We start from the raw sequence: 57,671 nt of genomic DNA, 5'->3' as shown, positions 1-57,671 counted from the left end.
ATTTTAGAATTAATATTTGAGCACAATAAAAAAACTAAAAACAAATCTGAGCTTATTGATGAAATTCGTGCCATTATCCGCTCCAGCCTTGGAAATCGAGCGAAAGAAAGTTTGATTGTGGATTTTATTAATCAAACTGATTTAGATAACATTGCCGATAAAGCTGGCATTATTGAGTCATTCTTCCAATTTGCCCAAAAAGAGCAACAACAAGAAGCCAATGAATTGATAAATACCGAAGGACTTAATATTGAAGATGCCAAACGTTATATTAACGTGTCATTACAACGTGGATATGCAAGTGAACAAGGTACAGATTTAAATGAGGCGCTCCCTAAAATGAGCCCACTTAATCCACAATACCTCACTAAAAAACAGAGTGTTTTTCAAAAAATATCCGCATTTGTTGAAAAATTTAAAGGTATTGGGGGAAAAGTTTAAATTTAAGGGGTTGTTCTAGATAACGACTAAAAACTCTATTTAGGCTAAGATAGCCAAATGAGAAAAAGTCGCCTAAGTCAGCATAAACAAAATAAACTTATTGATCTATTTGTGGTAGATATGACAGCTCGAACCGCAACTGTGTTAGCAAATATAAATAAAGCCACTTTAGCTTATGTAAAGGACAAAAGCGCATCAAAAATAGTTTCAACATTATCTTCACTTTCTGTGGTATCGGTATTTTAGTAAAAAAGATACGATGGTTGGTGCAGCATACGGATACCAATGGTAATCTAATAACAATAATAAATTTCTAAAGTAAGTGAAGCGCCCGGCAAATGTAGGGCGCTTTTTTATCTGTATATGTTAAAGAACTGATGGTTCATGATAAAATTCAGGAATAAGGCTTAAATAAAACTTGGAGTAATATAAATGAGCAAAATTTTAGCCGTGAAAGCCGCCAAAGCAAGCGTGCTCACATTATCTGGTGGTAAACAAATTACAACGGCTATTCGTAAACATGCGGTATCGCACATTCGGGTTGAACGTTTGGGCCCTATAGGGGATGAAGTCGCGAACATTAAACATCATGGTGGGGTTGATAAAGCTATTTTTTTCAATGGGCAAAAAAGTTTAGAAAAACTGACCGCACTTTTGGCTTTGTCGTATGATTATTTACAAGATTCACGTTTTGGTGAAAATTTTGTGGTGTCTGATCTGGATGAAAATAATGTTTGTATTGGTGATCAATTTCGTATTGGCGAAGCGTTAATTGAAGTTTGCCAACCTCGCAAGCCGTGTAATACATTATCTCAAAATACGAATGTACCAGAAACACGAAAAGTGGTGGTGGAAACGGGGTTGGTGGGATGGTATGCGCGTGTATTAGAGGCGGGTGAAATTCATCAAGATGATGAACTGGTCTTGGTTAAGCGTCCTTATCCAGCATTAACTGTGATGGCAGTGCATGAACTGCTTTCAAAACCAGCCAATACTTTAAATAAAACCTTTTTAGAACAAACCTTACAGTGCAATGTGTTAGCGGAGGGTTATAAAACCACTTTGCGTAAGCAAGCAGATAAACTGGCTCAAGATTCTTCACAAAGTGCCTTTTTTAATACACCTGAATTTTAATGAGGGGAGAAAGTCAGGCAAAGTTTAAATCTATGCTATAATTTTTCCATCATTCAATTTTCAATAAAGGATAAATCATGAAAAAATGGTTGTTAGTGGTCGCGGCTGCATTGGTTGTTTCGGCTTGTGCGAATAAAGATGTGTATTTTAATGGGGCGGAAGGTTCGCATTCTGGAATCAAATTTGATAAAAACACACATCATTGGGGAATGAACCCATAAAGTGCAGTAGGTTTTAGCCCTATTTTCATTTATAAAAAATAAGCGCTGGTTTCCCCGCGCTTATTTTTATTTGCATTTATTATTTATATTGAACCGCAATATCGCTTTCGCTGACGCTATCACCATAAACTGGCAATAATGTTTTTTCATAGGCTTGTTTTAATACGCTTTCTTTAGAAAGTTTCACAATTTCAGTATTTAACCAATTGAGTAAATCTGGCGCATCTTTGCGTACTGCAGGGGCAATAACATCTTGATCGCCAAAACTTTTTACGCCTACTGTGTAGCCTGGGTTTTGTTTAGCCCAAGCAAATAAGAAGGTGTTGTCATTAGAAAGTGCATCACCACGTCCGTCACGTAATGCTTCAAAGGTTTCGGTATTTTGTTCAAATTTAAGTAATTTGATGTTGGGATAATTTTTGGTAAAGAAAATATCCGCGGTAGTCCCTTTATCCACAATCAGGGTTTTATCTTTTAATTGTTCAAGGTTTGTAATGACTTCACCATTTTTAGACACCACGCCAAGTGCAACTTTCATATAAGGGTTAGCAAAATCGACCACTTCCTTACGTGCTGCGGTGACAGTAAAATTCGCTAGAATAATATCTACTTTCTTGGAAAGTAAATATTCAGCGCGGTTTGCCGCATCTACAAGCACAAATTCCACTTTATTTTCATCGCCTAATAGATCCTTCGTAATCGCTTTACCGATTTCTACATCAAACCCTTGGCTTTTTCCTTGGGCATCCACATAGCCAAATGGCGGTTTATCACTGAATACGCCAATGCGTACTTTGCCTGCTTGTTTGATTTGTTCAATTGCAGAAGCTTGTTTCGTTTCTTTGACCTGTTCTTTATCGTTACAGGCCGATAATCCAAAAGCAAGTGCTGCCGTGGCAAAAAGTGCGGTTAATTTTTTAAATGTTTTCTTCATAGTTTGTCCCTCTTGGTTCATAGTTTAAGATGTTTAAGAATGTTTTCGCCCGATCCGTGGTTGGATTCGTGAAGAAATCTTCAGGCTTGGCTTGTTCGATAATTTGACCTTTATCCATAAATACAATGCGATGTGCGACTTGACGTGCAAAATTCATTTCATGTGTCACAATCAACATTGTCATGCCATCTTTGGCTAGACCTAAAATAACATCGAGTACTTCGCGTACCATTTCTGGATCCAATGCAGCGGTCACTTCATCAAATAGAATAATTTCAGGATTCATACATAGGGTACGCACAATGGCTATGCGTTGCTTTTGACCACCTGAAAGCTCGCGTGGATAGGCATTTTTACGCTCATATAATCCCACTCGTTTGAGTAATTCATCTGCTTGTTTTTCTGCTTCAGCACGATCGCGTTTTTGTACTTTTAATGGTCCAAGTAGAATGTTGTCGATCACTGATAAATGAGCAAATAATTCATAACTTTGAAACACCATACCAATACGTTGGCGCGCTCTTACCCAACTGATGTCTTTGCCAAGTATGCCTGCATTTTGCAGTAATAATTGACCGCTCTTTATTGGTTCTAAGCCATTTAGTGTGCGTAAAAAAGTGCTTTTCCCACAGCCAGATGGCCCTAAAATTACGACAACTTCCCCTTTTTCAACAGAAAGACTTATTCCTTTTAACGCTTCTACATCGCCATAATTTTTAACAAGATTTTTGATTTCTAATAATGCCATTTTGGTTCCTTAATTTTCCCAACGCGCTTCTAAATAACGAGAAAATAATGAAAGTGGATAACAAATTACAAAATATAAACAGAAAATTACACCGTATATCCAAAGGGCAGCGGACTGATTAGTGAAAAGAGAATGTTCAATAATTTGTTGACCAACTTTGATAACTTCAACCACACCAATTAACATGGCAAGTGAACTGGTTTTTATCATACGTGTGAATAAGTTAATCATACTTGGTGTCACTCGTTTTAGGCTTTGAGGAAGTAAAATATAAATGAAAGTTTGCAAGGGCGTTAAGCCTAGGGCGTAAGCCGATTCAATTTGGTGCTTTTCAATGGAGGTGAGCGCACCACGCACGAGATCCCCCATTTCTGCAGTTCCCCAAAAAATAAAGACAAGAATACAGACGGTGACACTATCTAAATGGATATCAAACCATTTTGCTAATCCAAAATAGGCAAGAAACAACAACACTAATAATGGGATAAGGCGTACAAATTCAAGATAAAAGCCTGTAATTGCTTTGATAATATTATTTTTACTTGTCATCAGTACGCCTAAAATAATCCCTAAGAAGCAAGCAAAAAATACTGAAATAAATGCAATTTCAGCGGTAATCCAAAGCCCATGGAGTAAGCAGTTTAATTGGTTACCTTGGAATAATAATTCAAGCCCCATATTTTGCTCTCCGAGTACGTTTTTCTAAATAGCGAATCAAAATTGACATCGGTAATAAAATAATTAGATAAAATACAATCAATAAAAATAAGGACTCATTTGTTTTGTAATCCATACCAATGATTTCTTTTGCAATAAACATTAATTCTGCGACAGCAACTGCGCTAATAACGGAGGTTTCTTTCATTAAAAATAAACAGTTTGCTCCAATAGCTGGTATAGAAATAGCAAAGGCTTGAGGTAAAATCACATAGCGGAAAGCCTGAAAAGGTGTTAAACCGATGCTGAGTGCAGATTCTATTTGCCCTTTTGAGACTGCTTCTAATCCCCCGCGAATGGCCTCAGCCATATAGCTCCCACCTAAAAAAGCTAATCCAATCACACCACAAGTGAATCCATCTAATTTAATGCCAACTTTAGATAAGCCGAAATAAAGGAAAAACACTTGAATTAAAAGTGGGGTATTACGAGAAAGTTCAATGTAGCTTTTAACTAGCCAGCTTAATGATTTCACTTGGTAAGTACTTATCACTGCACAAATAGTGCCGATAATCAGCGAAAGTAAGATTCCCCAAAAGGAGAGAGCAAGTGTCATTAATGTTGCATCTACAAATCGCGGAAAAACGTTAATGATATAATCCCAGTTCATTTTCTTTTTATGAAAGCATTGTTTGTAAAAAGATAATAAAAGAGATTTTTTATGTTGAGAAAGAATTGAAATGAATGATTTATAGCGAAATGGAATAAGATGAGATAAAGAAAATGCGGTGAAAAGTCACCGCACTTATTTATTATTCTACTTTCACAATCCAGCCTTCAGGGGCTTCGACATCACCGAATTGAATGCCTGTGAGTTCTTCATAAAGGCGACGTGTTACTGGGCCAACTTCAGTTTCAGAATAGAACACATGGAATTTACCTTTATGTTGGATTCCGCCAACAGGTGAAATGACCGCTGCAGTACCACAAGCACCCGCTTCAGCAAATTGATCTAGCTGATCGATATAAACATCGCCTTCAATTGCTTCCATACCTAAACGCTCTTTTGCGATATGTAAAAGAGAGTATTTGGTGATACTTGGTAAAATAGATTCTGATTTTGGCGTGATGAATTTATTATCTTTTGTGATTCCAAAGAAGTTTGCCGCACCGACTTCTTCAATTTTAGTGTGAGTTTTTGGATCTAAATAAATGGCATCAGCGAATTTACGTTCTGGCGTACCTTGTTCTGCTGCTAATACGTGTGGAAGAAGGCTTGCAGCGTAGTTACCCCCCACTTTTACGCCACCGGTTCCCATTGGTGCAGCGCGATCGTATTCGGTGGTAATAAAGTTAGATGGAGTTAAACCACCTTTGAAATAGGCACCAACTGGGCAGCAGAATACAGAGAAAATAAATTCTGGCGCAGCTTTTACACCAATATTTTCCCCCACACCAATTAAAAATGGACGTAAATATAGGGTTGCGCCAGAGCCGTAAGGTCCAACCCATTCTTCGTTTGCTTTCACTACTTCTTTACATGCACGGATAAATAATTCAGTGGGCACCTGTGGCATGAGTAAACGATCTGATGTATGTTGCATGCGTTTTGCATTTTCTTGTGGACGGAATAAGTTGATTGAGCCGTCTTTGCAACGATAAGCTTTTAAGCCTTCAAAGCATTGTTGACCATAGTGCAGTGCGGTAGAACCTTCGTGAATATGTAAGGTATTGTCTGTGGTGAGTTTGCCTTCGTCCCATTTGCCATCTTTCCAGTGGGCGATGAAACGGTAATCTGTTTTGATATAACTAAAACCAAGGTTATTCCAGTCTAAGTCTTTCATTTTGCTTCCTTAATTTATTTTTATGAATGAAATAGGGGTTAATCTACATCATTATTATGGGAATTTGAATCTTAAATTTTCAAAATTGGTTAATTTTTAGAAAATTAACTAATAATTGTGAAATTTGTGAAGTCGATCAGAAAATCAAGATGTAACTGTGATAGAATCAGGAAGAAAAAAACGCCACTCAAGAAGAGTAGCGTTTAACCAATAAGGTTTAAATATACAGGAAGTAAATGAGTAACTTGATTTTGTTACTCAAGTTCGGTTACCCGAACTATATGCAAACACAACATCATACTTAAGTCCGAAACTCATTAACTAGTAAGGAATTACCAATCATTAAGTATGGCTGTATTGTAAGGAAAAAGGGTAGAAAAGGACAAATGACGTTTTTTTATCTGAAGTATTAGAAAAACTAATCCGAATTAAATCTTGTCTATTATAGACAAAAATTTTATGAATGGAAATACTTATGTATAAACGTTTGCCACCGTTGAATTCGCTAAAAGCTTTTGAGTCAGCTGCTCGCTATTTAAGTTTTACTAAAGCGGCAGATGAGCTTTGTGTGACACAAGCGGCAGTTAGTCATCAAATTAAATTATTAGAAGAGTTCTTAGGAATTGAATTATTTAAGCGAAAGAATCGTTCTTTAGAATTAACAGAGCTTGGAAAAGCTTATTTTGTTGATATTAATAAAATTCTGCGCCGCTTAAATGAAGCAACAGAGCGATTGTTAACGTTAAAAACGGATCCGCATTTAAATATTAGCGTGCCACAAACTTTTGGTATCCAATGGCTCGTGCCACATTTAAGTGAATTTAATCAGCTTTATCCGCAAATTGAGGTGCGTTTAACCGGCGTGGATCAAGATGAAGGCTTGTTAAATAAAGAAATTGATCTTGCTATTTATTATGGTTTGGGTAATTGGCAGAATCTCCAAGTGGATCGTCTTGGCGGAGAAAATTTATTGATTTTAGCGTCGCCTGAATTGTTAGCAGAAAATCCAATTATTCAGCCTGAAGATTTAAAAAAACACACATTAATTCATATTCATACGCGTGATAATTGGCAAGCGATGGCAAATCATTTACAGTTAGATGATTTAAATATTCAGCAAGGGCCGTTATTTAGTCATACATTTATGGCGTTACAGGCGGCTATTCATGGGCAAGGCATTGTATTAGCTAATCGCTTATTAGCCTTGCAAGAAATTGAAAATGGCTCCTTAAAAGTGGTATTGCCAACCAATTTACCTGATCCAAAATCATTTTATGTGGTCAATCATCTTGATCGTCTAGATGATCAAAAAATTCAAGCATTCCGTCAGTGGATTATTAACTCAATTAAACAAGAAGAAAATGAATAAACTCGCATTATATTGTCGTCCAGGTTTTGAGAAAGAAGTCGCCGCAGAGATCACCGATCAAGCAAGTAATTTAGGTATATTTGGTTTTGCACGAGTACAAGATAATTCGGGCTATGTCATTTTTGAATGTTATCAACCTGATGAGGCTGATCGCCTTGCCCGAGACATTCCTTTTAATCGTTTGATTTTTGCTCGTCAGATGGTTGTGGTTTCTGATTTATTGGAATATTTAGAGCCCGCTGATCGTATTAGTCCCATCGTGGCGGCGTTTGAAGAATTATCACAACAAGTTAATTTTGCTCAATCTAGTGAGCTTTTTGTAGAAACTGCAGACACAAATGAAGCGAAAGAGCTTTCCACTTTTTGTCGTAAATTTACCGTGCCTTTACGTCAGGCATTGAAAAAACAGGGCTGGCTTTCTGCAAAAGCAACTCAAAAGAGCGGTCAATTTTTACATTGCTTTTTTGTAAAACCGAATTGCTGTTATGTGGGATATTCTTATGTAGGTAATCATTCCCCGCATTTTATGGGGATCCCTCGTTTAAAATTTCCAGCAGATGCGCCGAGTCGCTCTACGTTAAAATTAGAAGAAGCTATTTTGACTTTTATTCCACATAAAGAAGAGAATAAACGTTTAAATGAAAATATGATTGGCGTTGATTTAGGGGCTTGCCCTGGCGGTTGGACGTATCAATTAGTCAAACGCGGTTTATTTGTTTATGCAGTTGATCACGGAAAAATGGCAGCGAGTTTGCATGATACGGGACGCATTGAACATTGTGCGGAAGATGGGTTTAGATTTCAGCCTCCTAAAAGGAAAAAAGTGGATTGGTTAGTCTGCGATATGGTGGAACAACCAAGCCGTATTTCGTTATTGATTGGTAAATGGTTGTTGAATGGTTGGTGCCGAGAAACGATCTTCAATTTAAAATTACCCATGAAAAAACGTTATCAGGAAGTTGTATTATGTTTAGAAAACTTGGCTGTTATGTTGGCTGAGCAGAATTTGAATTTTGATATTCAAGCTAAACATTTATATCACGATCGTGAAGAAATCACGGTACATATAGCATTAAAATCTTGAGTGAATTGTTTTCATAACCAAAAAGGACGTCGCGAATGAATTTACACGAATACCAAGCAAAACAACTATTTGAGCATTATGGATTACCCGTAAAAAATGGGGCGGTCTGTCAATCTGTTGATGAAGTAGATTTGGTACTGGCTCAACTTTCAGGCGATAAGTGGGCAGCGAAATGCCAAGTTCATGCGGGTGGGCGTGGTAAAGCGGGTGGCGTTAAATTAGTGCACGATGTAGAGGAAGCTAGATCTTTTGCAGAAAAATGGCTAGGACAACGTTTAGTCACTTTTCAAACGGATAAATCAGGTCAGCCAGTAAACCAGATTTATTTTGAAGAAACTTGCGATATTGATAAAGAATTTTACTTAAGTGCGGTTGTTGATCGCGCTTCTCAAAAAGTGGTGTTTATTGCTTCCTCTGCGGGTGGAATGAATATTGAAGAAGTCGCGCAAAATTCACCGCACTTACTCCACAAAGCAACCGTTGATCCTTTATTTGGAGGATTGCCTTATCAAGGTCGTGAATTGGCGTTTAAATTAGGGTTAAGTGGTACGCAAAACAAACAGTTTACCGATATCTTTATGGGCTTATCTCGTTTGTTTTTAGAAAAAGATTTATCTTTAGTGGAAGTCAATCCGCTTGTTCTGACTAAACAAGGCAATTTGGTTTGTCTCGACGCTAAAATATCTGTTAATGATAACGCTTTATTTCGTCATAAAGATCTCTTAGCACTGCAAGATTTAACTCAAAATGATGCCCGTGAAGCAGAAGCTGAAAAATTCCAGTTAAACTATGTGGCTTTAGAGGGCGATATTGGTTGTATGGTAAACGGGGCTGGGCTTGCAATGGGCACCATGGATATTGTGAAACTCTATGGCGGGAAGCCTGCGAATTTTCTTGATGTCGGTGGTGGTGCAACGAAAGAACGGGTTGCTGAAGCATTCAAAATTATTTTAACCGATCCTTCGGTGAAGGTAATTTTAGTGAATATTTTTGGTGGCATTGTTCGTTGTGATTTGATTGCTGAAGGCGTGATTGCTGCAGTAAATGAAGTGGGCGTGAGAGTGCCTGTGGTTGTGCGATTAGAAGGAACGAATGCTGAAATCGGTCGCCAAATTTTAGCGGAAAGCGACGTTAATATTCTTACCGCACACAGTTTACAACAAGCCGCAGAATTAGCCGTGAATGCAGCAAAAGGAGAACACTAATGGCGATTTTAATTGATAAAAATACCAAAGTGATTTGCCAAGGTTTTACTGGTGGACAAGGGACTTTTCATTCTGAACAAGCATTAGCCTACGGAACGCAATTAGTCGGTGGCGTATCACCAAATAAAGGTGGGACTACCCATCTTGGTTTGCCTGTATTTAATACAGTTCGTGAAGCTGTCGAAAATACGGGCGCAACAGCGACGGTCATTTATGTGCCAGCACCATTTTGTAAAGATGCCATAATTGAAGCTATTGATGCAGGGATTAAGTTAATTGTATGCATTACTGAGGGCATCCCTACATTGGATATGCTTAAGGTTAAACAAAAATTAAATGAAACAGGCGTTGTGATGATTGGGCCAAATTGCCCGGGTGTGATTACGCCTGATGAGTGTAAAATCGGCATCATGCCAGGACACATACATAAAAAAGGCAAAGTGGGGATTGTTTCTCGTTCTGGTACTTTAACGTATGAAGCGGTAAAACAAACTACAGATGAAGGCTTTGGACAATCGACTTGTGTGGGTATCGGTGGCGATCCCATTCCAGGATCTAGTTTTATTGATATTCTCGAAAGATTTCAACAAGATTCCGAAACAGAAGCCATTGTGATGATTGGCGAGATAGGCGGTTCCGCGGAGGAAGACGCGGCAACTTTCATTAAAGATAACGTCACTAAACCCGTGGTAGCCTATATTGCGGGAATCACTGCACCAAAAGGCAAACGGATGGGGCATGCGGGTGCCATTATTAGTGGTGGGAAAGGTACTGCCGCAGAAAAAATTGCAGCACTTGAGGCCGCAGGTGTGACCTGTGTAAAAAGTCTCGCTGAAATTGGTGCAGCCTTGAAAAAGGTATTAAAATAATTTCAAAAAATTAACCGCACTTTAGTTTGACAAGGCGTAGATTGACTCTCTACGCCTTTATTTTTATATGCTCGCCATTATAAAGTGAGCGCAAAACTGCTATAATCAGCGCACACTTTTTAAGGAAGAAACACATGAGCCAATTTTTCTATATCCACCCTGAAAATCCACAAGCGCGCTTGATTAATCAAGCCGTAGAGATTTTACAAAAAGGTGGAGTAATTGTGTATCCGACGGATTCGGGATATGCCTTAGGCTGTATGATGGGCGATAAACATGCAATGGATCGCATTGTAGCAATTCGTAAATTGCCAGAAGGACATAATTTTACGTTGGTGTGTAGTGATTTATCGGAGCTTTCAACTTACGCAACGGTAAGTAATACTGCTTATCGTTTGATTAAAAATAATACGCCTGGGCGTTATACTTTTATTCTTACTGCAACGAAAGAATTACCGCGTCGTTTAATGACATCAAAACGTAAAACCATTGGTTTACGTGTACCAGATAATAAAATCGCTTTAGATTTACTTTCAGCCTTAGGTGAGCCTATTTTATCTTGTTCGTTAATGTTGCCAGATGAAGAACATACTACGCAATCTGATCCTGAGGAAATTCGAGATCGTTTAGAGCACCAAGTCGATTTAATTATTCATGGTGGATATTTAGGGCAAGAGCCTACAACAGTGGTGGATTTAACGGAAGAATCGCCAGTGATTTTGCGCGAAGGAAGTGGAAGCACTGATCCTTTTATTTAACTTATAGACGCTTGTGAAAGCGACCTTTCCATTATTGAAGGAAAACAATGAAACCTAGTCAAAAACAAACTCAAAGACAACCGCACTTTTCCAAAGATTCAGCAAAGAAAAGTGATTTTTCAGCTAAAAATGATAGACGTTCAGTGTCTCGTAATGCTCGCGTAGAAACGACAAATACGAAAAAAAGTGCGGTTAATTCTGACAATAAATTTTTAGCTAAGCCAAAAGCGAAACCTGTTGTAAAAGCCTCAAATCAGCCTAAAGTAGAGGGCGAAAAATTACAGAAAGTTTTAGCTCGTGCTGGACAAGGCTCTCGTCGTGAAATTGAAACGATGATTGCCGCAGGCCGAGTGAGCGTAGAGGGTAAAATTGCGACTTTAGGTGATCGTATTGACGTACATTCTGGCGTGAAAGTGCGTATTGATGGCCAAATCATTAATCTTAGCCACGCACAAAAAGAAATTTGCCGTGTGTTAATGTATTACAAACCTGAAGGTGAACTTTGTACTCGTAGTGACCCAGAAGGGCGTGCGACCGTGTTTGACCGTTTGCCACGTTTAACGGGCTCTCGTTGGATTGCGGTGGGGCGTTTAGATATTAATACATCGGGTTTGTTGCTTTTCACTACTGATGGTGAATTAGCAAATCGATTAATGCACCCAAGCCGTGAAGTTGAACGTGAATATTCGGTACGTGTATTTGGTCAAGTGGATGATGCAATGTTAGCGCGTTTACGTAAGGGCGTTCAGCTTGAAGATGGCCCTGCCAACTTTAAAGAAATTAAATTTACAGGTGGTGTTGGTATCAACCAATGGTATGACGTAACCTTGATGGAAGGACGTAACCGTGAGGTTCGCCGTTTGTGGGAATCCCAAGGAATTCAAGTCAGCCGTCTGATTCGTATTCGTTACGGTAATATCAAACTGATGAAAGGTTTGCCTCGTGGTGGCTGGGAAGAAATGGATCTTGAAAACGTCAATTACTTGCGTGAACTTGTGGGATTACCGGCTGAAACCGAAACGAAATTAGATGTTACACAACCACGTCGTCGTCCAAAATCTGGACAAATTCGTAAAGCGGTAAAACGTTATTCTGAACTGAGCAAACGTTATAAAAAATAAGGACTTTTTTTATGAAAATGCAGCAACTGCGCTATATTGTTGAGATTGTAAATCAACATTTGAGTGTCACAGAAGCCGCGAATGCGCTTTATACCTCTCAGCCCGGTATAAGTAAGCAAGTGCGTCTGTTAGAGGATGAACTTGGACTTGAGATTTTTGAGCGAAATGGCAAACATATTAAGGCAGTGACACCCGCTGGCAAGAAAATTGTTGCCATTGCGCGTGAATTATTAGTGAAAGCCCAGGGTATTCGTGCGGTAGCTGATGAATATACGCAACCTAATCATGGGGTACTACGTATTGCGACAACGAATACGCAGGCTCGTTATATGCTACCTGCAGTTGTTGAACGTTTTTCTAAACAATATCCAGATGTGAGTTTACATATTCATCAAGGTTCGCCAACACAAATTCACGATGCGTTAATGTCCGGTGAGGTGGATCTGGCGATTACAACTGAAGCGCCACATTTGTATGATGATTTAATTCAATTACCTTGTTATTGGTGGAACCGTTCCGTTATTGTAAAACCAGATCACCCTTTAGTTAATTCAGAAAAACTAACGATTGAAGCACTAGGAAAATATCCTCTTGTTACTTACACCTTTGGTTTTACAGGCGTATCCGATCTAGATTATGCTTTTAATAGCGCAGGAATATTGCCTAATATTGTATTCACAGCTACTGATGCGGATGTCATTAAGACCTATGTGCGCTTAGGATTAGGTGTGGGTATTATGGCATCAATGGCGCATACTGAGCTTGATAAAGATCTTGTTGCAATTGATGCGAGTCATTTATTCCGTGCCAGTATGACAAATATTGCTTTTAAACATAGTACGTTTTTACGTAATTATATGTATGATTTTATGGAATATTTTTCTCCGCACTTAACACGCCCTGTTGTTGAAAAGGCGGAGAGTTTGCGTGATAACAATGCCGTGAAGCGATTATTTGAAGGTATTGAATTAGAAGTGAAATAATTTTATTTATATAGTTATATGGTGTGAAGTGCGGTTGAAATTTAATAAGAATTTCAACCGCACTTTTTTATACTAAAAATAGAACTGGAACAAGGTTCATCACACCAACTGTCGCGATGGAAAGCAATAATCTTGATGCGCCAAAAATAAAACCACGATTAGTGCCATTATCAAATTTTACTAATAAGTTTGCCATCGCTGTGAGGGCATATACTTCAATGACGGTAAAAATGACAAGATAGGCATAGGCGGAAAGTACGGAAAGATAACGTAAGGTGATAAACCAAGGCACGATAATTCCAATAGCCAACAGAGGGGCAACCCATGCGGCTTGTTTGATCGTTAAATTAATTTTTCGGGAAAAATAGCTTTGTAATAGCACGGTGAGTAAGCCGTTACCAAATAATGCTATCGGCGAATGTTCAGGCATGCCAAGTTTATTGTTAAATAAAAATGGGAAAATGACAAAGAAAGAGCTCGCAATGGCAAGAGGTAAAAAGAGCATTAAATGCACCATAAGAAATTCTTTTGTAATAATTTCTTTAATTTGAGTAAAACGAAATTTCACCAACGTTTGTAAGGTTTGAATTTGATAGAAAGGCTTCACCATTAAGGCGAATAATACGGCTTCCATTGAAAAACAAACCCAGATGAGCAAGTCGATATGTTCGTATTTAATAAATGGGATCACTAAAAGCGGCGCAAACATGGATGACATGGAGGTCACTTTTAGATATTTCCCTTGCAAGCGCGTTTTTTCTTTGTATTCATCTCCAGCCAACACAAGTAAGCAGGCTTTGGCATTGGTTCCAAATAAGCAACTACCTAAACCAAAACAAGTGGTCGCAATAAGGAGCAATAAATAATTATCTGCTGCGAGAAAGAAAATATAAGCTATCACATCTAAAAAACAGCCGAGCAACATCATTTTGGCTAAACCATAACGATCTCCCCAAATACCGGCAAGAATGGAAAGGGCTTGGTTTGAGAAAAAGAGCAGTGATAAGGAAAAGGCGATTTCGCTGTTGCTCAATCCTTTACTTTGTAGATAAATCAGAAATACCGTTTGCACAGAAAAAAAGGCAAGGGTGGAAAAGAAACGCCGAGTGAGTAAAAGTTTTTGTAAATTCATAGAGTCAAATGATAAAAAAGAAAAGCACGCGTTGAATAACGCGCGCCATGAGTTTTATAAGTGCGGTTAAAATTGATATTAAAATTTTACCGCACTTGAAAGATTAAAACAGATTGTGATATTTCACTAAATCCTTACGCTGAATAGCAAATACGCCTAGTCCTCCATTTTTAAGCTCTACCCATTCAAAGGGCACATCTGGATATTGCTCAATTAAGCTCACCATGCTATTGCCCACTTCACATACCAACAGGCCATTTTCGGTTAAGTAATCTGGCGCTTGTTTCAAAATTTGTTTGGTAATGTTTAAGCCATCATGGCCAGAACCCAAGGCTAACTCTGGTTCAAAATGGAATTCTTCTGGCATATCGGCGAGATCTTCTTCGTCCACATAAGGTGGATTGGTCACGATAAGATCGTATTTTTGTCCTAAAATATTTTCAAATAAGTTTGATTGAATCGGGAATACGCGATGCTCTAATTGATGGCGTGAAATATTGATCTCCGCGACATTAAGTGCATCAACTGATAAATCTACTGCATCCACTTCCGCATTCGGGAAAGCATAAGCACAAGCAATGGCAATACAACCGCTACCTGTGCATAGATCGAGAATATGATTCGGCTCTTGTAGAATTAAATCTTCAAAGCGATCTTGAATTAAAGCACTAATTGGAGAACGTGGAATAATAGTTCGTTCATCGACATAAAATTCGTGACCGCAGAACCAAGCGCTATTCGTTAAATATGCCACCGGTACGCGTTGTTCGATTCGGGTTAATACAAGTTGAACTAAGGTTTCTTTTTCAGATGGGGTTAATCGACTGTTAAATAATTCGGTAGGTAAATCAATGGGTAAATGTAAGCCACTTAAAACGAGTTGCAGGCTTTCATCCCAAGGATTATCGTGCCCTTGCCCGAAGTAAATATCGGATAGATTGAGAATGCTATACGTCCAACGCAGAAAATCTTGGATGGTTTGCAGTTCGTTTGCAACATTATCTTCCAAGATAGTTGCAACTAATTCTTGGTTATGTGAGGTTTCCATCGCATTTCTCCATAAAAGTGAGTAGAAAAGTTAGCATAAAATTCGGTATGAAAATTTGGCGTAGTTATACCACAGATGAGAATGTAGAACTATGCTATGATACGCAAAATTTGAAATTAATGAGAAAAAATGCAAGACGAATTTGATTTATTCCGTGCGGAAACCAAAGGCATTAAGCCGATTAAACAAGATACTTTTGTTGCCCCACGCCAAAAACGTGATCAGAAAAAAATAGAATTGAAAGAATTACGAGCGAAAGAAGACACATTGTTCTATTTTTCTGATGAATATGAACCGTTACTGAATGAGAATGATGGTGTTGTGAAATATTTACGTGATGGGGAAGATTCCCATTTGTTAAAACAACTTCGTCGTGGCGATTTTTCGCCAGAACTGTTTTTAGATTTACACGGTTTAACCCGTGAACAAGCTAAGCAAGAATTAGCCGCACTTTTACTGGCTTGTGAAAATGAGCATGTTGATTGTGCCAGTATCATGACGGGCTATGGCACCTTTACATTGAAAAAACAAATTCCACGTTGGCTAGTTCAACATCCCAAAGTGCGGGCATTACATCAAGCGCCAAGAGAATGGGGCGGTGAGGCGGCAATTTTGATTTTAGTGGATGTGTAAAATATTAAGAAAATTGACCGCACTTTTATCATATCCCCTAGTTTTTGCAAATAGGGGATATTTTAATTAGCTAATGTAAGTTATAGCACAGCCAAAGCCGCATCATAATTCGGCTCATTTTTAATTTCAGAGACTAATTCGCTGTGTATGACATTATTATTTTCATCAAGAATAATGACTGCACGCGCAGTTAATCCTGCAATTGGACCTGTAGTGATGTTAACGCCTAGCGTATCATGTACGGATTTATGGCGGAAGGTTGATAGTGTTTGTACATTTTCAATTCCTTCAGCACCGCAAAAGCGTGCTTGTGCAAAAGGGATATCTGCTGAAATACAGAGTACGACAGTATTTTCTAATGTGGATGCTCGTTGATTAAATACTCGTACAGACGTTGCACATACACCGGTATCAATACTTGGGAAAATATTAAGGACTTTACGCTTACCAGAAAAATCCCCTAAGCTTACATCAGCTAGATCTTTATTTGTAAAGTGCACGTTTTCTACTTTTTCGCCTTTTTGTGGGAAATGGCCTTTTACTTCAATGGGATTACCCATCATTGTTACTTTTGTCATAAAAGCTCCTATTTTATGAGAGGGAGATGTAGCACCTTAGAAAGTGCGGTGAAAAATCGGTCATTTTCTTCTGGTAAACCAATACTTATACGAAGATGATTTGGCATTCCATAGCCTGCTATTGGACGAACAATCACACCTTCATGCAATAAGGCATCATAAATTGGTGCGGCAGGTTGTTTAAAATTAATCGTAATAAAATTTCCTTTTGAAGGAATATATTCTAAGTTGTGCTTTTGGCAGAATGTTTCATAGCGAATCATTTCTGAGCGGTTATTTTCCGCCACTTTTTCAACAAAATGATCATCATTCATCACGGCAACTGCTGCCGTTAATGCTAATGCATTACAGTTAAAAGGTTGACGAACACGATTTAATAAATCGGCAATTTCGGGATTAGATACTGCGTAACCGATACGTAATCCGGCCAATCCGTAAGCTTTAGAAAGTGAGCGAGAAACAATAAGATTAGGGTATTTTTTTAAAAGACTAAAAGAATCTATGCGCTCTTCTTTTTGGGTAAATTCTGTGTAAGCCTCATCTAACACAACAATGACAGTTGCAGGAATCTGCTCTAAAAAAGCATCGATTTCTTGCTCAGTTAAAAAGTTACCTGTGGGATTGTTTGGATTCGCAATATAAATAAGCTTCGTTTTATCAGAAAGAGCGGCTAAAAATCCGTTTAAATCATGTCCCCAATTTTTAGCGGGAATTTCTTTTGCTACTGCATTAATTGCTTTAGTGACTAGTGGATAGACAATAAAGGCATATTGTGAATAAATGACTTCATCATGTTCACTAGCAAAAGTATGGGCAAAGAGTTCTAATAAATCATTTGATCCGTTTCCAAGCGTAATTTGGTTAGGTTGAACACCAAATTTTTGAGCAATAGTTTGTTTGAGTTCAAAACCATTGGCATCGGGATAACGTGTGAGTTGATTTAGTTGTGCATTTATAGCGCGTTTAGCACTTTCGGGAAAGCCAAATGGATTTTCATTTGAGGCGAGTTTTATAATATTGGAAATGCCGAGCTCACGTTCGAGTTCTTCTATTGGCTTTCCTGCTTGGTAAGGTGAAAGGGATTTAACCCCTTGATTGGCGATATTAATGTACTGCATTGTTTTTATACGTTTTTTTATTCATATTGTGGATATTATAGAAACAGGCGTTAAGCCTGTTCTGATTAGCTATTTTCTGCTTCAAATTTTTTCATAAATTTAATCAGCGCTTCTACCCCTTCTAATGGCATGGCGTTGTAAATAGATGCACGCATTCCTCCAAGAACTTTGTGTCCTTTTAATGCTTGTAAGCCTGCTGCAGTTGATTCAGCTACAAATTTCGCATCGAGCTCAGCATTACCAGTGATAAAAGTCACATTCATAGTTGAGCGATTTTCTTTTGCAACAACATTTCTATATAGTTTGCTTGAATCAATGTAATTATAAAGCGTTTGCGCTTTTAATGTATTGCGTTTAGCAATAATGTCTAAGCCACCTATTGATTGAATATGTTTAAATACTAGAGAACATAGATACCATGCAAAGGTTGGTGGCGTATTTATCATTGAATCGGCATCACGCTGCACCGCATAGTTCCAAATAGAGGGCGTGTCTTTGCGGGCATGACCAATTAAATCGTCACGAATAATGACTAATGTAATCCCTGCTGGGCCAAGATTTTTTTGTGCACCGGCATAAATCACCCCAAATTTGCTGATATCTATTTGGCGAGATAGGATATTTGATGACATATCTGCAACTAATACGGCATCTCCCACTTTAGGAATATCAAAAATTTCAACTCCGCTAATAGTTTCATTCGGACAATAGTGAACATAGTCATATTGTTCCGCAATATCACTAAAATCGAGTTGAGTAATACGCGTTTTGTCTTCGTTTTCTACAATTGTAATTTCATCAATTTCTCCGAAATTACGCGCTTCTTTTGCTGCTGTGGCAGACCAATGCCCACTATTTAAATAAAGTGCTTTCCCTTTTTTCCCGATTAAATTCATTGGAATTGCGGCAAATTGACCACGCGCACCACCTTGTAAGAAAAGGACACGGTAGTTATCAGGAATATGATAAATATTACGCAAATCTTTTTCAGCTTGAGTGATAAGCTCCATAAAGTATTTGCCACGATGACTGACTTCCATGACAGATACCCCTTGATCAAGCCAATTTGTGAGCTCACTTTGTGCTTTATGAAGAACTTCTGGGAAAATCATTGCAGGACCTGCACTAAAATTAAAGACTTGTGACATTGTGTTTCCTTATTTTTATGAATGATATTGGTCTCTTTTTATCACTACAAAAGCGGATAATCAACGCTTTTTAAATAAATCCATCAATTTTGGGGAATGTTGTTAAAAGTTATTGGTAAGGTTTTGACGAATAGATGAAAAAAAGCTAAATTAATGAAGTCCACTTTGTCTATTTAAAAGAGAGTAATTATGGAAAATGTAAATAAGCAATCTTTCCAGGATGTGTTGGAGTATGTCCGAATGTATCGTTTAAAGAATAAGATTAAACGTGATATGGAAGACTACAACCGTAAAATTCGTGATAACCAAAAACGAGTATTATTGTTAGATAATTTGAATCAATATATTCGTGACGATATGAGCATTGAAGAAGTGCGCGGAATTATTGAAAGTATGCGAGATGATTATGAAGGACGAGTGGATGATTACACTATTCGTAATGCCGAGCTTTCAAAGCAGCGTCGAGAAACAAGTGCTAAGATGAAAGAACAGAAAAAAGCACATGCTGAATTGATGAAATCAGGTGGAATCGCTTAAATGATAAACCGATTCTGAATAAGAATCGGTTTATTTTTTTATTAAGCTTTTTTCAAAAACTCAGATTTAAGCATAATTTTGCCGCAATCTACGTTGTGATCGCCATTAACTAGGCGAATATTTTTGAATTTTGTTCCTTTTTTCAATACTTCTGATGAGCCTTTTAATTTTAGATCTTTAATGAGTAGCACATCATCACCATCGGTAAGTAAATTACCATTACTATCTTTGACGATGAGTTGATCATCATCAGTTTCAATTTGTTCATTACTATTCCATTCATTACCACAATCAGGGCATACAAAATTAACCGTGTCGTGATAAACATATTCACTTTGGCATTTTGGACAAGCAGGCATTTGATCCATTGGGTTTTCCTTCTTGGTTAGCATATAATAGGCGCGCGAGTATAGCAAAAAATGTCAAGTTCGCCAAAATAAACTAAGGTGGGCTTTTTTCGATAAAGTTTTGGAGAAATTACGTGAAAAAAAATTTTTTAGTGCTGGGATTGGGGTTAGCGATGTTGAGCAGTTCTACGTTTGCACATAATTTACAAATAGATCAATTATTACCTGCTGTGAAAGTATCTGATTATGGGGAAATTGTGTTAAATGGAAAGGATATTGCATTCCAATCTTGGACATCTTCTACGCTGCCTGGAAAAGTGAGAATCGTGCATCATTTAGCGGGAAGAACTTCAGCAAAAGAGAAAAATCAAGCAATGATTGATGCAATTAAGGCGTCACATTTTAATCCTGCAAAATATCAAACAACAACAATTATTAATGCTGATGATGCTATTGTTGGTACAGGAATGTTTGTGAAAAGTAGTGCGGAGAAAGGCAAGGTAGAGAATCCACATAGCCAAGTCGTGTTAGATGATAAAAGTGCGGTAAAAAATGCATGGGCTTTAAATGCCAAAGAAAGTGCGATTATCGTATTAGATAAAAATGGTAAAGTAAAATTTGTAAAGGAAGGGCAGTTGTCTGCCTCTGATATTCAGACAGTGCTTTCATTAGTAAGAGAATTTACTCATTAATGATAAAGGCGGCAAAATCCGCCTTTATTGTAGTTAATTTTTAACTGAATACACTTTAAATTTTCCTGTTTGAGCAACAACTTCGTAATTACCGAAATGTTGTCTAAGTAATTCGGGATAAGGCAAGAATGCATTGGCGACAATGCGTAATTCTCCACCTTGATTGAGATGCCATTTTGCTTGCGTGATGAGTTCTGTTACTGCTCGATAGGCGGTATCAATGCCATCATGGAATGGAGGATTAGAAATGATCAAATCAAATTTTCCTTCTATATCAGAAAAGACATCACTGGCGTAAACTTCGCCTTGTAATTGATTTTCAGAAAGTGTTTTACGCGCTGATTCTAACGCCATCGCATGAATATCAGTCATTGTAATTTGTGCGTTAGGAGAGCTTTTTTTTATCATAGAGCCAATTACTCCCGCTCCACAGCCAAGATCGAGTACTTTTCCTTTTATTTTATTATCAATGGTTGAAAGTAATAGTTCGGTGCCCGTATCTAATTCCGCTGCACTAAATACCCCAGGTAAACTATATATAGTTAAGTCTTGTAGCGTAGAATGTTGATAGGTTTTCCAGAAATTTTTAAGTTCAAAGTGAGGTTTGTTTTGTAGTGAAAAATGATATAAACCGCAACGACGAGCAGAGTCAATTTTCGCTATTTCTCCATAGGGTGCTAATGTTTTTTCTACTGAACGCACGCCACAACGGTTTTCTCCAATAATTAATATTTCTTGGCCAATAGGTGTCTGAGCTAATAGTTGAAGGAGTTGGAAATTGACTTCTTGTTTGTTTTTAGTCCAATAATAAACGATTAAATCAGCTTGACCTTGAAATTCAACGGAAAAATTGACCGCACTTTGCGTTCTTGCATAGTCAAAATAGCAACTCCAAATTTGGATTGATTGGCATTTAGAGGCTAATGTTTGAGGAAAATTATCAGAAATACCTCCAGCAAATAATACTGATTTACCATCAAAAAATGAAAGATGTCGTTCTAAAACTTGGCTCTCTAGAGAAATCACGCTTTGAATCCTGTGGGTTATTAGTTAAAATTACGCGCTATTTTAGCAAAATTATTAATAAAAATTGATTAAAACTATTTTAGGAAAATCCTTTATGAAAAAAATTCTCTCTGTAGCCTTAATGGCAACATTACTATCTGGATGTCAAGTTCTCGACCTTGTTCAAGGTACGCCTCAAAAGGCATCTAAAGTATCAAAGCCGGTATTAACGCCAGCTCAAACTGAAGTATTACAAAAGTTAGATGCGCAGTTTCAGCGTATTTCAGCTAAAGGCATCGAAATTGAATTCAATGGCGAGAAATATGTGAAACAAACACAAGCAGTAAAAGGTGACGATCCTCGTTTTGTGAGTCTAGCATTAAGTAAAAACAGTGAGGCTCGTAAAGCTGTGTTAAGTGACACATTCTATTTAACTGATGTTTCTCATGAGAAAGCTATTACGGAACGTTATTTTGCCAAAAATAAAGAGACCTGCCAGTTACAGGCTGTGAAATCAGATATTCATGATTATTATGCTTGTGCCAATGATAAATTTAAACGTTATGTGGCTTTAGTACATAAAGATAAAAATATTATTGCTTATCGTAGTTATACCTCATATCAAGTGGAACCTACACAGGCTGAAGAACGTGCGATTATTAAGGCATTAGTCGATTATCCATTTGATAGTATTGCTCGTTAATATGAATAGACGCGATCTTCTTTTACAAGAAATGGGCATTTCCCAGTGGACGTTATATCGCCCAGAGGTGCTACAAGGTTCAGTAGGAATTAGTGTTGCGGAGAATATTCGCTTTATCACTGTTTCTGATGAAAATATAAGTGGCTCGCCTTTGTTGGCTGATGTGCTACTCAGCCTTGATCTTAAAAAAGAAGATTGCTTATGTTTGAATTACGATCAAATCCAACATATCGAATGTAAGCAGCCTATTCGTTACTGGGTGCTATCAGAAAATAACGATAAAATTGACCGTACTTTATCATTTTGTATGCAAGCTGAGCGTGTTTATCGCTCGCCAAGTTGGCAACAATTTCAATCTAATCACCAAGCCAAACGTGAGTTGTGGCAGCAAATTCAGCAACCTTAATTATGTCTATTATTTCTCAAATTGAAGTCAGTGATTTCGAGCGATTGTATGAAATCGAGCAGCAAGCACATCTGGTTCCTTGGTCATTTGGTACATTAAAAAATAATCAAGGTGAGCGTTATCTCAATTTAAAATTAATAGAGAATAATCAGATTATTGGTTTTGCTATTTGCCAAACAGTATTGGATGAAGCGACTTTGTTTAATATTGCTATTGTACCGTCTCATCAAGGTAATGGATTGGGGAAATTATTGTTGAATGAGTTAATCACTCGATTGAAAGAAAAAGGTGTTCAGACCTTATGGCTAGAAGTTAGAGAGTCTAACCCCGCTCGTTTCTTGTATGAAAAAATTGGTTTTAATGAAGTCGATATTCGAAAAAATTATTATCCGAAACCCAGTGGTAGACGAGAAAATGCCGTGGTAATGGCCTGTTATTTATAGATACAAATGATATAGCCTAGGATGTTGTCCTAGGCTATATTTTTATGCTGCTTCTGCGGGAAATACAAATGGATTTAATCCGCTGCGTGCGAAACCTTTTTCTTCCATTTCGATATCTAAGAAAATAGAAGCCAAATCATCGGCTACTGGTTCTACATGAGGATCTTTTTCTTGGAACATGATTTTCAAGTAACTTTCACAGCTACCACAGGTTTCAGCACGAACAAGTGCAAGCTCTTCATCTAACGACCACATTTCGAGCTTGTCGTGGCTATTACAGTTGGTGCATTGTGCGCGTACTAAATTCCATTCACTTTCACATAAATTACAATGTAAGTAGCGTAAACCTTGTGATGTACCAATTTGTACAATACTCGCGACAGGTAATGAGCCACAAACAGGGCAGTGATGGAGGTTTTCAGTATTTTCCAGTTGGCTATTATGTGGAATTTGTTGAGTGAGTTGTAACCAATAGAGGGACAGGGCTGCCCAAATGAAAACAGACTTATCGCTACTTACTAAGTTAAATTCTTGAGTAAGAAGTTTAGTTGCCATCTCTTCTAATTCTGAAGATGATGCTTTTTCAAGCTGTTCAATAGTTGCTAATACTTGTTCATTAGCTTTAGGTTTTATTTCGTGAATAATTTCTGCGAGATATTCTCTCCAAATATTATTCCGTTGAAAAGTTTTTGCATTTAAGGGCTCAATTTCATTTAACTGTTTAAATGGATGAGCAGGTAAAGGATTTTTTTCTAATGTAGAAAGTTGGCTTTCTACAATATCTGCAGCAAAATTTAAGTAATCGCTTAGTGGATGATCCTTCGCTAAATCACGCAGACGTTTTGCACGACGCTGGTAAAGGTTTTTAGGATTCGCAAATAAAACAGGTGGAACATCATAAGCGTTCTTTTTTTGTTTAATTTCATCCTCTGAAAGAATTTTAATACTCATAAGATACTCTTGATTGTCACTAATAAAAAGTGCGGTTATTTAACCGCACTTTTTCATACTAGGGGGTTATTTTCCAAAGCCTTTAAATAATACTTTGGTTTTCCCACCTTTGTCATTTTTTTCGTTAATAAGGTCATTCTCTAGTGCTTCTAACACCTCTTCACGATACCATTTTGGATGGTGTTTTTTCGCCCAGCGAACAGTTACCCATCCTTCAACAATACCACGAATAGAGCCCTTGATCCAAAATGCCATATACATATGTACTAGGATGCCAGTGAATAGCATGAAAGCACTTAATGAGTGAAGCAAAATTGCAATACGCAATACTGGAATTGAGAAGTAATGTGAGAAGTATTGGCGCCACATAATGATGCCTGTTACTAATAATGTCACCATAGCTAAATTTAATGTCCAAAATAACATTTTTTGGCCAAAGTTATATTTACCATTATCAGCTACAGCATGCTCGTTACCTTTTAATACTTCTAATATGCCTTTTGCCCAGCGAATATCATTTTTTTCTGGAATATTGTGATCCCAGTATAATAACGCTAAGTAAATAAAAGCAAAGAACATTAATATCCCAGTGAACGGGTGAACTGCACGTGCAATTTGTGGTGTTCCCAAAATTTCTGTTAACCACGCAAAATCTGGGAAGAAAAAGGCAACCCCAGTGAACATTGTCATAAAAAAGCAAATTACCAACATCCAGTGGCTGATACGCGCAGGCGTTCTATGGCGGATAACGCGAGTATCGTTGCTAATTTCAATTTTACTCATGGTTTTCCCCCTTAGTTGATTTTTCTTCTTCAAATTCGTGGTGATGATCTTCCACATCTTCTTCTACATTTGGACCAACAGTTAAGTAGTGTGCGATTTCTGCAAGGGCTAAACCACCCATTGCCACCGCCGCAACTGGTTTTAACACATCTTTCCATAAAGTAACGCTTGGATCAATGCTTGGGTTTTTCGGAAGACCTGAATAAAGTTCAGGTTTATCTGCATGGTGTAATACATACATTACATGCGTACCACCAACACCTTCAGGATCGTAAAGCCCCGCATTTTCATAACCACGTGCTTTTAATTCAGCAATGCGTTGTTCTGCGTATACTTTCATTTCTTCCTTAGAACCGAAACGAATTGCACCAGTTGGACAGGTTTTCACGCAAGCAGGCTCTTGACCTACAGATACGCGATCCACGCAAAGGGTACATTTGTATACTCGATTATCTTCAGGATTCATTCGAGGAATATTGAATGGACATCCTGCGATACAATAGCCACAACCAATACATTTATCAGATTGGAAATCTACAATACCATTGGCGTATTGGATGATTGCGCCTGGTGATGGACAAGCTTTCAAACAGCCTGGTTCAGCACAGTGCATACAACCATCTTTACGAATTAACCATTCTAAACGATCGTTTTCTTCTACTTCGTTAAAACGCATTACTGTCCATGCTTTTGCATTGAGATCAACAGGGTTATCATAGATCCCTACACACTGAGCATTGACATCAGAGCGGATATCATTCCACTCTGAACAGCCTACCTGACAAGCTTTACAGCCAATACAGGTAGTAACATCGATTAATTTTGCGACTTCAACTTTATGATCTCGCGCGTGTGGTGCAGGTGTTAAGCCTGAAGTTGCGGAGATTTTAATAACGTCTTGCGTTTGAACGCCTTGAGCAGTTCCTGCCATATTATGCCTCCCCAACTTTTTCAATATTCACCAAGAATGTTTTGTATTCTGGTGTTTGCGTGTTTGCCTCGCCCCAAGATGGTGTTAAGGTATTAGTAGCAAATCCACGATTACCTTTACCATTTAAGGCTTTCATATTCCAGTGAATTGGAAGACCTACATGGTGTACGGTACGTCCATCAATTTCTAGATCTTTAAGACGTTTTGTAACCACGGCAACAGCTTTAATATAGCCACGACGAGAAGTAATTTTTACCATATCGCCTTTTTGGATGCCTTTTTCTGCCGCTAATTTTTCACCGATTTCCACAAATTGTTGTGGTTGTGCGATGATATTTAATGCAGATTGTGCTGTCCAACTATGGAAGTGTTCCGTTAATCGGTAAGTTGTTGCCACGAATGGGAACTCTTTATTTGAACCGATAAATTCTTTATCTTCAGGATAAATACGTACTGTAGGATCACTTACCACTGCAGCGTGCAATGGGTTAGTATCTATTGGGCTTTCAACTGGCTCATAGTGTTCAGGCATTGGACCATTTGCAATTTTATCAACTGCAAATAAACGACCTACACCTTCAGCAGACATAATAAATGGTCCAGCATCAGAACCTGGTGGTTGTGTACCATAGTCTGCTACATCATGCCAGTTCCAGTTTTTACCATTCCATTTGATTAATTGGCGGTTTTTATCCCAAGGATTACCATTGATATCTAATGATGCACGGCTATAAAGTACACGACGGTTTGCAGGCCATGCAAAGCCCCAACCAATGGTGCAACCTAGACCTGATGGGTCTGAGTTATCACGATTTGCGGTTTGGTTACCTTTTTCAGTCCATTGACCAACATATAACCAGTTACCTGATGTTGTTGTACCATCATCACGTAAATGTGCAAATCCATTGAGTAATTGGCCTTTTTTGTACATCAAGTTACCGTTTGGATCATAAAGATCTTCAAGCGCATAACCATTTAATTCTTTGGCTAATTCTACCGCACTTGGTGAGTGTGGTTGAGCATAGTTCCAAGTCATTGCTTCAAAGGATTCAATACCGCGACCACCTTCTTTTTGATAAAGATGATGCATTTCTTCACGAATCATAGAAAGAATTTCAACGTCTGGTAATGCTTCACCTGGCTGATCGCAACCTTTCCAGTGCCATTGCGCCCAACGTCCTGAGTTTACAATTGAACCATCTTCTTCTGCGAAACAGGTTGTTGGTAGGCGGAAGACTTCAGTTTGAATTTCTGAAGAATTCACGTTGTTTGATTCACCAAAGTTTTTCCAGAATTCAGAGGATTCAGTTTGAAGCGGATCCATCACGATTAAGAATTTTAACTTACTCATTCCTGCAACAGTTTTGTTTTTGTTCGGTAATGAGTTTAACACGTTAAAGCCTTGTAAAATCCAACCGTGTAATTTGCCGTCATTCATCAATTTAACGTGAGTAATCGGGTCATATAAGCGATCTGCTTTTGGTAAGAAATCAAAACCCCAACCATTTTCTTTGGTTGCTTTATCACCGTAGAAGGTTTTCATCATACTAACAAAGAATTTTGAAGTATGACGATAATAGTTCACTTGGTTTGGAACAATATCTTTTGGTGTAATCGCGTTAATGTATTGCTCGTAAGAGGTATCTTTATCGTTTGGTAAACGCATGTAACCTGGTAAAGACATTGGCAATAGGCCCATATCTGTTGTACCTTGCACATTGGAGTGACCACGTAATGCATTAATACCACCACCAGGCATACCCATATTACCTAAAAGTAATTGGATCATCGCCATTGAACGAATATTTTGTGTACCGATTGAATGCTCGGTAAAGCCTAACGCATATAGATGCGTCATCGTTTTATTTGGTGCAGAGGTTTTACCAATTTCTTCACAGATTTGTAAGAAGAGTTTTTGTTTTACACCTGTAATGCGTTCAACCATTTCTGGGGTATAACGAGAAACATGCTCTTTTAAGATATTAATGACACAACGAGGGTGTTGTAATGTCATATCACGTTTAGCCTGTCCGTTCTCATCAAACTGATAGTTCCATTTAGATTTATCGTAGTTACGTTTTTCTTCGTTGTAACCTACAAATAAACCGTCCTCAAATTTGAAACCTTCGTCAACTAAGAATGAAGCATTAGTATAGTGTTTAACGTATTCGTGTTGAATTTGGTTTGTTTCCAATAAGTAACGGATTACACCCATTAAAAATGCGATATCTGAACCAGAACGAATTGGCGCATGTAAATCTGCAACAGAGGCTGTACGGTTAAAGCGTGGATCGATAACGATAAGTTTAGCACCGTTTTTCTTTGCTTCAATTGCCCAACGGAAGCCAACAGGGTGAGCTTCTGCAGGGTTACCGCCTTGAACAATGATAAGGTTGGCATTTTTAATATCAACCCAGTTATTTGTCATCGCACCGCGACCAAATGATGGAGCAAGACTTGCTACCGTTGGTCCGTGTCAAGTATTCGCTTGGTTACACATCGGTACCATACCCAACATCCGCACCCATTTATGAGTTAGTAGTGCGGCTTCGTTGCTTATGGCTGATGCAGTCATAATACCTGTAGTTGTCCAACGGTTCACGGTTTTGCCACTTGCATCTTTTTCAACGAAGTTAGCATCACGATCGTCTTTCAGTAAGCGAGCAATGCGTTTAATTGCATCTTGCCAAGAAATTCGTTCCCATTTATCAGAACCAGGTGCACGATATTGAGGATATAAAGAACGGCTTTCACTATTTACATAGTCTAATGCACCAGCACCTTTAGGGCAAAGTGCACCACGACTTACTGGATGATCTGGATCACCTTCAAGGTGAAATAATTTAGAACGAGTATTTGTGCTGGTGTGGCCACTTAATGTATCAGCAGGTTTTCCAGTGCTATATAACAACATACCGCAGCTTACGGCACAATATGTACAGGTGTTACGAGATTCGAATGCGCGTAATAATTTATATTCACGCGGTGCAGCCAATGCACTTGTAGGCGCAAAGCCCAACATTGCGGCTGAAGTTCCCGCCATACCACCTGCACAGACCTTAAAGAATTTTCTTCTTGAGATCTGCATAATCACTCCTTTACATTAACAGTGAGCGTTAATGTGTTTTAGATTTTTAGATAGTAAAAAATTCGCTTAGATAATTTGATTGATTTCGATAAAATAGCCTTATCGAAAGGTAACATAAAAAGGCGATAGCAAAAAACACCAATTTAAGCGGGCCTAAGGATAACGATTTTTTAACCATAAATCTATAATCAAATTACATTAGATTGCTAAAAATAAGTGATCTAGATCATAAAAATGAAACGAATTTAACAAAAATGTTACATGCGTGTAATGGATATAACAAGAAATGAACTGGCTTTTACGACACTCAATCTATTTGTTTAGAACAAATAAAAAAGAAGAAAAAATTACCGCACTTTTAACTGAGAAAGAGGATGATCTTGCTGTTGAAATCCCAGTTTCTCTTGTTTATAACGGTATTTCTCATGCCGTGATGATGTGCTCACCAAAGAATTTAGAAGATTTTGCATTGGGTTTTTCTCTAACAGAGGGAATTATTGATAAACCTTCGGATATTTATGGTATTGATGTGATAGAAGCTTGTAATGGTGTAGAAGTTCAAATTGAACTTTCTAGTCGAAAATTTATGACATTAAAAGAACATCGTCGAAACCTGACTGGGAGAACTGGTTGTGGTATTTGTGGCACAGAGCAGCTTAATCAAGTTTATAAACACTTCCCAAAATTAGAGCAAACCTTTCAGTTTGATATTAATCGATTAGATAGTTGTTTAACTACATTACAAATTCATCAACAACTTGCTCAACAAACAGGAGCGACACACGCTTGTGCTTTTTTTGATTTACAAGGCAATATGCTTGTAATTCGTGAGGATGTAGGGCGACATGTTGCACTAGATAAGCTACTTGGTTGGTATGCAAAAACGGATAAACCTCAGGGCTTTATTTTAGCGTCTAGTCGCGCGAGTTATGAAATGGTTCAAAAAACAATAGCTTGCGGTATAGAGATGTTAGTGACAATTTCTGCGGCTACAGATTTGGCTGTGAAAATGGCGAATGAGCATAATTTAACCCTAATTGGGTTTGCGAGAGAAGGGCGGGGGAATGTTTACTGTGGTAAAGTGCGGTTGAAATTTTAGTGAATATAAAACAGGAAATAGGGTAATGTACCTCTTCTATTTCCTGTTTTGTTTAGGGATATTTAACCTCTTTCTTTAATGTCTGATACCCATTGTTGAATCAAGCGTTTACCTTCTTTATCAGATCCAAATTTTATAAAATTCATATCTATAAGCTTAAGTTTGTCTGCGGGTGTAAAGCCTGGTGCTGGTTGGGCATAAATATTGGTCGGTAACTGATAAGAATCGCCAAATCGCCAAGGAATTTCTTGAGCTTCTTTGCTTAACACGAAATCAATAAATAATTTTGCGTTATCTAAATTACGCGCCCCTTTAATAATGCTTGCAGCCCCTAATGCGTATCCAACACCTTCACAAGGTAAAACACCTTCAACGGGTGCGCCTTTATTCTTTTCTTTAGCATAATTGAGCATGAAACCTATATCAATTGCGACATCACCTGTTGCCAAATAACTAGTTGCGAGCCCACTTTTTGTATATTGGGAAACATTGTGATCCAAGGATTTTAAGTAATCATTCGTTTTTTCTTCACCCCATAGAGAAATGAGTGTGCTTAATAATGAATAACCGGTTCCTGAAACACGTGGGTCTGCGTATTGAATTTCATTTTTGAATTCAGGTTTGGTTAAATCGGCGAAACATTTTGGTGGCGTAATCCCCAATGAGGCTAGTTTTTTAGTGTTAATGCCAATACCCATTTCCATTAGGTAAATAACAGATGTGAAATCACCGCGCTGAGCCATTAAGGATTTGAATTTGGGCATAATCTGTTTTTGTATTGGGGAGCGGTATTTTTCAAGTAAATTCAACTCGGCTGCTTGTAAATGCGGTTCAATAGTGCCCCCATACCAAACATCTGCTTGAGGATTTTCTTTTTCAGACTTGATTTTACCTAAAATGGTCCCTGTGCTATTGCGAATGAACTGTGTTTCTATTTGATATTTTTGAGCAAATGCTTTTGTCACTTGTTCACAAGTTGTATTTTGAACACTGCAATAGATGGTAAGTTTACCCGCAGCTTGAGCAGTAGAGGTAGCACTTAGTACGGCTAGCCCAAGAAGGGAAGCGAGTTTTAATGATGTTTGGAGAGGTTGTGCCATATTTTTCCTTATGATTATAGTGTCATGTTAAGCTAAGTCGCTAGGCAATATAAAATTTTAAAAAAATTTTGTAAAGAGAGGTAATACCCGTTTTAAAGTGTATTCATTGCATTAATGATTTTAATTTCGTCAAAATTGACAATATCTTCTTGAAATATTGTGCGTTCTTGAATTTTCCCATTTTGTAATAATTTTTCTCGTTGTGTGCCTAAAAGCAATGGCGTGTCTGGTGTGTACCATTTTTTTTCTTGGCGGAAAATTAAATTACCAATGGAACAATCTGTCACTTTTCCATTTTTGATAATAATAATTTCATCACAAGTGCCTCGTTGAGCAAACAATTTATTAATTAAACTGCGATCAGCATATTTCAAGCTATATTCGATATCGTCACAAATTACAGGTTGAAAAGTGCGGTAAATTTTTCGATAGTATTCAAAATATTGAATTTGTGTGGTTTTGTCATTGTAATCAATGCGGCAGCGAACTAATCGATTTTGTAAGGGCACTGGCAGTTGAATGAGTGAAAAAAGATTAAAAATTTTTACCGCACTTTTGCCATAAAATTGATATAAACTACGTTCATATCGCGCTTGGTGTAAATCGATATTTTGAATTTTCCCGTTTTCAATACAAAGGGTTTCAAATAGAGGATACATTAATCAGCACCTTCAATCGGTAAATAGACTTTTTCTAACAATTCTTCATATTCATCTTGCACATTGCTATGAATGGTAATTCCGCCTCCACTATGAAAATAAAATTTTTCATCTGTTTGAGAAATAAATCGAATTGCCACCGCACTTTGTAGTGTTTTACCATCAAATATGCCAAAAATTCCTGTGTAATAACCGCGTTTTTGTTTTTCTGCTTGTTGAATAATTTGTGTGGTTTTTTCTTTTGGAGCGCCACTTATGGAACCGGCAGGCAAGAGTGTCGCTAAAATATCCCCAATTTGATTTTGCCAGTTTTCATTCAATTTTCCGTAAATTTCAGAACTGGTTTGCAGTATTTCGCCTTTTTGTGTTTTGATGTGATCGATATAACGAAATTTTTTTACCTGAATGTTTTCTGCCACCATGGATAAATCGTTACGCATCAAATCAACAATCGTGTAATGTTCGTGTTGTTCTTTTTCATTTGTGAGTAACTGATTTTCTGCATTGGGCAGAGATGCATTAATTGTCCCTTTCATCGGATAAGTAAAAATGCTGTTGTCATGAATATTGACAAAACATTCTGGTGAGAAGCAAACAAATTGATCTTGTAACCACAATTTATAAGGAGCATTTGTTTGATGAAAAATCTGTTCAAGTGACAGATTACCTGAAATTTCAGTGGGGTAGGTGAGATTCAATAAATAAGAATTACCTTTTTGTAATTCACTTTGAACAAGTTCAAAACCTTGTTGATAACGAGAGAAGGGCATTGGATGTTTGGTAAAATTAAGAGGGAGGGGTTGTGGAGAAATCGTGCTATTTCTTTTCCCTAAAATATCAAAATAAATGCCTTGTTGTGCAGAATTTTCGAGAGGACAAATCAATGGTTTTTCTTTTTCAAAATCAACGAGAAAGAAAAATGGCGTGCGTTGTTTGCCATAATGATTAGCCTGTTCAATAAAATGTTGCATTGTGCTTTGTGCTTTGTGTCATTTTGCGTAAAATTGCCCGATTATAACGAATGCCGAGCGGTTATGAAATTACTCATCATTAATAATCACGATTCTTTTACTTTTAACTTGGTGGATTTAATTCGAAAATTAAATGTGCCTTATGATGTTTTAAACGTGGAAGATTTAAAGGAAAGTACAGCGGAAAAATATAGTCATATATTGATTTCACCAGGGCCTGATGTACCACGAGCTTATCCACAACTTTTTTCTATGTTGGAAAAATATTATCAGCAGAAATCTATTTTAGGTGTGTGTTTAGGGCATCAAACCTTATGTGAATTTTTTGGTGGTACATTGTATAACTTAGAGAAAGTCCGTCATGGTCAGAAACGAATTTTAAAAGTGCGGTCAAATTCTCCATTATTTTTTAGCCTTCCAAGGGAATTTAATATCGGGTTATATCATTCTTGGGGTGTACAGAAAAAAGATTTTCCTTATAGCCTAGAAGTTACCGCACTTTGTGATGAAGGTGTGGTAATGGCTATGCAGCATAAATCTTTACCAATTTATAGTGTTCAGTTTCATCCTGAATCTTATATGTCAGACTTTGGTGAACAAATTTTGCGTAATTGGTTGACTATTCCTACGACGATAAATCAATAATAGCGCTTGCTTATTAAGCTAAAATACGTATTATAGACGTCTATACGTCAATACATCTAAATTTAAAAGAAAAAGAGAGAAAATATGTCTAGCTATTTATTTACATCTGAATCTGTATCTGAAGGGCATCCAGATAAAATTGCCGATCAAATTTCTGATGCGGTACTTGATGAAATCCTAAAACAAGATCCAAAAGCACGAGTAGCTTGTGAGACCTACGTAAAAACTGGTATGGCATTGGTGGGTGGTGAAATCACAACATCAGCATGGGTCGATATTGAGAATTTAACGCGTAAAGTGATTTGTGATATTGGTTATGAACATTCTGAAATGGGGTTTGATGGCCATTCTTGTGCAGTGCTTAATGCGATTGGCAAACAATCTGCAGATATTAATCAAGGCGTTGATCGTGAAAATCCATTAGATCAAGGCGCAGGCGACCAAGGTATTATGTTTGGTTATGCCACTAATGAAACTGATGTATTAATGCCAGCTGCTATTACTTATGCTCATCGCTTAATGGAAAAACAAGCCGAAGTGCGTAAAAGCGGTAAATTAGCGTGGTTACGACCAGATGCGAAAAGCCAAGTAACGTTAAAATATGAAGATAATAAAATTGTTGGTGTGGATGCGGTTGTGCTTTCTACTCAACATTCTGAAGAAGTTAGTCAAAAAGATTTACATGAAGGTGTGATGGAAGAAATTATCAAACCTGTATTACCAAGTGAATGGCTTTCTAAAGAAACAAAATTCTTCATTAACCCGACTGGCCGTTTTGTTATTGGTGGACCGATGGGGGATTGTGGTTTAACTGGTCGTAAAATCATCGTAGATACTTACGGTGGTGCCGCTCGTCACGGTGGTGGCGCATTCTCAGGAAAAGATCCATCTAAAGTTGACCGTTCAGCAGCTTATGCGGCACGTTATGTAGCAAAAAATATTGTTGCAGCTGGTTTGGCAGATCGTTGTGAAATCCAACTTTCTTATGCGATTGGTGTGGCTGATCCAACATCTATCATGGTCGAAACCTTTGGAACTGGAAAAGTTGCGAATGAATTATTAGTGTCATTAGTTCGTGAATTCTTTGATTTACGTCCTTATGGTTTAATTAAAATGTTAGATTTAATCCAACCAATCTATCGTGAAACGGCAGCTTATGGTCATTTCGGTCGTGAGCAATTCCCTTGGGAAAAAGTGGATCGTGCAGCAGAATTACGTGTTGCAGCAGGATTAAAATAATCTTATTTTTTAATTTAGTAAATTATATAAAAGCCGCTCATCTAGCGGTTTTTTCTTTTCAATCATGACATCAATAGAGCAAATTCCATTTCGTCATTTAAAAATGCAAGTGCAACGTAAATTGAATCAGTCTTTGCAGCTTGTAGAGGGTTATTTTAAGCGAAAATTTACAATGCCTGATGTAAATTATGAGTTACGTGGAATAAAGGCAGGAGTGGCTTACCTACAAAAAAATGAAATAAAATTTAACCGCACTTTGTTATTAGAAAATGCGGATGAATTTATTCGACAAGTCGTGCCGCATGAGCTTGCGCATTTGATTGTGTATCAAATGTTTGGTAGTGTAAAACCTCATGGGAAAGAGTGGCAGCTTGTAATGAATGAAATTTTTAAGCTTCCTGCGGATACTTGCCATCAATTTGATATAAAAAATGTGCAAGGTAAAATCTTTGAATATCGTTGTGCGTGCCAAACACATTTTCTAAGTATTCGCCGACATAATAGAATAGTAAAAGAAAAGATTGAATATTTATGTAGAAAATGTAAAGGAAAATTAGTTTTTGTCGATGAAACAGAATAATTTTTGTGATATATTTTTCCAGCTTATTCAATAAATAAAGGAGTTATCCAATGAAAAAATCTTTATTAGCCGTTATTGTTGGTGCATTTGCCTTTGCTTCTGCTGCAAATGCGAATATCTATGCTGAAGGCGATATCGGTTTATCTCAAACTCAAGCAAACGGTAGCAATAATACTCGAGTTGAACCTCGTGTAGCGGTTGGTTATAAATTAGGAAATACGCGTGTTGCGGGTGATTATACTCATCATGGAAAAGTTGATGGTGCGAAAATTCACGGTTTAGGTGCATCAGTATTATATGATTTTGACACGAATTCTAAAGTTGAACCTTATGTAGGCGCCCGTGTTGCAGCTAACCAATTCAAACATGATAATCGAGCTAACCAAGTATATAAAAGTTCTTCTGAAACTAAAATTGGTTATGGTGTTGTAGCAGGTGCTAAATATAAATTAGATGGTAACTGGTATGCAAATGGCGGTGTTGAATACAATCGTCTAGGTAGTTTTGATAATACTAAAGTTAATAACTATGGTGCAAAAGTTGGTGTGGGTTACGGATTCTAATTTTTAAAGTACCCAAAACCTACTTAAGAAAACGCTTTTGGTTTAACGGTGATTGCTTATGGTGATCACCGTTATTCATTTCTAGATATTTTAGGAAAATGTTTGAATAAAATACGGTGAAAATTCACCGCACTTTGCGTTTCCCCTTGAAATCTTTCTTTTTATTCTTATATCTGTGACGTTCAATTTTTATCTTTATGAAGGAAAAAATTATGTCACAAAATCAAGAAACTCGCGGCTTTCAATCTGAAGTCAAACAACTACTCCAATTAATGATTCATTCTTTGTATTCCAACAAAGAAATTTTCTTACGTGAATTAATTTCTAATGCCTCTGATGCGGCAGATAAATTACGCTTTAAAGCGCTTTCTAACCCTGCTTTATATGAAGGCGATGGCGACTTACGTGTGCGTGTTAGCTTTGATGCGGATAAAGGAACGATCACGATCAGTGATAACGGCATTGGTATGACTCGTGAGCAAGTCATCGATCATTTGGGTACGATTGCAAAATCAGGAACAAAAGAATTTTTAACCGCACTTGGCCAAGATCAAGCAAAAAATAGCCAGCTTATTGGGCAGTTTGGTGTTGGTTTTTATTCTGCTTTTATTGTGGCAGATAAAGTGATTGTAAAAACTAGAGCAGCAGGTGAAGAGGCGGATAAAGCAGTACTTTGGGAATCTGCAGGTGAAGGTGAATATTCTGTGGCGGATATTGAGAAAAAATCCCGTGGCACAGATGTGATTTTACATTTACGCGAAGATGAAAAAGAATTTTTAAACGAATGGCGTTTGCGTGAAATTATCGGTAAATATTCTGACCATATTGGCTTGCCAGTGGAAATGCTAACGAAAGAATATGATGATGAAGACAAAGAGTGCGGTGAAAAATGGGAGAAAATTAATAAATCTGATGCACTTTGGACGCGTTCTAAAAATGATGTTTCCGATGAGGAATACAAAGAGTTTTATAAACACTTAAGCCATGATTTTGCTGATCCTGTTATTTGGGCGCATAACAAAGTGGAAGGAAATCAAGCATATACTAGTTTGCTTTATGTACCAGCTAAAGCACCTTGGGATTTATTTAATCGCGAACATAAACACGGCTTAAAACTTTATGTTCAACGCGTATTTATTATGGATGATGCTGAGCAATTTATGCCGAATTATCTCCGTTTTATGCGTGGTTTAATTGATAGCAATGACTTGCCATTAAATGTATCTCGTGAAATTTTGCAAGATAACAAAATTACTGCGGCATTACGCAAAGCATTAACTAAGCGTTCATTACAAATGCTAGAAAAATTAGCAAAAGATGATGCAGAAAAATATCTTCAATTTTGGAAAGAGTTTGGTTTAGTCTTAAAAGAAGGCCCTGCAGAAGATTTTGTTAATAAAGAAACTGTCGCCAAGTTATTGCGTTTTACTTCGACACATAATGATAGCAGCGAGCAAACTGTGTCTTTAGAAGATTACATCTCGCGTATGAAAGAGGGGCAAAAAGCCATCTATTACATTACAGCGGATAGTTATGTTGCTGCGAAAAATAGCCCGCACTTGGAACTATTCAATAAAAAAGGCATTGAGGTTTTATTGCTTTCCGATCGAATTGATGAATGGATGTTAAGCTATTTAACTGAATTCGATGGTAAACAATTACAAAGTATCACGAAAGCAGATTTGGATTTAGGCGATTTAGCGGATAAAGAATCTGAAACACAAAAACAACAAGATGAGGCTTTTGGTAGTTTTATTGAGCGCGTGAAAAACTTGCTTGGCGAACGTGTGAAAACGGTGCGTTTAACTCACAATTTAACGGATACACCAGCGGTGGTTTCTACGGATAATGATCAAATGACGACTCAAATGGCGAAATTGTTTGCAGCCGCAGGGCAACCTGTACCAGAAGTAAAATACACCTTTGAACTTAATCCAGAACACCACTTAGTGAAAAAAGTGGCTGATATTGCAGATGAAACAGAATTTGCTGATTGGGTGGAATTATTACTTGAACAAGCTATGCTAGCAGAGCGTGGCTCTTTGGAAAACCCAGCTGCATTTATTAAACGCATAAATAAGTTGTTAGGTTAATTCATTTGAGATGAAGTAGTATAAGGGTTAAAATCCTCAATCTGATTAGATTGAGGATTTTTCTTATTTTTTAGGTGAAACATGATTACAGTTTACGGCATTAAAAATTGCGATACAGTAAAAAAAGCGTTGAAATGGCTAGCGGATCACAACATTGAACACAAATTTCACGACTACCGTGTTGATGGGTTAGATTTGAACTTTTTAACCCAAGCAGAAGCTCAATTTGGCTGGGATGTGTTGGTGAATAAACGCAGTACAACTTGGCGTAATTTGGATGAACAAGTTAAAAATTCTCTTGATAAAACTACCGCACTTTCCGTGTTGGAGGAAAATCCAACCTTGATTAAACGCCCAATTATTTTACAAGATGGGAAGGCATTAATTGGATTTAATGAAAAGGAATATCAGGTTGCTTTTGCTTAAAGTGCGGTTATTTTCTTAGGAGTTTTTATGAGAGAAAAAGTGATTTCGTTAGCGCAAGATTTAATTCGTCGGCCATCTATTAGCCCGAATGACGAAGGCTGTCAGCAAATTATTGCCGAACGTTTAGAAAAATTAGGTTTTCAAATTGAATGGATGCCTTTTAATGATACGTTAAATTTGTGGGCAAAACACGGAACGGGTAAGCCAGTTATTGCTTTCGCTGGACATACGGATGTTGTGCCTACTGGCGATGAAAATCAGTGGTCGTCTTCGCCGTTTTCTGCTGAGATTATTGATGGCATGCTTTATGGTCGTGGTGCGGCGGATATGAAAGGCTCCCTTGCTGCAATGATTGTGGCGGCGGAAGAATATGTAAAAGCAAATCCTAACCATAAAGGCACCATTGCATTATTGATTACCTCTGACGAAGAGGCAGCCGCAAAAGATGGTACTGTGCGTGTGGTTGAGACTTTAATGGCGCGTGATGAAAAAATTACTTATTGTATGGTTGGCGAGCCATCGAGTTCCAAAAACTTGGGTGATGTTGTCAAAAATGGTCGCCGCGGCTCAATTACAGGGAATCTTTGTGTTCAGGGAATTCAAGGGCACGTGGCATATCCGCATTTAGCTGAAAATCCAATCCATAAAGCTGCGCCATTTTTGCAAGAATTAACAACTTACCAATGGGATGAAGGTAATGATTTTTTTCCTCCAACAAGCCTACAGATTGCTAATATTCACGCAGGTACGGGAAGTAATAATGTGATTCCAGGCGAGTTATATATTCAGTTCAATTTGCGTTATTGCACAGAAGTCACGGATGAAATAATCAAGCAAAAAGTAGCTGAAATGCTAGAAAAACATAATTTGAAATATCGTATTGAATGGAATTTATCAGGTAAACCATTTTTAACAAAACCAGGTAAATTATTAGATTCGATAACCTCCGCTATTGAGGAAACAACAGGCATAACGCCAAAGGCTGAAACAGGTGGTGGCACCTCAGACGGTCGTTTTATTGCATTGATGGGCGCTGAAGTAGTGGAATTTGGGCCACTTAACGCAACAATTCATAAAGTCAACGAATGTGTCAGTGTAGAAGATCTTGGCAAGTGCGGTGAGATTTATCACAAAATGTTAGTGAATTTATTGGATAGCTAAAATGAAATTAACGCCAGAAATGCTTACAGGAAAGTCCCGTGAGCATTTAGTCAATTTACTCGCAACTCATTCATCACATCATTTTTTGCAAACACAAGCTGTGCAAGCATTTCAAGGTTTGCAACAAAGTGCGGCAAAAAATGGCTTTAATTTACAGCCTGCGAGCAGTTTTCGTGATTTTGAACGCCAACAGCTTATTTGGAACAGCAAATTTAAGGGTGATAGAAAAGTTCATGATGATGCTGGTAAAGGATTAGATTTGAGCCAATTAGATGACTGGCAAAAATGTCAGGCAATTTTACGTTGGTCTGCATTGCCAGGGGCTAGTCGTCATCATTGGGGAACGGAAGTGGATATTTTCGATCCTGATCTTTTGCCACGGGGGCAATCTTTACAACTGGAGCCTTGGGAATATGAAAAAGGCGGCTACTTCTTTGAATTGAGTGAATTTCTTACCGAAAATTTACCGCACTTTGATTTTGCTTTGCCTTTTATGAATATGCACTCCAATAAGAAAGTGGGGCGGGAGCCTTGGCATATTAGTTATTTGCCGTTAGCTGAATTAGCGAGCCAGCAATTTTCTCTAGACATTTTGCAACAGGCATGGAAAGGGGAAAATATTTTAGGGGCAGACTGTTTAATATCAAATCTTGAACAAATTTTTTCTGAATATATTGTTTAAAAATAAAGCCTTATCGTGAAGATAAGGCTTTATTTTTAGGCGTAAAAAAGCCCTTTTCCATGTAAATAAATTGGCAGCTCATCGCCAATCGATAAATCGGGGGAAATGATGTTCTCAATCCATATTGAGTAGCCATTAATTTCAATTTGAATAGCAGTAATTTTCCCTTTAAATTCGATTTGTTTCACTTGCCCTTTGAAAAGTGCGGTTGGATTTTCCGATGTTTTAAACAGGCTGAATTGTTCTGGACGAAGCAAAATCTTACCTTGTTTTTGTGAGATTGATTTATTTTTTATGGGAATATTGCCTAATTGGCATTGAAGGGTGTTTTCATCAATCAGATTCGCCGATAGCACAATGTTGTCACCAATAAAACTTGCGGTTTCAATATGATTAGGCGACCAATAAAGTGTACGAGGCGTGTCGATTTGTAAAATTTTTCCTTGTTGGATAACCGCGATTTTATCCGCATAACGTAATGCTTCATCACGATCATGAGTGACGAAAATCGCTGATGCACCACTTTGACGCAGCGCTTTTAGCATATCATGACGAATTTGCTGGCGAAGATGTTCATCTAAGGCACTAAAAGGTTCATCCAATAAAATTAGTTCTGGATTCGGCGCCAATGCTCGAGCTAGCGCCACACGTTGTTGTTGTCCGCCTGATAGTTGGTGAGGAAAACGTTCTGCCAGTTCACTAATTCCAGTGAGTTGCATTGCCTGCTCAATCCGCATTTTCTCTTCGCCCGTTTTCCCTTTGCCATTCCCTAATCCGTAAGCAATGTTGCGATAGACATTTAAGTGAGGGAACAGGACGCCTTCTTGTACCACATAACCTAGATGGCGCTGTTGAGTTGGCACATTAGAATTCTCGCCAAAAATTAACCGCTCTTTTAGCCAAATTTCGCCCGTATTAGGTTGTTCAAATCCTGCGATCGCTCGCAATAACGTTGTTTTTCCACAACCAGAGGTACCAAGCAAAAAGAGGATTTCACCTCGTTGCAAGGTAAAGGAAATATCGTGAAGAACTTGTTGTTCATTAAAAAATTTATTGAGATTTTTAACGGCTAATAACGGATTATTTATCATTTTATTTAAATGCATATTTTTTCAATAAAAACACAGGAATCCCTGAAAAGAGAACGAGCATGAGTGCATAAGGCGTTGCTGCAGCGTATTGCGCATCACTAGTATATTCCCAAACGGCAATCGAAAGGGTTTTGATGTCGTTTGGCGTGAGCAAAAGTGTTGCCGTAAGCTCTTTCATTAAATTCAAAAATACTAGAGAGAATGCCGCCGCAATGCCTGGTAGCATTGCTGGTAATGTTAAAGTTCGGAAAATATAGAATGGGCTTCGTCCTAGGCTTTGTCCTACTTTCTCAATATTATCAGAAAGTTGTTCAAGTGAGGCTCTAAGTGTGGTTTGTGCCATTGGTAAATAGAGCATAAAGTAAGCCACGATGATAACTAAAAAGGTTTGATATAAGCTGTTGGCATAGTTGATCGTAAAGTAGATCAGTGATAATGCGATAACTAAGCCGGGTACGGCGTGTAATAGGTAAGGTAAGCGATCAATCCAAACGGTTAATTTGCTACGATAGCGTACAGCTGCCCAAACCAATGGCAAAGCACAAACTACGGTAAGCAATGCGCCTAGTCCTGAAATGATAAATGAATTACTGAATGCCGATAAAAATTCTGAAAAATCACCTGCACTTTCGAGTGAAGTTCCCACTATAAGCCAGTAAATTAACATAATCACAGGCACGCCAATGCTTAAGATGAATATACTAGAGAAAAATCCGAAGGTTAAACATTGTTTGCCAAAGGAAAGTGTTTTTACTGGATAAGGACGAGTGACACCTTTTCCACTGTTGTAAAGTGTTTGTTTACCGCGGAAGAATGTTTCTCCCAGCACAATAATGCTACAAATTGCCATTAATACAGCAGAAAGTAGTGCTGCGGTGCTGTTATTAAAAGACATTTCATATTCTTGGAAAATAGCTGTGGTGAATGTTTGGTAATTCAAAATAGAAACCGCACCAAAATCTACCAGCATATGTAATGCTATTAGCAATAAACTACTACCGATTGCTGGTTTTAATTGTGGGAAAATTGCGTGCCAAAAGGTGTAAGTTTGGCTTTTTCCTAATGAAAGGCTTACTTCTTCAAGGGAGCGGTCAAGTCGTTTAAGTGTAGCTGAAATAGGCAAGTAAGCGAGTGGGAAAGAGCTTAATGTCATGATGCCAATCGTTCCCCAAAAACCTTCTACTCGAAAGGTTAGGCTGATCCAAGTAAAACAACTCACAAAGGCTGGAATACAAAGTGGTAAGCTCATCGCCACTTCAAAAAATGATTTGCCGAAAAAACGGTAGCGTTCAAGTAAAAATGCACAAAGAGTACCGAGAGAAATGGAGCCAATGGTTACACAGACCATGAGAAGCATTGTGTTGCTCAGTAATTCCGCCATTCTCGGGCGAATAAGAAGCTCAAAGCTACGATCTAATCCGACTTCAATCGCACGGAAAAGAATATACAGAAATGGTAATAAGAGCGGTAAACCAATAAGTAAAATAATGATGGTGAGCCAAAGTGGGGGAGTTCGGGTCAAAAGATAATCCTTTATATGTGGCAACTGTATCTTCACTTTTGGTGAAAATACAGTTGCAACGTTAGCGGGCTTATTTTAAACCAGCTTCTTCAATTAATTTATTTGCTTGTTCTTTATCTTGAGCAGTAGTTGCTGAAACTACTGGCGCTTGCAATTTAGCATAAGGTTCCATATTGAATGGAGAAGTCACATCTGTACGTAATGGATATTCTGCACGTACAGCAACTAAGGCTTCTTGACCTTTTTTACTTGCTAAGAAGTCCACGAATTTTTTCGCTTCTTCTTTATTTTTAGATGATTTTAAGATTGCAGCACCAGAGTAAGTGACTAACGCACCAGGGTCTTTATGACGAATAAAGTACAAGCGAGTTTTTAAGTTTTCTGCGCCTTTTTCTTTTGCTAATGCATACCAGTAGTAGTTATTAATTAAGGCTGCAGGTACTTCGCCATTTTCAACAGCTTGCAATGCAACACTGTTTTTCGCGTAAAGTTTACCATTTTCTTTTAAGCCTTTTAACCAATTAAGCGCAACTTTCTCGCCTTTTAGTTTAACAATAGCTACAACTTGTTCTAAGAATGCACCAGAGGTTGGTACATAACCGATTTTATCTTTCCATTTTGGTGTTGCGTAATCAAGCACTGACTTTTCCATATCTTTTTCAGATAATTTAGTGTGATCATAAACGACAACACGAGAACGACCACTTAATGCAATCCAATCTTTTTTAGGTGCAACTGGTACACCTTGGTGAGAGGTTTGTTTGATCGTATTGGCTGAAAGTGGTTCTAATAAACCCGCTTCAGAAAGTGCGGCAAATGGAGATGTTTGTTCTGAATAGAATACATCGGCTGGGCTTTTATCGCCTTCTTCTTTAAGTTGACCAGCTAACTGTTCGCTTTTAGCACTATTTAAAGTGACTTTAATGCCAGTTTCTTGCGTAAATGCATCAGCTACGGCTTTTGCAGCTTCCTTATGTTGGCCGTTGTAAACGGTAATATCGGCAAAGCTAGTTGCTGAGAATGTAAGTGCAGCAGCGAGTGTCGCAATTTTGAAAGATTTGAATGTCATTGATAACTCCTTGTTTATGAGAATGAATGTTTTAATTAAGCTTGAATGACCTTTATTCTATTTCTAAATTCATTTAAATGCAAATAATTCTCAATTTTTGTTTGTGACAAAACAAAAGGAGAGCGGTTAGCTCTCCTTCAATATATTGATTGCTTTGAATTTTGTTTATAGTGTGGCAGGTTGAATGTAACCTAAGTCTGCTAATACTTTACAAATAGAATCATATAATCCAGAACAGTCAAATTTTTCATCAATGAGTTTCTCATTGTTGCTCATATCTTTGTAGCCATTTTCAATTAAATATGCTTTGAGTGACGAATTAAGCGCTGCTTTAGTTGTTGGTTTTTCCATTTGGGCCATCATGTAAAGATGGAGTTCATTTAAATTCTCAACTCCGTCATTATACATATTACCAGCACCAATATATTGATCTGCACCTTCTAATAAGGTCTGTACATATTGAGTAAAACGTTTAGGTACATAAGTTTTGTTATCTTCAAACGTATATGTTTGATAAGGCGTGAGAAAAACCTTGATATATCCTAGGACTACAGCAAACAATACAGAAGAGTAAATTTCATTCTCTGTGAGATTTTCAAATTCTGTATGTTCAGCAACGTAATCAGTTAATGATTGAATAGTGAAATGACCTACTTGATAGATAAAGTGTTCAAGTAATTTTGCAACGCCTTGATTATTAAATATATGACTGAGATTATTTTCTTTGTTCTGGTTAATAAAAGTTAATTTATTTAATAATGCTTTATCAATGATTTCTGTACGGTTAATTTTATCTTGCAAATGAGTATGGCATAATAAACTTCTTCTAAATGCCACATCGTAAAGATAATCGAGGCATTGTTCACGTGCCACATAATCTGTTTCGGATAATTGATTGATCATGTCTCTTAGATGTGGTGGCATCCAAGAAGTATATGAAAGTTGAAAATCCGTATCACCAATATAAGCCAATTGATGTTGATCTAGGCTATCAACAAATTGATTTAAATAGAGAGGGTGATTGTGATATTCGAGATATTCATGTGCTACGTAATGATCACCTTTAGTTTGAATATTATCAAAGTTATTGATTCGGCTCTTATTATTATTTTTTTCAGACTCAATCGATTTAATTGCATCTGAGAATAACTGAACAACAGCTTTGCCACGACGAGTTTGTTCAGAGAGCGGTAAATCCTGAGTGTATTTATTCGCATAAAGCATAATATCACGTGCAACTTCGCGGCTTTTCCAACCAGGATAGGTGTTGTAAGAAATATAAGCAATACCGTTAGGGGTTAAATTCTCACGGCAAACCTCAAGAATTTTATCTTTCACATTATCAGGTACCCAAGAATAAATACCATGTACGATGATGTAGTCAAACATGCCAAATTCAGGCGTAATATCGAGAATATTTTTTGTTTCTAAACGAACGTTTGTTAATCCCATTGATTTAATAATTTCATTACCTTGAGTAATTTGACTATCTGATAAATCAATGCCTACAAATTCAGTATCTGGATAATAAATCGCTTGAGAAATTAAGTTTCCACCAAAAGAAGAACCTAATTCTAATACTTTAGTACCTTTGAGTGCTGGAGGGGTTAATCCCCACAAGGTTGCATTTCCTTCCAAACGCGCAATGCTCGTATAAGAAAAGGGTTTTGAGTAGTATCTAAGTTCGTCGTAAGGGTTATTTTGCTCGGTCATAATATATCCAGTTTGTAACATAATTAAGGGCGCATATTATAGTGGGAATAGGGATGAAAACAAAGTGATGATTATTTCCCATGAAGTGGTAATTACGCTAGAATAACCGAAATTTTCACCAGCTTAGTATCCTCATGCTTTCATTTACTCTCGAACCTCAAGATAACGCACGTTTGCAATCTTTATGCGGTGCATTTGATGATCATCTAAAACTTATCGAAAAAGAATTTAATCTTGTCATTGCTCGTCATAATTTCACTTTTAATATTGATACAGTGGAAGAGGAGTCTAAACCTTATCATGCAAAATTGATAAAAAGTGCGGTGAAATTAATCCAAGATTTATATGTTGAAACTGCACCCGTAAAAGGTAAAGTGAAAGAGTTAGATTTGGAAGATGTGCATATGGCTTTACAAGAAAGTCGTATGCTATCTCAAGTTGAGCCGAACTGCGCTGAAAATAATGTTTTCGGTACAACGATTAAAACTAAACGAGGTGTGATTAAACCTCGAGGCGAAAATCAAGTTCAATATTTGCATAATATTTTAATTCACGATATTAGTTTTGGTATTGGCCCAGCAGGGACGGGGAAAACTTTTTTAGCGGTTGCTGCAGCAGTTGAGGCTTTAGAACGTCAAGAAATTCGTCGCGTTTTACTTACTCGACCTGCGGTGGAAGCGGGCGAAAAGTTAGGTTTTTTACCTGGGGATTTAGGTCAGAAAATCGAACCTTATTTACGTCCACTTTATGATGCTTTGTTTGAAATGCTAGGTTTTGAGCGTGTGCAAAAATTAATGGAACGTAATGTTATTGAAATTGCCCCTTTGGCTTATATGCGAGGGCGTACACTTAATGATAGTTTTATTATTTTAGATGAAAGCCAAAATACGACAGTTGAGCAAATGAAAATGTTTTTAACCCGTATTGGTTTTAATTCTAAAGCCGTGATTACGGGCGATATTACGCAAATTGACTTACCTCGTAGCACAAAATCTGGTTTACGCCATGCGATTGAAGTGTTGGAAAAAGTACCAGAATTAAGTTTTAACTATTTTGATAGCAAAGATATTGTGCGTCATCCTGTGGTGGCTAAAGTGGTGCAAGCATACGAAGAATGGGAAGTGCAAGATGAAATTCGTCGAAAAGAATTAGCGGAGCTTCGTAAACCCGAACGTGAAAAAGAGCGGTCAGAAATTGAAAAGAATTTAGGAGAGTAAAATGGGAAGTATATTCGTTGATCTGCAAATTGCCACAGAAAATATAGAGGGGTTGCCAACAGAAGAACAGATTGTGCAGTGGGCAACAGCGGCTGTACAACCAGAAGGGGATGAAGTCGAAATGACGGTTCGTATTGTGGATGAAGCCGAAAGCCATGAATTAAATTTAACTTATCGTGGCAAGGATCGCCCGACTAACGTGCTTTCATTTCCGTTTGAATGTCCCGATGAGGTGGAGTTGCCATTGTTAGGGGATCTCGTTATTTGTCGTCAAGTCGTGGAGCGAGAAGCCGCTGAACAAGAGAAACCATTAATGGCGCATTGGGCGCATATGGTTGTGCATGGTAGCTTACATTTACTCGGTTATGATCATATTGAAGATGATGAAGCTGAAGAAATGGAAAGTTTAGAAACCCAAATTATGCAAGGATTAGGTTTTGATGATCCTTATCTAGCAGAGAAATAATCTTTATTCGGAGTAATGATGTATAAAGCGGTATTTAGTGATTTTGATGGCACCTTATTAACCTCTCAACATACCATTTCCCCTCGAACTGTTGCGGCAATTAAGCGTTTAACAGCGAATGGTATTCCTTTTGTGCCAATTTCGGCGCGTTCTCCTTTGGGTATTTTGCCTTATTGGAAACAGCTTGAAACGAATAATGTGTTTGTTGCATTTAGTGGCGCGCTTATTTTGAATCAACATCTTGAACCAATTTATAGCGTACAAATTGAACCAAAAGATATTCTAGACATTAATACCGTTTTGGCGGATCATCCTTTGCTTGGCGTGAATTATTATACAAATAATGATTGCCATGCACGCGATGTTGAAAATAAATGGGTGATTTTTGAACGCAATGTCACCAAAATTGAGATTCATCCTTTTGATGAAGTGGCAACACGTTCGCCACATAAAATTCAAATTATTGGGGAAGCTCAAGAAATCATTGATATTGAAATTATTTTAAAGGAAAAATTTCCACATCTGAGTATTTGTCGTTCCCATGCTAACTTTTTAGAGGTGATGCACAAGAGTGCAACCAAAGGAAGTGCGGTGCGTTTTTTGGAAGATTATTTTGGCGTAAAAACCGATGAAGTGATTGCGTTTGGTGATAACTTTAATGATCTGGATATGCTAGAACACGCGGGGCTTGGGGTGGCAATGGGAAATGCACCTGATGAAATTAAACAAGCTGCAAATGTAGTCACTGCGACTAATAATGAAGATGGGCTAGCATTAATTTTGGAAGAAAAATTTCCTGAATAACAGGTAAGAAAAAGGCTCTCAAACGAGAGCCTTTTAGTTATGAATTTTTTGATTCTTTTGAATTATACATATCTTCAATTTGCTTACGATAACGTTCTAAAATCACTTTTCTACGCAATTTTAATGTTGGTGTAATTTCACCCAATTTAATGCTGAATGCTTGAGAAAGTAACGTGAATTTTTTTACTTGCTCGAAATGAGCCAGTTCTTTTTGTATTGCATTAATACGCTGCTCAAACATTTTTAGAATTTCAGAATTTTTTAGTAATTCTAAACGGTCATGATATTTAATATTGAGCTGTTTTGCGTACTCTTCCAAACTATCAAAGCAAGGCACAATAAGTGCAGACACATATTTTTTCGCATCGGCAATGATTGCAATTTGTTCGATAAATTTATCTTTACCGATTTTGCTTTCGATATATTGTGGTGCGATATATTTACCGTTTGAGGTTTTCATTAATTCTTTAATACGATCGGTAATAAATAAATTACCTTGTTCGTCAAACTCTCCCGCATCGCCAGTTTTTAAGAAACCATCTTCTGTGAAGGCTTGAGCTGTTTCTTCTGGCTTCTTGTAATAGCCTTTCATCACCATTCCGCCACGCACGAGGATTTCATTATTTTCCCCAATTTTAACTTCTGCTTTTGGCATGAGTGTGCCGATTGAATTTGGGTTAAATTGGAAATCATGCCAGCAAGAAACGGTTGCAGTTGTTTCTGTCATGCCATAGCCTAATTTGATGTTGATGCCAATAGCATGGAAAAATAGCCCAATAGCCGGTTCTAATTTTGCTCCTCCGCAAGGCATCATTTTTATACGCCCTCCCAATAATTGGCGAAGTTTTGAGAGCACTAATTTATCTGCCAAAGCAAATTGTTTATTCAATAAGAATGGAATAGCTTTGTTATTTGCACGCAAATCAAAATGTTTTTGTCCTACGGAAATTGCCCAATGAAACATAATTTGGCGAAGTTTTGGTGCTTTTTGAACTTTATCCAAGACGGCGGCATAAATTTTTTCGTAAAAACGTGGCACGGCACACATTAAGGTAGGGCGAATTTCCGTTAAAGCTAACCGTACTTGATTGGTGTCTTCTAAATAGCAAAGTATTGCTCCTTTATGAAGAATATAAGCCGCCCAGGCTCGTTCAAAAATATGAGAGAACGGTAAGAAAGAAAGTGAAACGTCCTGATCTGTCACATTAAGTGAAAGATCATGCGTTTCTAATTGGTGAGCGAGATTAGCATAATCTAACATGACACCTTTAGGCTCTCCAGTAGTACCCGAGGTATAAATAATCGTAAACAAATCCGATAATTGTTTTTGGTTTAAGCGTTGGGCTAGTTCATCTTGTTGGGCGTTTGAACCTGTTTCAATAAAACTTTCCCAAGTGCAAGAAAGAGGATCTTGTTGTAATTGAATGGTGGATTTCATTGCCACGATTTTTTGTAATTGTGGACAATGATGCGCGATTTCCAATGCTTGATCGTATTGCTCTTGATCGCCGACGAATAGAATTTTTACATCGGCGTGATTTAGGATAAATTCTGCTTGCTGCGCTGTATTGGTTGCGTAAATAGGTACTGTGATTGCTCGAATTTGTAAGGTCGCAATGTCAGCGATTGTCCAACGTTCCATATTATGGGCAAAGATGGCGATTTTATCTTGCACGCCAATACTATGAGCAAGCAATGCACGAGAAAGTTGATTGAGTTGCTCTTGAAAATTTTTCCAAGAGATGTCTCTCCACAAGCCGTGTTCTTTATAGCGAAGTGCGGTCATATTTGCACGAGTTTTGGCTTGTTGTTGAATACGATTAACAAAATGGAGATCGAGATTCATATTAACCCTATTTTTTGATTTTATTGAGCGAACAGTTGTGCGCTAATATAATCTTAAATAGGAATAAAAGCTAGAATAATATTGATTGTTTTAAATTATTTTTAGTGATCCATTGTTCATTTTTAGATCGTAAACTAAATTTTAGGTAATAAAAAACCGCTCCGAAGAGCGGTTAATTTTTTCAAAGTTTTAATTAGCCTTTGTAGTTGTAAATGTGAGTTACTAAGTCTAATACTTTGTTTGAGTAACCAGTTTCGTTATCGTACCAAGATACTAATTTAACGAAAGAATCAGTTAATGCGATACCAGCATCTGCATCAAATACAGAAGTTAAAGTACAGCCGTTGAAGTCAGTAGAAACAACAGCATCTTCAGTGTAACCTAATACGCCTTTTAATTCACCATTGAAAGTTTTACCTTCAGCTGCATCTTTGATTGCTTGTTTGATTGCATCATAAGAAGCTGGTTTTTCAAGGTTAACAGTTAAGTCAACAACAGATACGTTTGGAGTTGGAACACGGAAAGCCATACCAGTTAATTTACCGTTTAATGCTGGTAATACTTTACCTACTGCTTTCGCTGCACCCGTTGAAGATGGAATGATGTTTTGTGATGCACCGCGGCCGCCGCGCCAGTCTTTAGCTGATGGACCATCTACAGTTTTTTGAGTTGCAGTTGTTGCGTGAACAGTGGTCATTAAACCATCTTTGATACCGAAAGTTTCATGAACAACACGTGCTAAAGGAGCTAAACAGTTTGTTGTACAAGATGCGTTAGAAACGATATCTTGACCTGCGTATGCGTTGAAGTTTACACCACGAACGAACATAGGGGTTGCATCTTTAGATGGACCAGTTAATACAACTTTTTTCGCGCCTGCAGTGATGTGTTTACGAGCAGTTTCATCAGTTAAGAATAAACCAGTCGCTTCAACAGCGATATCAACACCGATTGCACCCCAGTTTAAGTTTGCTGGATCACGTTCTGCAGTTACACGGATAGTTTTACCATTAACCACTAAGTTACCATCTTTCACTTCAACAGTGCCGTCGAAACGACCGTGAGTTGAATCATATTTCAACATATAAGCCATGTATTCAACGTCGATTAAGTCGTTAATACCTACAACTTCGATGTCATCACGGTGTTGTGCTGCACGGAATACGATACGGCCGATACGACCAAAACCATTGATACCAATTTTAATTGCCATAAGATTTTCACCTTTTATTTAAGTTAAACAAATCTGTTTGCTTTGAGTAATACTGCTCACTCAGTAAGACAGTGCACAGAGTATAGCACGAGCATTTTTATAAAACTATAAACCCTACTACTTTTTTGTGATCTATATCAAATCATCATTAGAATGAAAAAGTACCGTAAAAAATCACCGCACTTTTGATGATTTTTTATAGAGAAATCTGCATAATAGACTGAAATTGTTAGAGAAGGTTAAATATTCTATGTCTCAAGGTAATCTTTATATTTTGTCTGCACCAAGTGGTGCGGGAAAATCTTCATTAATTTCAGCGTTATTGGCATCAGATAGTTCAACTCAAAAAATGGTTTCTGTGTCCCATACGACCCGTGCCCCACGCCCAGGTGAAGTTGAAGGTGTACACTATTATTTTGTATCAAAAGAAGAGTTTGAATCACTTATTGAGCAAGATTTATTTTTAGAATATGCTAAAGTTTTTGGTGGAAATTATTATGGAACCTCTTTACCTGCGATTGAAGAAAATTTAGCAAAAGGTATTGATGTATTTTTAGATATTGATTGGCAGGGTGCTCAACAAATCCGTACAAAAGTACCTTCGGTAAAAAGTATTTTTATTTTACCGCCTTCATTGCCAGAGTTAGAACGTCGTTTAATTGGTCGTGGGCAAGATAGTGAAGAGGTTATCGCTGAACGAATGTCAAAAGCGATAAGTGAAATTTCGCATTATGACGAATATGATTATGTCATTGTGAATGATGATTTTGAGAAAGCATTAAAAGATTTACAAAGTATTTTGCAATCGGAACGCTTAACTAAAGATTATCAACAAAAACAAAATGCAATGTTAATTCAACAGCTACTAGCAAAATAGGGCGAAATTGAGTATTATAACGCCCTTTCAATAGAGTAATTTTTGACAAATCGGAGTAAATTATGGCTCGTGTTACTGTGCAAGATGCAGTAGAAAAAATTGGTAACCGTTTTGATTTAATTTTAACGGCTGCGCGTCGTGCAAGACAATTACAACTTAACCAGAGTGCGCCGTTAGTGCCAGAAGATAATGACAAACCAACAGTAATCGCATTGCGTGAAATCGAAAAAGGTTTGATTAATCAAGATATTATGGATGCACAAGAATTCCAAGAAATGGCTAAAGTGCAAGAAACGGAAGAAGCAGCTGTTGCATTAATTACAGAATAATCTTTTAAAAGTGCGGTAAAAAATCACGATATTTTAACCGCACTTTCTCTTTCAACGATAAGTAGGTCTCCTTTGGAACTGTTTGCGGATTTAGATCGAATTATTCAAGGGTATTTGCCCGCAGATAAAATTGAACTCATTAAGCGTGCGTTTGTGATTGCAAGAGATGCGCACGAAGGACAATTTCGCTCTAGTGGGGAGCCTTACATTACCCATCCTGTTGCGGTAGCCTCCATTATTGCTCAACTACACTTAGATCATGAAGCAGTAATGGCTGCGCTTTTACACGATGTTATCGAAGATACACCTTATACAGAAGAACAACTGAAAGAAGAGTTCGGTGCCAGTGTGGCTGAAATTGTGGACGGTGTATCAAAACTCGATAAGTTGAAATTTCGTACTCGCCAAGAAGCACAAGTCGAGAATTTTCGCAAAATGATTTTGGCGATGACGCGTGATATTCGCGTTGTGTTAATCAAGCTTGCTGACCGCACGCATAATATGCGCACACTTGGTTCGTTACGACCAGATAAACGCCGCCGTATTGCGAAAGAAACCCTTGAAATCTATTGCCCGCTTGCTCATCGTTTAGGTATTGAGCATATTAAAAATGAATTAGAAGACTTATCTTTTCAAGCAATGCATCCTCACCGTTATGAGGTATTGAAAAAACTCATTGATGTGGCGCGGAGTAATCGACAAGATTTAATCGAACGTATTTCACAAGAGATTAAAGTGCGGTTAGAAAACGCAGGCATTTTTGCCCGAGTGTGGGGGCGTGAAAAACACCTTTATAAGATCTATCAAAAAATGCGCATAAAGGATCAAGAATTCCACTCTATTATGGATATTTATGCGTTCCGTGTGATTGTAAAAAATGTGGATGATTGTTATCGCGTTTTGGGGCAAATGCATAATCTTTATAAGCCACGTCCTGGTCGAGTAAAGGATTATATCGCCGTACCTAAAGCAAATGGCTATCAATCTTTGCAAACTTCAATGATTGGGCCGAAAGGTGTCCCCGTAGAAGTTCATATCCATACAGAGGATATGGAACAAGTCGCCGAAATGGGTATTACGGCGCATTGGGTTTATAAAGAAAATGGTAAAAACGACAGTACAACCGCACAAATCCGCGCACAACGCTGGCTGCAAAGTTTGGTCGAAATTCAACAAAGTGTAGGTAATTCGTTTGAGTTTATTGAGAATGTAAAATCAGAGTTTTTCCCGAAAGAAATTTATGTTTTTACACCAAAAGGTCGAATTGTTGAATTGCCAATGGGTGCAACGGCAGTAGATTTCGCTTATGCCGTGCATTCAGATGTGGGAAATACTTGTATTGGTGTGACTGTTGAGCATAAACCTTATCCGCTTTCACAAGCCCTTGAGTCTGGGCAAACGGTAAATATTATCACCGATCCAAATGCGCATCCTGAAGCTGCATGGTTAAATTTCGTGGTAACTGCTCGTGCGAAAACACGGATTCGCCATTATCTCAAACAGAGTTGTGAAGAGGATGCGGTGAAATTAGGCGAAGTTGAGCTTAATGCAGCATTACAACCACATAATTTAGGTGATTTTTCTATTCAACAAATTAGAACTGTACTAGATGCTTTAGCGCTTTCTTCTTTAGATGAATTATTACGAGAAATTGGTTTAGGCAATCAGTCTGCCTCCATCATTGCGCATCAATTTGTGGGCGTGCCGTTAGAATCTTCTAATACTCAGAATTTTGAATTTGAATCCAAAATACTCACTATTGCACCAATGCAAGTGGGTAAAACACAATTTGCTCAATGTTGTCATCCAATCCCAGGTGATCCTATTGTGGGATGTTGTACAGAAAAAAATACAGTTGTGGTACACCATCAACATTGTGCAAGTTTGAAAAATGCTTGTTGCCAATCGTTGGCTAAATGGGATAACGTTCAAAGTGCGGTGAATTTTGAGGCTGAATTACAAATAGAAATATTGAATGAGCAGAATGCCTTGCTTAGTTTAATGACCGCAATTTCTGCGAGCGAAAGCAGTCTTCAAAATATTTGGACGGAAGAATTAGAGAACAATTTATTGCTTGTGATTTTGCAGGTTTGTGTAAAAGATATCAAACACCTTGCCAATATCGTTCATCGTATTAAAGGCATCACTGGCGTCGTTAATGTCAAACGTAATATTAATGAGCTATGAGCCTTGAACTTCTCGATGCCGTACCTTTGACCAGCCTCTCTGGTGTGGGGGCGGCCATTTCTAATAAACTGGCTAAAATCGGCATTCATAACCTACAAGATTTACTCTTTCATTTACCTATTCGCTATGAAGATCGTACGAGAATTACGCCAATCGCTCATCTTCGTCCCGAACAATATTTTACCATTGAAGGAATTGTACAAACCTGTGAAGTCGCTTTTGGCCGTCGCCCGATTTTATCAGTTAGTTTGTCAGACGGCACATCGAAAATTATGTTACGTTTTTTCAATTTTAATGCGGGAATGCGTAATAGTTTTCAAGTAGGTGCGCGAGTAAAGGCCTTTGGAGAGGTAAAACGTGGGCGTCACATGCCTGAAATTCATCATCCAGAATATCAAATTGTGCGAGATAATGCGCCTATTGTATTGGAAGAAACGCTAACGCCGATTTATTCCACGACGGAAGGGCTCAAACAAAATTCATTACGAAAATTAACGGATCAGGCTTTGGCATTGCTCGACAAAGTTCAGATTGCAGAAATTTTGCCTAATGAATTTAATCCACATCAATATAGCTTAAAAGAGGCATTGCGATTATTGCATCGTCCGCCGCCAGATATTTCATTAGAAATGTTAGAGCAGGGTAAGCATCCTGCGCAGCAGCGATTAATCTTTGAAGAATTATTGGCACATAATTTAGCTATGCAAAAAGTGCGGTTAGGAACGCAGCAATTTTCTGCCTTACCGCTACATTATCAAACAGATTTAAAACAGCGATTTTTAGCCACCTTGCCATTTCAACCAACTAATGCTCAAAAGCGAGTAGTGTCGGATATTGAACAAGATCTTATCAAAGATTATCCAATGATGCGCTTAGTACAAGGGGATGTTGGCTCGGGAAAAACATTGGTTGCCGCATTGGCTGCTTTAACTGCAATTGATAATGGCAAACAAGTCGCCTTAATGGCGCCAACAGAAATACTAGCAGAACAGCATGCGAATAATTTTAGACGGTGGTTTGAGCCTTTAGGCATTGAAGTAGGTTGGTTAGCTGGTAAAGTAAAAGGAAAATCAAGACAAGCAGAGCTTGAAAAAATCAAAACTGGCGCGGTGCAAATGGTGGTGGGGACGCATGCTTTATTCCAAGAAGAAGTCGAGTTTTTCGATCTAGCATTGGTGATTATTGATGAACAACACCGTTTTGGTGTGCATCAACGATTAATGTTGCGTGAGAAAGGCGAAAAAGCAGGATTTTATCCCCATCAGTTAATTATGACGGCCACGCCGATTCCAAGAACGTTGGCAATGACTGTCTATGCAGATTTGGATACATCAATTATTGATGAATTGCCTCCAGGCCGTACGCCTATAACAACCGTAGTGGTTTCTGAAGAACGTCGCGCTGAAATTGTGATGCGTGTAAAAAACGCTTGTGTTAATGAAAAACACCAAGCCTATTGGGTGTGTACGTTAATTGATGAATCAGAGGTGTTAGAAGCTCAAGCAGCTGAAGCGATTTGGGAAGATCTAACTAAGGCATTACCTATGTTAAATATTGGGTTAGTGCACGGGCGGATGAAACCACAAGAAAAACAAGATGTCATGATGAGTTTTAAAAATGCAGAATTGGATTTATTGGTGGCAACGACAGTAATCGAAGTGGGTGTTGATGTTGCGAATGCTAGTTTGATGATTATCGAAAATGCAGAGCGTTTAGGTTTATCGCAACTTCATCAGTTACGAGGGCGCGTCGGTCGAGGCAGTACGGCTTCTTTTTGTGTACTAATGTATAAACCTCCGCTCGGTAAAGTTTCGCAAAAACGTTTGCAAGTGCTACGAGATAGCCAAGATGGGTTTGTTATTTCGGAAAAAGACTTAGAAATTCGTGGACCTGGTGAAGTACTTGGAACGAAACAAACGGGCATTGCTGAATTGCGAGTAGCAAATTTAATGCGAGATAGAAAAATGATACCCACGGTGCAATTTTATGCAAAATCGCTTATTCAAAAATACCCGGATCTAGCAGAAAGTCTGATTCGTCGTTGGTTAAATAATAAAGAGATTTACTCGAACGCTTAAAAGTGCGGTCAATTTTCAAAGAGTTTTAAATGGATAAAAAAGAAAAACGCCCAACTGTGCTCTTTTTTGACTCAGGAGTGGGTGGGTTTAGCGTATACCGTGAAGCTAAAAAATTATTACCAAATTGGCATTATCTCTATTGTTTTGATAATGCCGGCTTCCCTTATTCAGAACGCGAAGAAGAAAGTATTATTCACCGCACTTTAGCGGTTTGCCAACTGATTAATCAACGTTATCCATTAGATGCAATCGTGATAGCTTGTAATACAGCGAGTACAGTTGTACTTCCGCCTTTGCGCGCTGATTTTGATATTCCTATCATTGGAACTGTACCCGCTATTAAACCTGCATCAGAAATGACAAAGACAAAGCATATTGGTTTATTAGCTACAAAGGGTACGGTAAAACGTCATTATGTCGATGAGTTGATTGATAAATTTGCGCGAGATTGTGTTGTCGAAAGATTGGGAACAACAAAATTAGTAGAAATTGCGGAGCAAAAAATTCGTGGCCATTCCGTTGATCTAATTAGTTTAAAAGATGAGTTATCTCCGTGGGCAGGCATGGCTGATTTGGATACATTAGTTTTAGGTTGTACTCATTTTCCACTCATCAAAGATGAAATTCAGTTGTGCTTGCCACAAATTAAATATTTTATGGATCCTGGATCGGCGATTGCTAAGCGGATAAAATATTTACTAGATGGTAAAAGTGTACGTGCTCAAGGTGAAAAACATAATCAAATGTTTTGTACTGCACATTTTTCAGAAGAATCTCAATTTAAAAAAGCTTTACATCTATGGGGATTTGAATCTTTAGATGTAATAAAAATAGACTAAAATTGATGTTAAATAGACCTTTTTGTATTAACTTTATCCAAAAGATCATTTTTTTAAATATTTTTACAAAAAAGTACTTGCAAGGATTTTGAAAATCCCTATAATGCACCGCACACAACGACGCACTGTTGTGAAGTCTTTAAGTTTCCAAGTGCGTCGTTGTTTTTTGCTCTTTAACAATATATCAGACAATCTGTGTGGGCACTTGTTGATTGACTTGTTTTAAAATATTTTAATTTTGAAGTCTTAATAGGTGCTTAACTGAAAATTCATAATTACTTTTTTAAGTAG

The 57,671-nt window shown here is 37.7% G+C and carries 58 protein-coding genes and 1 pseudogene (1 of these 59 running past the window's edge); 34 read left to right on the top strand and 25 right to left on the bottom strand.

Annotation, left to right across the window (positions count from 1 at the left end; genetic code table 11):
* The 4 genes and pseudogenes from KP710_RS03865 to KP710_RS03850 all read left to right on the top strand — a co-directional run.
* On the top strand, nucleotides 1–441 hold the final stretch of the coding sequence (locus tag KP710_RS03865) for a type I restriction endonuclease subunit R (RefSeq protein WP_111407502.1). It extends 2,655 nt beyond the left edge of the window; only the last 441 of its 3,096 coding nucleotides appear in the window; the start codon falls outside the window, past its left edge; its stop codon occupies nucleotides 439–441.
* A gap of 57 nt (nucleotides 442–498) precedes the next feature.
* Nucleotides 499–618 (top strand): annotated as a pseudogene (locus tag KP710_RS03860) (IS1595 family transposase); the annotation flags it as partial.
* A gap of 255 nt (nucleotides 619–873) precedes the next feature.
* Entirely contained in the window at nucleotides 874–1,575 is a 702-nt protein-coding gene (locus KP710_RS03855) for an MOSC domain-containing protein (RefSeq protein ID WP_111407501.1), read from the top strand.
* Nucleotides 1,576–1,652: 77 nt separating this feature from the next.
* Entirely contained in the window at nucleotides 1,653–1,796 is a 144-nt protein-coding gene (locus KP710_RS03850; protein ID WP_111407500.1) for a hypothetical protein, read from the top strand.
* Nucleotides 1,797–1,875: 79 nt separating this feature from the next.
* Here KP710_RS03850 and KP710_RS03845 read toward each other — a convergent pair whose 3' ends face one another.
* The 5 genes from KP710_RS03845 to KP710_RS03825 form a co-directional block, all read right to left on the bottom strand.
* Entirely contained in the window at nucleotides 1,876–2,730 is an 855-nt protein-coding gene (locus tag KP710_RS03845; RefSeq protein WP_111407499.1) for a cysteine ABC transporter substrate-binding protein, read from the bottom strand.
* Nucleotides 2,714–3,478 (bottom strand): amino acid ABC transporter ATP-binding protein, encoded by a 765-nt coding sequence (locus tag KP710_RS03840; RefSeq protein ID WP_111407498.1) that lies wholly within the window; start codon nucleotides 3,476–3,478, stop codon nucleotides 2,714–2,716. Before KP710_RS03840 ends, KP710_RS03845 begins: the two co-directional genes overlap by 17 nt.
* 9 nt (nucleotides 3,479–3,487) lie before the next feature.
* Complete coding sequence (locus KP710_RS03835; RefSeq protein ID WP_111407497.1) at nucleotides 3,488–4,156, bottom strand: amino acid ABC transporter permease; 669 nt, start codon at nucleotides 4,154–4,156, stop codon at nucleotides 3,488–3,490.
* Nucleotides 4,146–4,805, bottom strand: a complete 660-nt coding sequence (locus tag KP710_RS03830) for an amino acid ABC transporter permease (RefSeq protein ID WP_111407496.1) — start codon at nucleotides 4,803–4,805, stop codon at nucleotides 4,146–4,148. The genes KP710_RS03835 and KP710_RS03830 overlap by 11 nt, the downstream gene beginning before the upstream one ends.
* Nucleotides 4,806–4,947: 142 nt before the next feature.
* A complete protein-coding gene (locus KP710_RS03825; protein ID WP_005626306.1) occupies nucleotides 4,948–5,979 on the bottom strand; it encodes a branched-chain amino acid aminotransferase in 1,032 nt (343 codons plus the stop codon).
* A 475-nt stretch (nucleotides 5,980–6,454) separates the two neighbouring features.
* On the opposite strand from KP710_RS03825, the gene KP710_RS03820 reads away from it, so the two are divergent.
* The 7 genes from KP710_RS03820 (at nucleotide 6,455) to cysB (ending at nucleotide 13,368) form a co-directional block, all read left to right on the top strand.
* Complete coding sequence (locus KP710_RS03820) at nucleotides 6,455–7,348, top strand: transcriptional regulator GcvA (protein WP_065265254.1); 894 nt, start codon at nucleotides 6,455–6,457, stop codon at nucleotides 7,346–7,348.
* Entirely contained in the window at nucleotides 7,341–8,432 is a 1,092-nt protein-coding gene (gene rlmM / locus KP710_RS03815; RefSeq protein ID WP_111407495.1) for a 23S rRNA (cytidine(2498)-2'-O)-methyltransferase RlmM, read from the top strand. The genes KP710_RS03820 and rlmM overlap by 8 nt, the downstream gene beginning before the upstream one ends.
* Nucleotides 8,433–8,467: 35 nt before the next feature.
* Nucleotides 8,468–9,637 (top strand): ADP-forming succinate--CoA ligase subunit beta, encoded by a 1,170-nt coding sequence (gene sucC, locus KP710_RS03810; RefSeq protein WP_215770923.1) that lies wholly within the window; start codon nucleotides 8,468–8,470, stop codon nucleotides 9,635–9,637.
* Nucleotides 9,637–10,506 (top strand): succinate--CoA ligase subunit alpha, encoded by an 870-nt coding sequence (gene sucD / locus KP710_RS03805; protein WP_111407493.1) that lies wholly within the window; start codon nucleotides 9,637–9,639, stop codon nucleotides 10,504–10,506. Before sucC ends, sucD begins: the two co-directional genes overlap by 1 nt.
* A 134-nt stretch (nucleotides 10,507–10,640) precedes the next feature.
* The gene (locus KP710_RS03800) at nucleotides 10,641–11,264 is read left to right on the top strand and encodes an L-threonylcarbamoyladenylate synthase (protein ID WP_065265250.1); all 624 of its coding nucleotides are present in this window, start codon (nucleotides 10,641–10,643) and stop codon (nucleotides 11,262–11,264) included.
* 47 nt (nucleotides 11,265–11,311) lie between these two features.
* A complete protein-coding gene (rluB, locus tag KP710_RS03795; RefSeq protein ID WP_111407492.1) occupies nucleotides 11,312–12,385 on the top strand; it encodes a 23S rRNA pseudouridine(2605) synthase RluB in 1,074 nt (357 codons plus the stop codon).
* Nucleotides 12,386–12,396: 11 nt separating this feature from the next.
* Entirely contained in the window at nucleotides 12,397–13,368 is a 972-nt protein-coding gene (gene cysB, locus KP710_RS03790) for an HTH-type transcriptional regulator CysB (protein WP_111407491.1), read from the top strand.
* 67 nt (nucleotides 13,369–13,435) lie between these two features.
* Here the strand turns inward: cysB and KP710_RS03785 are convergent, their stop codons facing one another.
* Both KP710_RS03785 and prmB read right to left on the bottom strand, forming a co-directional pair.
* Nucleotides 13,436–14,500 (bottom strand): MFS transporter, encoded by a 1,065-nt coding sequence (locus KP710_RS03785; RefSeq protein ID WP_111407490.1) that lies wholly within the window; start codon nucleotides 14,498–14,500, stop codon nucleotides 13,436–13,438.
* 103 nt (nucleotides 14,501–14,603) lie between these two features.
* A complete protein-coding gene (prmB, locus tag KP710_RS03780; protein WP_111407489.1) occupies nucleotides 14,604–15,548 on the bottom strand; it encodes a 50S ribosomal protein L3 N(5)-glutamine methyltransferase in 945 nt (314 codons plus the stop codon).
* Between the two features lie 129 nt (nucleotides 15,549–15,677).
* Between prmB and smrB the strand changes: the two genes are divergently transcribed.
* Nucleotides 15,678–16,181: an endonuclease SmrB gene (gene smrB / locus KP710_RS03775; RefSeq protein WP_111407488.1), complete on the top strand. Its 504-nt coding sequence runs from the start codon at nucleotides 15,678–15,680 to the stop codon at nucleotides 16,179–16,181.
* An 80-nt stretch (nucleotides 16,182–16,261) separates the two neighbouring features.
* On the opposite strand, the gene tpx is transcribed toward smrB, so the two are convergent.
* From tpx to serC, 3 genes are all read right to left on the bottom strand, one after another.
* On the bottom strand, nucleotides 16,262–16,759 hold the full coding sequence (tpx, locus tag KP710_RS03770; RefSeq protein WP_111407487.1) for a thiol peroxidase: 498 nt from the start codon (nucleotides 16,757–16,759) through the stop codon (nucleotides 16,262–16,264).
* Between the two features lie 8 nt (nucleotides 16,760–16,767).
* Nucleotides 16,768–17,877, bottom strand: coding sequence for a histidinol-phosphate transaminase (gene hisC, locus KP710_RS03765; RefSeq protein ID WP_111407486.1), 1,110 nt, complete (start codon nucleotides 17,875–17,877; stop codon nucleotides 16,768–16,770).
* Nucleotides 17,878–17,942: 65 nt separating this feature from the next.
* Nucleotides 17,943–19,025 carry a 3-phosphoserine/phosphohydroxythreonine transaminase gene (gene serC, locus KP710_RS03760; RefSeq protein WP_111407485.1) on the bottom strand — a complete coding sequence of 361 codons (1,083 nt, stop codon included), beginning with the start codon at nucleotides 19,023–19,025 and terminating at the stop codon, nucleotides 17,943–17,945.
* Nucleotides 19,026–19,214: 189 nt separating this feature from the next.
* Here serC and KP710_RS03755 point away from each other — a divergent pair, with 189 nt between their 5' ends.
* On the top strand, nucleotides 19,215–19,562 hold the full coding sequence (locus tag KP710_RS03755; RefSeq protein WP_111407484.1) for a DUF496 family protein: 348 nt from the start codon (nucleotides 19,215–19,217) through the stop codon (nucleotides 19,560–19,562).
* Between the two features lie 41 nt (nucleotides 19,563–19,603).
* Here the strand turns inward: KP710_RS03755 and KP710_RS03750 are convergent, their stop codons facing one another.
* Nucleotides 19,604–19,930, bottom strand: a complete 327-nt coding sequence (locus KP710_RS03750; RefSeq protein WP_106014129.1) for a zinc ribbon domain-containing protein YjdM — start codon at nucleotides 19,928–19,930, stop codon at nucleotides 19,604–19,606.
* Nucleotides 19,931–20,043: 113 nt separating this feature from the next.
* Here KP710_RS03750 and KP710_RS03745 point away from each other — a divergent pair, with 113 nt between their 5' ends.
* On the top strand, nucleotides 20,044–20,601 hold the full coding sequence (locus tag KP710_RS03745) for a YtfJ family protein (protein WP_111407483.1): 558 nt from the start codon (nucleotides 20,044–20,046) through the stop codon (nucleotides 20,599–20,601).
* A gap of 33 nt (nucleotides 20,602–20,634) precedes the next feature.
* Here the strand turns inward: KP710_RS03745 and rsmC are convergent, their stop codons facing one another.
* Entirely contained in the window at nucleotides 20,635–21,627 is a 993-nt protein-coding gene (rsmC, locus tag KP710_RS03740) for a 16S rRNA (guanine(1207)-N(2))-methyltransferase RsmC (RefSeq protein ID WP_111407482.1), read from the bottom strand.
* Between the two features lie 94 nt (nucleotides 21,628–21,721).
* Between rsmC and KP710_RS03735 the strand changes: the two genes are divergently transcribed.
* From KP710_RS03735 to rimI, 3 genes are read left to right on the top strand one after another with little or no spacing between them, the layout of a single operon-like run.
* Entirely contained in the window at nucleotides 21,722–22,309 is a 588-nt protein-coding gene (locus KP710_RS03735) for a YdgH/BhsA/McbA family protein (protein ID WP_065250119.1), read from the top strand.
* A 1-nt stretch (nucleotide 22,310) separates the two neighbouring features.
* Nucleotides 22,311–22,715, top strand: a complete 405-nt coding sequence (holD, locus tag KP710_RS03730; protein WP_111407481.1) for a DNA polymerase III subunit psi — start codon at nucleotides 22,311–22,313, stop codon at nucleotides 22,713–22,715.
* A gap of 2 nt (nucleotides 22,716–22,717) precedes the next feature.
* Nucleotides 22,718–23,158 (top strand): ribosomal protein S18-alanine N-acetyltransferase, encoded by a 441-nt coding sequence (gene rimI / locus KP710_RS03725; RefSeq protein ID WP_111407480.1) that lies wholly within the window; start codon nucleotides 22,718–22,720, stop codon nucleotides 23,156–23,158.
* A 42-nt stretch (nucleotides 23,159–23,200) separates the two neighbouring features.
* Here rimI and fdhE read toward each other — a convergent pair whose 3' ends face one another.
* The 4 genes from fdhE to fdnG form a co-directional block, all read right to left on the bottom strand.
* Entirely contained in the window at nucleotides 23,201–24,109 is a 909-nt protein-coding gene (gene fdhE / locus KP710_RS03720) for a formate dehydrogenase accessory protein FdhE (RefSeq protein WP_111407479.1), read from the bottom strand.
* Between the two features lie 66 nt (nucleotides 24,110–24,175).
* The gene (locus KP710_RS03715; protein WP_048953726.1) at nucleotides 24,176–24,892 is read right to left on the bottom strand and encodes a formate dehydrogenase subunit gamma; all 717 of its coding nucleotides are present in this window, start codon (nucleotides 24,890–24,892) and stop codon (nucleotides 24,176–24,178) included.
* Complete coding sequence (fdxH, locus tag KP710_RS03710; protein ID WP_048953725.1) at nucleotides 24,885–25,823, bottom strand: formate dehydrogenase subunit beta; 939 nt, start codon at nucleotides 25,821–25,823, stop codon at nucleotides 24,885–24,887. The genes KP710_RS03715 and fdxH overlap by 8 nt, the downstream gene beginning before the upstream one ends.
* Before the next feature lies 1 nt (nucleotide 25,824).
* Nucleotides 25,825–28,911, bottom strand: coding sequence for a formate dehydrogenase-N subunit alpha (fdnG, locus tag KP710_RS03705; RefSeq protein WP_140450234.1), 3,087 nt, complete (start codon nucleotides 28,909–28,911; stop codon nucleotides 25,825–25,827).
* Nucleotides 28,912–29,197: 286 nt separating this feature from the next.
* Here fdnG and fdhD point away from each other — a divergent pair, with 286 nt between their 5' ends.
* Nucleotides 29,198–30,010 (top strand): formate dehydrogenase accessory sulfurtransferase FdhD, encoded by an 813-nt coding sequence (gene fdhD, locus KP710_RS03700; RefSeq protein ID WP_111407477.1) that lies wholly within the window; start codon nucleotides 29,198–29,200, stop codon nucleotides 30,008–30,010.
* A 62-nt stretch (nucleotides 30,011–30,072) separates the two neighbouring features.
* On the opposite strand, the gene KP710_RS03695 is transcribed toward fdhD, so the two are convergent.
* From KP710_RS03695 to KP710_RS03685, 3 genes are all read right to left on the bottom strand, one after another.
* Nucleotides 30,073–31,110, bottom strand: coding sequence for an ABC transporter substrate-binding protein (locus KP710_RS03695; protein WP_111407476.1), 1,038 nt, complete (start codon nucleotides 31,108–31,110; stop codon nucleotides 30,073–30,075).
* 92 nt (nucleotides 31,111–31,202) lie between these two features.
* Nucleotides 31,203–31,769: an aminotransferase class IV family protein gene (locus tag KP710_RS09570; RefSeq protein WP_111407475.1), complete on the bottom strand. Its 567-nt coding sequence runs from the start codon at nucleotides 31,767–31,769 to the stop codon at nucleotides 31,203–31,205.
* On the bottom strand, nucleotides 31,769–32,740 hold the full coding sequence (locus tag KP710_RS03685) for an aminodeoxychorismate synthase component I (protein ID WP_215770707.1): 972 nt from the start codon (nucleotides 32,738–32,740) through the stop codon (nucleotides 31,769–31,771). The genes KP710_RS09570 and KP710_RS03685 overlap by 1 nt, the downstream gene beginning before the upstream one ends.
* A gap of 63 nt (nucleotides 32,741–32,803) precedes the next feature.
* Here KP710_RS03685 and KP710_RS03680 point away from each other — a divergent pair, with 63 nt between their 5' ends.
* The 8 genes from KP710_RS03680 to KP710_RS03645 all read left to right on the top strand — a co-directional run bounded on the left by KP710_RS03680 (nucleotide 32,804) and on the right by KP710_RS03645 (nucleotide 40,129).
* A complete protein-coding gene (locus KP710_RS03680) occupies nucleotides 32,804–33,385 on the top strand; it encodes an anthranilate synthase component II (protein WP_215770602.1) in 582 nt (193 codons plus the stop codon).
* Nucleotides 33,386–33,469: 84 nt separating this feature from the next.
* Nucleotides 33,470–34,624: a methionine adenosyltransferase gene (gene metK, locus KP710_RS03675; RefSeq protein WP_005627231.1), complete on the top strand. Its 1,155-nt coding sequence runs from the start codon at nucleotides 33,470–33,472 to the stop codon at nucleotides 34,622–34,624.
* Nucleotides 34,625–34,688: 64 nt separating this feature from the next.
* Complete coding sequence (locus KP710_RS03670; RefSeq protein WP_215770601.1) at nucleotides 34,689–35,204, top strand: SprT family zinc-dependent metalloprotease; 516 nt, start codon at nucleotides 34,689–34,691, stop codon at nucleotides 35,202–35,204.
* 50 nt (nucleotides 35,205–35,254) lie between these two features.
* Nucleotides 35,255–35,767 (top strand): OmpW family outer membrane protein, encoded by a 513-nt coding sequence (locus tag KP710_RS03665; protein ID WP_215770922.1) that lies wholly within the window; start codon nucleotides 35,255–35,257, stop codon nucleotides 35,765–35,767.
* 212 nt (nucleotides 35,768–35,979) lie between these two features.
* Complete coding sequence (gene htpG / locus KP710_RS03660; protein ID WP_215770921.1) at nucleotides 35,980–37,860, top strand: molecular chaperone HtpG; 1,881 nt, start codon at nucleotides 35,980–35,982, stop codon at nucleotides 37,858–37,860.
* An 81-nt stretch (nucleotides 37,861–37,941) separates the two neighbouring features.
* Nucleotides 37,942–38,286, top strand: a complete 345-nt coding sequence (locus tag KP710_RS03655) for an ArsC family reductase (protein ID WP_111407469.1) — start codon at nucleotides 37,942–37,944, stop codon at nucleotides 38,284–38,286.
* 27 nt (nucleotides 38,287–38,313) lie between these two features.
* The gene (gene dapE / locus KP710_RS03650; RefSeq protein ID WP_111407468.1) at nucleotides 38,314–39,447 is read left to right on the top strand and encodes a succinyl-diaminopimelate desuccinylase; all 1,134 of its coding nucleotides are present in this window, start codon (nucleotides 38,314–38,316) and stop codon (nucleotides 39,445–39,447) included.
* Between the two features lies 1 nt (nucleotide 39,448).
* Nucleotides 39,449–40,129 carry a M15 family metallopeptidase gene (locus KP710_RS03645; protein WP_111407467.1) on the top strand — a complete coding sequence of 227 codons (681 nt, stop codon included), beginning with the start codon at nucleotides 39,449–39,451 and terminating at the stop codon, nucleotides 40,127–40,129.
* Nucleotides 40,130–40,164: 35 nt separating this feature from the next.
* On the opposite strand, the gene fbpC is transcribed toward KP710_RS03645, so the two are convergent.
* From fbpC to KP710_RS03625, 4 genes are all read right to left on the bottom strand, one after another.
* Nucleotides 40,165–41,235: a Fe(3+) ABC transporter ATP-binding protein FbpC gene (fbpC, locus tag KP710_RS03640; RefSeq protein WP_165818735.1), complete on the bottom strand. Its 1,071-nt coding sequence runs from the start codon at nucleotides 41,233–41,235 to the stop codon at nucleotides 40,165–40,167.
* Complete coding sequence (locus KP710_RS03635) at nucleotides 41,222–42,742, bottom strand: ABC transporter permease (protein WP_065265222.1); 1,521 nt, start codon at nucleotides 42,740–42,742, stop codon at nucleotides 41,222–41,224. The genes fbpC and KP710_RS03635 overlap by 14 nt, the downstream gene beginning before the upstream one ends.
* Before the next feature lie 70 nt (nucleotides 42,743–42,812).
* Nucleotides 42,813–43,811 carry an iron ABC transporter substrate-binding protein gene (locus KP710_RS03630; protein ID WP_215770920.1) on the bottom strand — a complete coding sequence of 333 codons (999 nt, stop codon included), beginning with the start codon at nucleotides 43,809–43,811 and terminating at the stop codon, nucleotides 42,813–42,815.
* Between the two features lie 165 nt (nucleotides 43,812–43,976).
* Nucleotides 43,977–45,524 carry a methyltransferase regulatory domain-containing protein gene (locus KP710_RS03625; RefSeq protein ID WP_215770993.1) on the bottom strand — a complete coding sequence of 516 codons (1,548 nt, stop codon included), beginning with the start codon at nucleotides 45,522–45,524 and terminating at the stop codon, nucleotides 43,977–43,979.
* A 134-nt stretch (nucleotides 45,525–45,658) separates the two neighbouring features.
* Between KP710_RS03625 and KP710_RS03620 the strand changes: the two genes are divergently transcribed.
* The 3 genes from KP710_RS03620 to KP710_RS03610 are packed head-to-tail and all read left to right on the top strand — an operon-like array spanning nucleotide 45,659 to nucleotide 48,011.
* Entirely contained in the window at nucleotides 45,659–46,741 is a 1,083-nt protein-coding gene (locus KP710_RS03620; protein ID WP_215770919.1) for a PhoH family protein, read from the top strand.
* Nucleotide 46,742: 1 nt separating this feature from the next.
* The gene (gene ybeY / locus KP710_RS03615) at nucleotides 46,743–47,207 is read left to right on the top strand and encodes an rRNA maturation RNase YbeY (protein ID WP_009766889.1); all 465 of its coding nucleotides are present in this window, start codon (nucleotides 46,743–46,745) and stop codon (nucleotides 47,205–47,207) included.
* A gap of 18 nt (nucleotides 47,208–47,225) precedes the next feature.
* A complete protein-coding gene (locus tag KP710_RS03610) occupies nucleotides 47,226–48,011 on the top strand; it encodes a Cof-type HAD-IIB family hydrolase (RefSeq protein WP_215770918.1) in 786 nt (261 codons plus the stop codon).
* Nucleotides 48,012–48,048: 37 nt separating this feature from the next.
* Here the strand turns inward: KP710_RS03610 and KP710_RS03605 are convergent, their stop codons facing one another.
* Complete coding sequence (locus tag KP710_RS03605; RefSeq protein ID WP_215770591.1) at nucleotides 48,049–49,857, bottom strand: AMP-dependent synthetase/ligase; 1,809 nt, start codon at nucleotides 49,855–49,857, stop codon at nucleotides 48,049–48,051.
* Between the two features lie 193 nt (nucleotides 49,858–50,050).
* Nucleotides 50,051–51,070: a type I glyceraldehyde-3-phosphate dehydrogenase gene (gene gap, locus KP710_RS03600; protein ID WP_215770590.1), complete on the bottom strand. Its 1,020-nt coding sequence runs from the start codon at nucleotides 51,068–51,070 to the stop codon at nucleotides 50,051–50,053.
* A 250-nt stretch (nucleotides 51,071–51,320) separates the two neighbouring features.
* On the opposite strand from gap, the gene gmk reads away from it, so the two are divergent.
* The 5 genes from gmk to murI all read left to right on the top strand — a co-directional run bounded on the left by gmk (nucleotide 51,321) and on the right by murI (nucleotide 57,380).
* Entirely contained in the window at nucleotides 51,321–51,947 is a 627-nt protein-coding gene (gmk, locus tag KP710_RS03595) for a guanylate kinase (RefSeq protein ID WP_215770589.1), read from the top strand.
* 62 nt (nucleotides 51,948–52,009) lie between these two features.
* Nucleotides 52,010–52,276: a DNA-directed RNA polymerase subunit omega gene (gene rpoZ / locus KP710_RS03590; RefSeq protein ID WP_005625717.1), complete on the top strand. Its 267-nt coding sequence runs from the start codon at nucleotides 52,010–52,012 to the stop codon at nucleotides 52,274–52,276.
* Between the two features lie 72 nt (nucleotides 52,277–52,348).
* Nucleotides 52,349–54,463 (top strand): bifunctional GTP diphosphokinase/guanosine-3',5'-bis pyrophosphate 3'-pyrophosphohydrolase, encoded by a 2,115-nt coding sequence (spoT, locus tag KP710_RS03585; protein WP_215770917.1) that lies wholly within the window; start codon nucleotides 52,349–52,351, stop codon nucleotides 54,461–54,463.
* Entirely contained in the window at nucleotides 54,460–56,541 is a 2,082-nt protein-coding gene (recG, locus tag KP710_RS03580) for an ATP-dependent DNA helicase RecG (protein WP_111407461.1), read from the top strand. Before spoT ends, recG begins: the two co-directional genes overlap by 4 nt.
* Before the next feature lie 29 nt (nucleotides 56,542–56,570).
* Nucleotides 56,571–57,380 (top strand): glutamate racemase, encoded by an 810-nt coding sequence (gene murI / locus KP710_RS03575; protein ID WP_111407460.1) that lies wholly within the window; start codon nucleotides 56,571–56,573, stop codon nucleotides 57,378–57,380.
* Nucleotides 57,381–57,671 lie beyond the last annotated feature (291 nt).

The sequence above is a fragment of the Haemophilus sp. SZY H35 genome (assembly GCF_018829705.1).
GTDB lineage: Bacteria > Pseudomonadota > Gammaproteobacteria > Enterobacterales > Pasteurellaceae > Haemophilus > Haemophilus haemolyticus_K.
The sequence above is the reverse complement of the archived record's forward strand: the minus strand, read 5'-3'. Positions and strand labels throughout refer to the sequence as shown.

Bases quoted from the DNA above. Each gene is read 5' to 3' on its own strand.
- KP710_RS03695 (WP_111407476.1), bottom strand. From the start codon at position 31,110: ATGGCACAACCTCTCCAAACATCATTAAAACTCGCTTCCCTTCTTGGG.
- KP710_RS03685 (WP_215770707.1), bottom strand. From the start codon at position 32,740: ATGCAACATTTTATTGAACAGGCTAATCATTATGGCAAACAACGCACG.
- KP710_RS03625 (WP_215770993.1), bottom strand. From the start codon at position 45,524: ATGACCGAGCAAAATAACCCTTACGACGAACTTAGATACTACTCAAAA.
- KP710_RS03630 (WP_215770920.1), bottom strand. From the start codon at position 43,811: ATGACATTCAAATCTTTCAAAATTGCGACACTCGCTGCTGCACTTACA.
- murI (WP_111407460.1), top strand. From the start codon at position 56,571: ATGGATAAAAAAGAAAAACGCCCAACTGTGCTCTTTTTTGACTCAGGA.
- KP710_RS03785 (WP_111407490.1), bottom strand. From the start codon at position 14,500: ATGAATTTACAAAAACTTTTACTCACTCGGCGTTTCTTTTCCACCCTT.
- KP710_RS03665 (WP_215770922.1), top strand. From the start codon at position 35,255: ATGAAAAAATCTTTATTAGCCGTTATTGTTGGTGCATTTGCCTTTGCT.
- tpx (WP_111407487.1), bottom strand. From the start codon at position 16,759: ATGACAAAAGTAACAATGATGGGTAATCCCATTGAAGTAAAAGGCCAT.
- KP710_RS03655 (WP_111407469.1), top strand. From the start codon at position 37,942: ATGATTACAGTTTACGGCATTAAAAATTGCGATACAGTAAAAAAAGCG.
- KP710_RS03620 (WP_215770919.1), top strand. From the start codon at position 45,659: ATGCTTTCATTTACTCTCGAACCTCAAGATAACGCACGTTTGCAATCT.
- KP710_RS03750 (WP_106014129.1), bottom strand. From the start codon at position 19,930: ATGGATCAAATGCCTGCTTGTCCAAAATGCCAAAGTGAATATGTTTAT.
- KP710_RS03820 (WP_065265254.1), top strand. From the start codon at position 6,455: ATGTATAAACGTTTGCCACCGTTGAATTCGCTAAAAGCTTTTGAGTCA.
- KP710_RS03850 (WP_111407500.1), top strand. From the start codon at position 1,653: ATGAAAAAATGGTTGTTAGTGGTCGCGGCTGCATTGGTTGTTTCGGCT.
- rlmM (WP_111407495.1), top strand. From the start codon at position 7,341: ATGAATAAACTCGCATTATATTGTCGTCCAGGTTTTGAGAAAGAAGTC.
- smrB (WP_111407488.1), top strand. From the start codon at position 15,678: ATGCAAGACGAATTTGATTTATTCCGTGCGGAAACCAAAGGCATTAAG.
- KP710_RS03800 (WP_065265250.1), top strand. From the start codon at position 10,641: ATGAGCCAATTTTTCTATATCCACCCTGAAAATCCACAAGCGCGCTTG.
- KP710_RS03605 (WP_215770591.1), bottom strand. From the start codon at position 49,857: ATGAATCTCGATCTCCATTTTGTTAATCGTATTCAACAACAAGCCAAA.
- fdhD (WP_111407477.1), top strand. From the start codon at position 29,198: ATGAACTGGCTTTTACGACACTCAATCTATTTGTTTAGAACAAATAAA.
- recG (WP_111407461.1), top strand. From the start codon at position 54,460: ATGAGCCTTGAACTTCTCGATGCCGTACCTTTGACCAGCCTCTCTGGT.
- prmB (WP_111407489.1), bottom strand. From the start codon at position 15,548: ATGGAAACCTCACATAACCAAGAATTAGTTGCAACTATCTTGGAAGAT.
- KP710_RS03610 (WP_215770918.1), top strand. From the start codon at position 47,226: ATGTATAAAGCGGTATTTAGTGATTTTGATGGCACCTTATTAACCTCT.
- KP710_RS03735 (WP_065250119.1), top strand. From the start codon at position 21,722: ATGAAAAAAATTCTCTCTGTAGCCTTAATGGCAACATTACTATCTGGA.
- KP710_RS03755 (WP_111407484.1), top strand. From the start codon at position 19,215: ATGGAAAATGTAAATAAGCAATCTTTCCAGGATGTGTTGGAGTATGTC.
- KP710_RS03840 (WP_111407498.1), bottom strand. From the start codon at position 3,478: ATGGCATTATTAGAAATCAAAAATCTTGTTAAAAATTATGGCGATGTA.
- sucC (WP_215770923.1), top strand. From the start codon at position 8,468: ATGAATTTACACGAATACCAAGCAAAACAACTATTTGAGCATTATGGA.
- KP710_RS03825 (WP_005626306.1), bottom strand. From the start codon at position 5,979: ATGAAAGACTTAGACTGGAATAACCTTGGTTTTAGTTATATCAAAACA.
- KP710_RS03855 (WP_111407501.1), top strand. From the start codon at position 874: ATGAGCAAAATTTTAGCCGTGAAAGCCGCCAAAGCAAGCGTGCTCACA.
- holD (WP_111407481.1), top strand. From the start codon at position 22,311: ATGAATAGACGCGATCTTCTTTTACAAGAAATGGGCATTTCCCAGTGG.
- dapE (WP_111407468.1), top strand. From the start codon at position 38,314: ATGAGAGAAAAAGTGATTTCGTTAGCGCAAGATTTAATTCGTCGGCCA.
- KP710_RS03645 (WP_111407467.1), top strand. From the start codon at position 39,449: ATGAAATTAACGCCAGAAATGCTTACAGGAAAGTCCCGTGAGCATTTA.
- rimI (WP_111407480.1), top strand. From the start codon at position 22,718: ATGTCTATTATTTCTCAAATTGAAGTCAGTGATTTCGAGCGATTGTAT.
- rluB (WP_111407492.1), top strand. From the start codon at position 11,312: ATGAAACCTAGTCAAAAACAAACTCAAAGACAACCGCACTTTTCCAAA.
- serC (WP_111407485.1), bottom strand. From the start codon at position 19,025: ATGTCACAAGTCTTTAATTTTAGTGCAGGTCCTGCAATGATTTTCCCA.
- hisC (WP_111407486.1), bottom strand. From the start codon at position 17,877: ATGCAGTACATTAATATCGCCAATCAAGGGGTTAAATCCCTTTCACCT.
- gap (WP_215770590.1), bottom strand. From the start codon at position 51,070: ATGGCAATTAAAATTGGTATCAATGGTTTTGGTCGTATCGGCCGTATC.
- sucD (WP_111407493.1), top strand. From the start codon at position 9,637: ATGGCGATTTTAATTGATAAAAATACCAAAGTGATTTGCCAAGGTTTT.
- ybeY (WP_009766889.1), top strand. From the start codon at position 46,743: ATGGGAAGTATATTCGTTGATCTGCAAATTGCCACAGAAAATATAGAG.
- gmk (WP_215770589.1), top strand. From the start codon at position 51,321: ATGTCTCAAGGTAATCTTTATATTTTGTCTGCACCAAGTGGTGCGGGA.
- KP710_RS03680 (WP_215770602.1), top strand. From the start codon at position 32,804: ATGAAATTACTCATCATTAATAATCACGATTCTTTTACTTTTAACTTG.
- KP710_RS09570 (WP_111407475.1), bottom strand. From the start codon at position 31,769: ATGTATCCTCTATTTGAAACCCTTTGTATTGAAAACGGGAAAATTCAA.
- cysB (WP_111407491.1), top strand. From the start codon at position 12,397: ATGAAAATGCAGCAACTGCGCTATATTGTTGAGATTGTAAATCAACAT.
- metK (WP_005627231.1), top strand. From the start codon at position 33,470: ATGTCTAGCTATTTATTTACATCTGAATCTGTATCTGAAGGGCATCCA.
- KP710_RS03845 (WP_111407499.1), bottom strand. From the start codon at position 2,730: ATGAAGAAAACATTTAAAAAATTAACCGCACTTTTTGCCACGGCAGCA.
- fdxH (WP_048953725.1), bottom strand. From the start codon at position 25,823: ATGGCAGGAACTGCTCAAGGCGTTCAAACGCAAGACGTTATTAAAATC.
- KP710_RS03715 (WP_048953726.1), bottom strand. From the start codon at position 24,892: ATGAGTAAAATTGAAATTAGCAACGATACTCGCGTTATCCGCCATAGA.
- KP710_RS03835 (WP_111407497.1), bottom strand. From the start codon at position 4,156: ATGGGGCTTGAATTATTATTCCAAGGTAACCAATTAAACTGCTTACTC.
- fbpC (WP_165818735.1), bottom strand. From the start codon at position 41,235: ATGCATTTAAATAAAATGATAAATAATCCGTTATTAGCCGTTAAAAAT.
- rpoZ (WP_005625717.1), top strand. From the start codon at position 52,010: ATGGCTCGTGTTACTGTGCAAGATGCAGTAGAAAAAATTGGTAACCGT.
- KP710_RS03830 (WP_111407496.1), bottom strand. From the start codon at position 4,805: ATGAACTGGGATTATATCATTAACGTTTTTCCGCGATTTGTAGATGCA.
- KP710_RS03670 (WP_215770601.1), top strand. From the start codon at position 34,689: ATGACATCAATAGAGCAAATTCCATTTCGTCATTTAAAAATGCAAGTG.
- fdhE (WP_111407479.1), bottom strand. From the start codon at position 24,109: ATGAGTATTAAAATTCTTTCAGAGGATGAAATTAAACAAAAAAAGAAC.
- htpG (WP_215770921.1), top strand. From the start codon at position 35,980: ATGTCACAAAATCAAGAAACTCGCGGCTTTCAATCTGAAGTCAAACAA.